The organism is Smaragdicoccus niigatensis DSM 44881 = NBRC 103563 (assembly GCF_000380645.1).
In the GTDB taxonomy this organism is placed as follows: Bacteria; Actinomycetota; Actinomycetes; order Mycobacteriales; family Mycobacteriaceae; genus Smaragdicoccus; species Smaragdicoccus niigatensis.
On record NZ_AQXZ01000016.1, the window covers coordinates 1 to 57,671 of the forward strand.

Consider the following 57,671-nt stretch of genomic DNA (forward strand, 5'->3'; position numbering starts at 1 on the left):
CCTCAACAAAAACACTACAAAGAATAAAACCCCACAAAGAAACACCCGCCACCATACGGTAGCCGGCCTCTTCGTGAAGTCAGATGCTCACGTCCACTGTCCAGTTCTCAAACAACACACGAAACAACCACTCCGTGCACTCGCATGCCCGGGGCGTGCTGCCTCAGGACCCAACAGTGTGCCACACAAGAAAATGAACAACCTTCGGTCCGAATGAACCTCACGTCGTCGCGATTATCAGCGTTCCACCCAGAAGCATCCACCACACGAACGGTGATGACGATGCTGATTCAAGGAATAGCTCCTTAGAGCTCCTTAGAAAGGAGGTGATCCAGCCGCACCTTCCGGTACGGCTACCTTGTTACGACTTCGTCCCAATCGCCGATCCCACCTTCGACGGCTCCCTCCCACAAGGGGTTAGGCCACCGGCTTCGGGTGTTACCGACTTTCATGACGTGACGGGCGGTGTGTACAAGGCCCGGGAACGTATTCACCGCAGCGTTGCTGATCTGCGATTACTAGCGACTCCGACTTCATGGGGTCGAGTTGCAGACCCCAATCCGAACTGAGACCGGCTTTAAGGGATTCGCTCCACCTCGCGGTATCGCAGCCCTCTGTACCGGCCATTGTAGCATGTGTGAAGCCCTGGACATAAGGGGCATGATGACTTGACGTCGTCCCCACCTTCCTCCGAGTTGACCCCGGCGGTCTCCTGCGAGTCCCCGGCATAACCCGCTGGCAACACAGGACAAGGGTTGCGCTCGTTGCGGGACTTAACCCAACATCTCACGACACGAGCTGACGACAGCCATGCACCACCTGTCTACCGACCACAAGGGGGGCCATATCTCTATGGCTTTCCGGTAGATGTCAAACCCAGGTAAGGTTCTTCGCGTTGCATCGAATTAATCCACATGCTCCGCCGCTTGTGCGGGCCCCCGTCAATTCCTTTGAGTTTTAGCCTTGCGGCCGTACTCCCCAGGCGGGGCGCTTAATGCGTTAGCTACGGCACGGATCCCGTGGAAGGAAACCCACACCTAGCGCCCACCGTTTACGGCGTGGACTACCAGGGTATCTAATCCTGTTCGCTCCCCACGCTTTCGCTCCTCAGCGTCAGTTACTGCCCAGAGACCCGCCTTCGCCACCGGTGTTCCTCCTGATATCTGCGCATTTCACCGCTACACCAGGAATTCCAGTCTCCCCTGCAGTACTCTAGCCTGCCCGTATCGCCCGCAAGTTCACCGTTGAGCGGTAAATTTTCACGAACAACGCGACAAGCCGCCTACGAGCTCTTTACGCCCAGTAATTCCGGACAACGCTCGCACCCTACGTATTACCGCGGCTGCTGGCACGTAGTTGGCCGGTGCTTCTTCTATCGGTACCGTCACTCTCGCTTCGTCCCGACTGAAAGGGGTTTACAACCCGAAGGCCGTCATCCCCCACGCGGCGTCGCTGCATCAGGCTTTCGCCCATTGTGCAATATTCCCCACTGCTGCCTCCCGTAGGAGTCTGGGCCGTGTCTCAGTCCCAGTGTGGCCGGTCGCCCTCTCAGGCCGGCTACCCGTCGTCGCCTTGGTAGGCCATTACCCCACCAACAAGCTGATAGGCCGCGGGCTCATCCCCTACCGAAAAAACTTTCCACCAAGAACCATGAAGCCCAAGGTCATATCCGGTATTAGACCCAGTTTCCCAGGCTTATCCCAGAGTAGGGGGCAGATCACCCACGTGTTACTCACCCGTTCGCCACTCGTGTACCCGAAGGCCTTACCGTTCGACTTGCATGTGTTAAGCACGCCGCCAGCGTTCGTCCTGAGCCAGGATCAAACTCTCCATCGAAAAATCTAGAAAACAAAGTTTTCAGAAAAAACGAGTGAATGTTGAACCCAACAAAAACTCACGCCAGCCAAAAATGACTGACTAAAAAAAATAAATCCACTGACTCTCACAAGCGAAGAGCCAGCCAAAACAATTTGGCACTGACAATCTAATCTTGTCGACACACTGTTGAGTTCTCAAACAACACGCGCTGCTTCTCTACCCCTTCGGGGCGTTTTGACGCAACCGTTCTAGCTTACACCTTCGTATCGAAGTCGTCAAAACTTCGAATCAGAAGGGTTTCGGCAGTAAATCGGAACTAGGTTCCAGGTCCTGCCTGAGTCAGTTCGCTTCGTCCAACCTCGTTGTCTCCCTTGCCTTTCGGCTTGGAGTCGGTGTCCGTGTCGCTCTGACTTGAAGAAAGTTACGGGAATCTGCTGCGCACCGTCAAATCCCCTGGTAGACGCGATTCTGGTGATCATTTCCGCAGGTCAGAACACCTGCCTCGCGCCGCCAAGCGATCTTGGGCCCAAAAGAAAGTTTCAAATTTCTTTCGGGCAGGTGTCATCCATGCAGACAGACACCCGCGAAGTTGCGCTTGCCACGGCGGATGACCAGCCACTTTCCGTGAATCGGGTCGTCCGAAGCCGGCTCCCACTCCTCGTCGGCGATGCGCTCGTTGTTCACGGACGCGCCCCCTTCACGGATCGTGCGACGGGCAGCTGCGCGAGATTCACTCAGTCCCGTCGCAACCAGGAGGTCAACGATCGTGCGCGGCTCAGTTGCAGCAACGTCCGTTACTGACGCTTCGCGCAGTGCCGCCTCGAGCGTTCCCTCGTCGAGATCGCGGAGATCCCCCTTGCCGAACAGCGCCTGGCTCGCGAGTTCCACCGCACGCGTATTCGCCTCACCGTGGACGAGCGTCGTCATCTCCGCGGCCAGCCGACGCTGTGCGGAACGAGCGAACGGGCGCTCCGCGGTTTCCTTCTCGAGCTCCTCGAGTTCGTCGCGCGTCAGGAAGGTGAACCACCGCAGATAGCGGATGACATCGGCGTCAGCCGTGTTCACGAAGTACTGGTACCAGGCGTACGGGCTCGTCATGGTCGGGTCGAGCCACAGGCTTCCGCCGCCGGTCGACTTTCCGAACTTCGTACCGTCCGCGGCCGTCACGAGCGGAACGGTGAGTGCATGCACCGATGCGGCGTTGACCTTTCGGTTCAGGTCGACGCCAGCGATGATGTTGCCCCACTGGTCCGACCCACCGACCTGGAGCGAGCAGCCGAATTCTCGGTGCAGGTGCACGAAGTCGTTCGCCTGCAGCAGCATGTAGCTGAACTCGGTGTAGGAGATTCCCTCCCCCGCCAGCCGACGCTTGACAGTCTCCCGCGCGAGCATCACATTGACCGAGAAGTGCTTGCCGAGATCGCGAAGGAAATCGATCGCGGAGAGCTGGCTAGTCCAATCGAGGTTGTTGGCGACGATCGCGCCATTAGGGCCATCGCTGAGATCGACGAATCGCTCCAGTTGGCCACGGATACGATCGGCCCAGCCGGCAACGGTGTCCGAGGCGTTCATCGTTCGCTCGCCGACATCGCGTGGGTCACCGATCAGACCGGTCGCACCACCCGCGAGAACGATCGGTCGGTGGCCGGCCGCCTGAAAACGACGCAGAACGAGAAGCGGTACCAGGTGGCCAGCGTGCAGGCTCGGCGCTGTCGGGTCGAACCCGGCATACAGCGTGATCGGGGTCGACGTCGCTTCGCGAAGCGAGTCGAGATCGGTCGATTGCGCGATCAGTCCGCGCCAGGTCAGTTCGTCGACGATGTTCACGTTCACCACCCCTCTATCCTCGCCTAACCGTTCAGCGTCGGGGCGCGTGGGCTCCGTCGGTACGCCGAGACTCCTGGCTCGCCGGGTATCCAAAACCGCCATGGAACACTCTCCGCGACCGATACACCGACTCGAGGCCCCGACTCAACGACTTCCCCTTGTCCCGCGCGAAGGACAAAACGACCTCCACCGGTCGTATCCGCCCCGTTGTCGCCGAGCGTGACGCCCAAGCAAGCTGCAAGGTTTCCGGGTCCGCGCGCCAGGTCGCTCTCCCTCTTTGCGGTAGGTCGCCGCTCCCACGCTTCGTCGTGACCGGTCAGAACATTTGCGCCTCGGAGCAGAACAGCGCCGGCCGTGCCGACGGGACCGACGGTGATGTTCATGCAGCGATGAATCCCGTAGCTCAAGTACACGTAGACAACACCCGCCGGGCCGAACATCACTGAGTTCCGAAGCGTCGGACCGCAAAACGAGTGCGCGGCAGGGTCCGGCCAAGGTCCCGCCGGGTCCGATCCATAGGCCTCGACCTCGACGAGCCGTACCGACACCCGTCCGGCCGTGAGCGTGGCACCGAGCAACCACCGTGCCGCCGACGGTGGGTCCATCACCGTGAGTGCCTCGCAAGTCACATCGCCATTGTCCTTGACCTTGGCAACTCGCCGCGCTATAAATTCATCATCAGTTGAATTCATCGCTTGTTGAATAGAGGCACACCATGTCGAAGCACTCGACCGCCGACGTCATCAGCCGCGACCCCTTCGCGATCGATATCGCCGATCTGACGGTGCGCCGCGGAAAACGAGAAGTGCTCCACCGACTCTCGGCGTCTGTCGAAAAGGGGTCGATCACTGGGCTTCTCGGGCCGTCTGGCTGTGGAAAGACCACGCTCATGCGGAGCATCGTGGGAACACAGATCGTGGCCAGCGGAACTGTGACGGTCCTCGGCCAGCCGGCTGGCAGTAAAGATTTGCGCCGCCGCGTCGGGTACGTGACGCAGTCACCGAGCATCTACCCAGACCTCACCGTCGCCGACAACGTCAGCTACTTCGGCGCCCTGTATGGACGCAGCAAATCCGAGGTCGCGGACGCGATCGAGGCCGTGGGGCTCACTGGTCATGCCAAGAACCTCGGTGACCAACTCTCCGGCGGCCAGCAAACGCGTGCGTCGCTGGCATGCGCGCTCGTCGCCAAACCAGAGATTCTCATCCTCGACGAACCGACCGTCGGTCTCGATCCAGTACTCCGCGTCGAACTATGGGAGCACTTCCATGCGCTCGCCGAACAAGGCACAACACTCCTGGTCTCAAGCCACGTCATGGACGAGGCCGAGCACTGCGAGAAACTCCTGCTGATGCGCGACGGGTATCTGCTCGCCCAGCTTTCCCCCGCCGAACTGCGGGCAACGACCAACCGGCAGAACACCGAGGAGGCGTTCCTCGAACTGATCCGGACCCACGCCGAACCTGCACTCGCCGGAGGTGCTTAACCATGAACCCGCGCGCCTATGTCGCCACAACAGGCCGAATCCTCAAGCAGTTGAAAGCCGATCATCGAACGGTCGGGATGATCGTCATGGTGCCGTCGTTGCTGATGACGCTCCTGTACTTCATCTACCAGGACTACCCGACGTTCCCCGGCGAACCGAAGCTCTTCGACCGTATCGGTGTCCCCATGCTCGGTGTTCTGCCGTTCGTGGTCATGTTCCTGATCACCGCAATCACTATGCAGCGGGAGCGTGTCTCGGGAACGCTCGAGCGTCTCATGACAACGCCGATGGCGAAGTTCGACCTGCTCGCGGGCTACGGCACCGCGTTCTCCGTCGCGGCCGGCGTCCAAGCAGCCGTTGCGGTAGCGGTCTCGTTCGGACTTCTCGGGCTCGACACCAAGGGCGCAGCGGGATTCGTCATCCTCGTTGCCGTCCTCGATGCCGTTCTGGGCGTCGCGCTTGGTCTGCTCGCCTCGGCGTTCGCAAAGACCGAATTCCAGGCAGTCCAGTTCATGCCGGTCATCGCCCTGCCACAGTTCTTCCTGTGCGGGTTGCTCGTGCCGCGCGACCAGTTGCCCAACTGGCTCGAAGCAATCAGCAACGTGCTCCCGCTGAGCTACGCCGTCGACGCGCTCGGCGAAGTCGCACACCACACTGAAGCGACCGGGGAGATGTGGATGGACCTGGGCATCGTCGCCGGATTCGCGGTCGTCGCACTCGCGATCGGCGCAGCCACCTTGCGCAGGCGGACGGAATGACGCCCGCTGCGGCAGACGCTGGGAGAACCGGGCGACGTCCCGGTTCTCCCGCCACGCGTGACGCGATTCTCGAGGCTGCGCGACAACGCTTCTCGGAGGTCGGGTTCGACAAGACGACGATTCGCGCCGTCGCCGCGATCGCAGAGGTCGACCCGGCCCTGGTCCACCACTACTTCGGCTCGAAGAAAGACCTGTTCCTCGCTGCAACGGACATTCCCATCGACCCAACGTTGATCGTGTCGGCGCTCCGTGCGGTTCCCGTCGATCAGCTTGGTGAAGCGATCCTACGGACTGTGCTCAGCGCGTGGGACTCCCCCGCCGGACCAGGACTGGTAGCCGCATTCCGCGGCTTCATCGCAGGGTCGCAACCGGAGTTGCTTCGATCGTTCGTGCTCGACGTCGTGCTCAAGGACATCCGGGAGCGCATCGACGAGCCGAAAGGAACTGGCCGCAAACGGGCAACGCTCGTTTTCTCGCAGATCGCCGGCTTGGGTGTGGCACGAAAGCTCATCGCCGTTGAACCGTTGGCGTCGATGCCCGCCGAAGAGGTCGTGCGATTGTTCGCGCCGAACCTCCAACGATTCCTGACCGGACCGCTCTAGCCGAACGACTTTCCGCGCGCGACAAACTCCTCGTGCTCGGCGTCAGTCACCGAGCGGGCTTCATCGGTCAGGAGAACCGGAATGCCATCCTCGATGCGGTAGGCGCAGCGTAGACGCGGGTTGTAGAACAGGACCTCGTCAACCAGTAATAGCGGTCCGTGGTCCTGCGGGCACGCCAGGATTTCCAGGAGCACCGGGTCAAGCGCAGAGCTCAATTCCTTGCCTTTCTCACGCCGAAAACGCTTCACACGCTGAAGAACCTCACTGCGGCCGCAGTCAGCGGAACGTAATCATCGCCGCTCCGCGACCACGCGTTCTTACCCGGGGCAGGAAGTCCCGACTCCACCAGCGAAGTGGTGAGCGGTCGAGCCGAAGCACCGAACGGCAGACCATCGACAATGTGCACAATGTCCGGCCGTTCGCCACTCGCCAAACGCGACAGCGCACCGCCGATCTGATAGCCGGTGATTTCGGCGCCGGGCAGGAGAACGATGGCGGCAACAGACACCTTCGCGTCCTTGCGGCCGACGCCATAGGTCACCGCGAAGTCGACACCGCGGACGACTTCGAGGGCATCAATGATCGGCTGCGAATAGACCGGTCCGTGCGGGGTCAAGGTAACCCCACGCCGGCCATCGACAAGCCAGTAGTCGCCGTCGGCATCGCGGCGGAACAGGGTTTCGGTCGATACCCAGGAGTCGCCCTGTCGCAGTACACCGCGCATCGTCGCACTGTTGATGAGGTCGACGTTCTGCGAGGCGACGCCGAGTAGCAACCCGATCTCGCCGTCTTCCGCGCGGCGAGCGAAGCCGCCCTCGTCCTCAATGATGCGGCCGCCGACGGGATCGAACGCAACGAGTTCAACCGACGCCGTGCCCGGAACCGGCCGTCCTTTGCAACCGGCCTTGAGGCCTGCAACGTTCGCAAGAACGACGTCGCCCTCGGTCGAGGCAAAGAATTCGAGGACGCGGGCCGGGGCGTAGGCCTCCGACACTCGCTCCCACAGACCCGGCGGCATACCCGATCCGATGAACAGTCGAACCGGGTGATCACGGTCGAGCGGCACCGCACCGGCTTGAAGCGGATCACGCATCATCAGCCACGTGTAGGTGATGACCGTGACGCCGTAGCGGTAGACCTCGTCGACGAACCGCTCCGGGTCATAGCCACGCGCGAGAGCGATGCGCGAGCCACCGGCAATCGCGCCTCCGAGACTCACCAGCAGACCCGATGAATGGTGAAGCGGGGCAAGGCAGTACACGGTGTCGGTCTTGCTGAGGTCGGCCGCACTGGCCGTACCGAATGCTGACACCGCCCACCGATAGTTGGTGACGTATTTGGCTTCGAGTCGCCCAGCGGTCAAACCGAACAGGATGAATGCAAGTTCCTGCGCTTGCCCCGGGTTCGGTCGATACCAGCCGGGCAACTGGACAGCCGCCGGATCGATCTTCTCGAGGTCGATGACATTCGTAGCGTCGTCGACGCTCAGGGAACGCGCCTCACCACCACCGAGCACCAGCACTCGAGGCGACACTGCAGCCGCGGCCGCCAGGTTGTCCGGGTCGGCGACGATGGTGTCGATGCCGGTCAATTCCATCGCTTCAGCCAGGTTTCCACCAGGCGGAAGCAGGACGGCGATCGCGCCGAGTCGGGACAGTGCAGCGATCGTCGCGAGCGCACTGGGTCGCGTCTCCATGAGAACGCCGATTCGCGTGGCCGGACGTACGCCGACATCCACCAAACCGCGCACGACGTTGTCGATACGGGTGTTGACCGCCGCATTCGTGTGAACGCGGTCTTCGAACAAGAAGCATTCGCCCAGCGGGGCGCGCCGACCCTGCTCCTCGAGAAGCAAACCGAGCGAAATCGGCGTCTGCGGCTTCAGCAGACCGAGACGACTCAGCTTCGGCAACGTGCGGGCGGCCTCGCCACCGGCCTGGATCGTCCCGCGGAATGCCGACGTTGCGAAGTCGATGATGTCCATACCCAAGCCCGCGCCCATACTCATCGCGGCTTGAGCGGTTCGGGTCAGCTTCGAGGCAGCGTCACCCGAGTCCGGATCCTCGTAGGACATCTCGTGCACTTCGGCCGGACGCGGGCCCTGATCCTCGATCCACTGGATCCATTGCGCGGTGATCGGCCAGCTGCGCTCGGCTGCGGTGTTGCCCACCACCAGACCGAAGTGACCGGCCCGCAGCGACGCCTCATACACCTGCGCTCGAGGCGCGGCACGCTTGATTCCGCGCACGGCAGGTGGCTGTCCGATGTCGTCGACCTCGCCGACGAACGCCAGGATCGGGACCGTGACGTCCGCAAGTGTCAGGGTGCGGTCGTCGATGACAAAGCCACCGGTCATCAAGCGGTTGTGGGCGACGAACTGCCGGAGGAGCTCCGCGAGTGCCGACCCCGGGTACGCAGCCCAACCGTCACGCTGCAAGAACAGACGCTGTGCCTCGCGCGGCAGCAGCGCATCGCGGTCATGCAGCTGGCGCACGAAATCGACACGGGACTTCAAGGTCTTGACTGGATCCATCATCTGGAAACCGGTGCGGACCATCCACTCCGGAACAGCGATGCGGTTGAAGACATGGTCAGCCATGAATTCGGCGCCGCGCACGGCAACACCGGCGGGAAGGCCGAAGGGAAGACCTGCGATGAGATCGACCGGGCTGCCGAACGTGATGATGCTCTTGATACCCGCGGACTGTCGGTAAGCAGCGGCTTGGTAGCAGAACATGCCGCCCTGCGAGTACCCACAGAGGTGGACAGCACGGCCGGTCTCGTGACGTACCTCGTCAATCGCCTCACTGACGGCGACGACGTGATCGGCCATCGTGCGCTCGAGTCCACCCTCGACCTCGTTCGGCTTGCCGAAGTCCACGACCCAGACGTCCATACCGACACGATTGAGAACGCTCGCGGCGCCGACGTCACGCTGAACGTCGTAGATGGTCGCGTCGACCATCAGTGGCGGGATCAGCAGTACCGGAGGAAGCCCCGAGGTCTGTTCGCCGGGGAAGTAGTGGCGCAGGTCGTACATCCGCTTGCGCACCACGACTTCGCTGGGCGACGAGGCGCGCTCGACCTGCAGTCCGCCGTATCGGAGGACTTCCAATCCGTTCTGCGCCGTCGCCATCAGGCGCTGGACAGACCCGATCATCGACGCTGGGTTCAAAGCCACTCGCCACTCCTGCCGAAGATCAATTCAGAACCGCCAGTTGACCGTTCCAGACTCTCACAACGCGATCCCGCACGGATACCACTTGTGGCGGCAGTTACCCGACCCAGCTCCGCGCCGACTCGACCGCCGCGCGAACGCTATCGATTTGCCGTGCGACCTGCGGCGCAGCGGTTCCGCCACGGGCGTTTCGCGACGCCACCGAACCAGCCACCGTGAGTACCGCACGAACACCGGGAGTCAACGCCGGATCGATTGCCGCGAACTCCTCGTCGGTCAGGCCATCGAGACCGACACCACGAGACTCCGCGACACGAACGCAGGCACCCGCGGCCTCGTGCGCGACACGGAATGGGACGCCCTGACGAACGAGCCACTCTGCGATGTCCGTCGCGAGCGTGAAACCAGCCGGCGCCAATTCGGCCATCCGGTCCGTATGGAACGTCAACGTCGACACAAGACCCGCGATCGCCGGCAGCAGCAGCTCCAGTTGCGCCACCGAGTCGAACAGCGGTTCCTTGTCTTCCTGCAGGTCACGGTTGTACGCGAGCGGCTGAGCCTTCAACGTCGCGAGGAGACCGGTCAGGTTGCCGATGAGTCGTCCGGACTTGCCGCGAGTCAACTCCGCGACGTCCGGATTCTTCTTCTGCGGCATGATCGACGAACCGGTCGACCACGCGTCAGCCAGCGTGATGTAGCCGAATTCCGGTGTACACCAGACGATCACCTCTTCGGCCAGACGGCTGAGGTCGACGCCGATCATCGCGAGGACAAAGGCGGCCTCGGCGGCGAAATCGCGGGACGACGTAGCGTCGATCGAGTTGTCGGCCGCGCTGTCGAAGTCCAGGTCCGCGGCGATCGCATCCGGGTCGAGGCCCAGGGAGGAACCCGCGAGAGCACCCGAACCATACGGAGAGACTGCCGCGCGCTTATCGAAGTCTCGGATGCGCTCGACGTCACGCAGGAGCGGATGCGCGTGCGCGAGAAGCTGATGTGCGAGCAGGACCGGTTGGGCCGCCTGGAAGTGCGTCTTACCGGGCATGATCGCGTCCGGATGTGCCACCGCCTGGGCGGTCAAAGCTTCGACAACATCCAGTACGCCCGTGGCGACGCGGCGGACTCCATCGCGAAGCCACATGCGGAACAAGGTTGCGACCTGGTCGTTCCGCGAACGACCGGCACGCAGCCGACCGCCGAGTTCGGCGCCGACCCGATCAATGAGTCCACGCTCGAGAGCGCCGTGAACATCCTCGTCGGATTCCGCCGGCGAAAACGCTCCGGAGAGAACATCCGCGAGGAGGCGATCAAGTCCGTCGAGCATGGCAGCGAGGTCCGGCTCGCTGAGCAAGCCAGCCTTGGTGAGCACACGAGCGTGCGCCTTGGAAGCGCGAATGTCGTACGGCGCCAACACCCAGTCGAACTGAGTGGATTTGCTCAGCGCGGCCATCGCCTCGGCGGGGCCGCTCGCGAATCGCCCACCCCAGAGGGCGCCGGTGTTGGTTCCAGCGCCCTTCTCGGGGGTGCTCATCAGGCGAGGTCCCGGCGCGCGGCAACCTTCGACGACAGGCCATGGATCTGGACGAAGCCCTTGGCGAGCGACTGGTCGAACGTATCGCCGGCGTCGTAGGTCGCAAGGTTGAAGTCGTAGAGCGACTCCGCGCTACGACGACCATTGATGACCGCACTTCCGCCGTGCAGAGTCATCCGGATCTCACCCGACACGTGCTGCTGGGTGTCCTCGATAAAGCTGTCGAGAGCGCGCTTGAGAGGCGAGTACCAGAGGCCGTCGTACAGGAGCTCGCTGTAGCGCTGCTCAACCTGACGCTTGTAGCGACCGAGCTCGCGCTCGAGCGTCACCGTCTCGAGGTCGCGGTGAGCCTGGATAAGGACGACCGCACCCGGGGCCTCGTAGACCTCGCGGCTCTTGATGCCCACAAGACGGTCTTCGACCATGTCGAGACGACCGACGCCGTGGGCGCCAGCCCGCTTGTTCATCTCCTCGATCGCTTCGAGAACGGTGACCGGGCGACCGTCGATCGCAACCGGGCGACCACGCTCGAAGGAGATGATGACCTCGTCCGGGCGACCGAAGTTCAGCGCCGGGTCCTCGGTGTAGTCGTAGACGTCCTTCGTCGGCGCGTTCCACAGGTCCTCGAGGAATCCCGTCTCGACAGCGCGGCCGAACACGTTCTGGTCGATCGAGAACGGCGACTTCTTCGACACCGTGATCGGCAGCTTGTGCTCCTCGGCGAAGGCGATGGCCTTCTCGCGCGTCCACGCGTAGTCGCGGACCGGCGCGATGACCGACAGATCCGGCGCGAGTGCACCGATACCAACCTCGAAGCGCACCTGGTCGTTGCCCTTACCGGTACAACCGTGGGCGACGGTCGAAGCGCCATGCTCCTTGGCGGCGGCAACGAGGTGCTTGACGATCAGCGGACGGCTGATCGCCGAGACGAGCGGGTACTGCTCCATGTAGAGCGCGTTCGCCTTGATGGTCGGCAAGCAGTAGTCGTCCGCGAACTCGTTCCGAGCATCGACGACGATCGACTCGACGGCTCCGCAATCAAGCGCGCGCTGGCGAACGGCGTTCATGTCCTCGCCGCCCTGACCGAGGTCGATCGCGACCGCGATCACCTCAGCGCCGGTCTCCTTGCCGATCCAGCTGATGCCGACGGAAGTGTCCAACCCGCCGGAGTAAGCGAGTACAACGCGGTCAGCCATGATTCTGAAGGCTCCTTCTAGCTCGTATGTCTGTCATGCATTCTGCCTGCTCGTTGTGCGTGCAGATAAATCGGTCGCGAGTCAGGTCAAACTTTCGAACCGGGCCGCCAGTTCAGCGCCGGTCAGTGGTTCCCGGGCGACGACCATGATGGTGTCGTCTCCCGCGATCGTGCCCACCACTTCCGGCATCCCAGACCGGTCTATGGCGCTGGCCAGGAAGTGTGCCGCCCCCGGTGGCGTGCGCAGTACTGCCAGATTCCCGCTGGAATCCACCGACACCATGAGTTCGCTCAGGCGCTGCGACAGCCGCTCGACTCCCCCGCCGGTCGCACGGATCGTCCCCGTGTCTTCGGGGACGACGTAGGCGCCGCCGCCGTCCGGTGAGCGGAGCTTCACCGCACCCAGGTCATCGAGGTCACGCGATAGCGTGGCCTGCGTGATCTCGATGCCGTCGGTCGCCAATAGCGACGCCAGCTCGGTCTGACTGCGGACGACGTTCGCCGACAACAACTCGACAATGCGGGCCTGGCGCGCTGCACGCGTACGGAGCGCCGGGACCTCGACCTGCTGCTTCGGATATGAGAAGTCCGCAGGAGTCATCGTCCAGACCGTTCGAGCAACCAGACGAGCAAAGCCTTTTGGGCGTGCAAGCGATTCTCCGCCTCGTCGAACACCACGCTCTGCGGTCCGTCGATGACCTCGTCGGTGATCTCCTCGCCGCGGTGAGCGGGAAGGCAGTGGAGCACAACGGCGTTCGGGTCTGCGTAGGTGAGCAGCCGCTCGTTCAGCTGGAACGGATGGAACGGCGAATGGCGGTCGCGACCGTCCTCTTCTTGCCCCATCGAGGTCCAGGTATCGGTGACGAGAACGTCCGCACCATCGGCTGCAGCCTTCGGAAAATTCGAGACGGTAATCGTCGCACCGGTTTCCGCAGCGCGTCGACGGGCGTCCGCTAGCACCTGCGGGTCCGGCTCGAAACCGGCCGGTGAAGCGATCGAAACGTTGATGCCGGCCGTAGCCCCACCGAGCATGAGCGAGTGCGACATGTTGTTGGCACCATCACCGAAATACGTGAGGTTGAGCCCGGCGAGGGTGCCCTTCTGCTCGGCCAGCGTCTGCAGGTCCGCGAGAACTTGGCACGGGTGGAACTCGTTCGACAACGCGTTGACGACGGGAACCGTTGCCGCGCTAGCGATATCGATCAGACGCTGCTGTTCGAACGTGCGCCACACGATCGCGTCGACGTAGCGGGAGAGCACCCGGCCCGTGTCTTCGAGAGTCTCCTCCCGACCAATCTGGGTGATCCGGCTTTCGACCACAACCGCATGTCCGCCGAGATGGGCGATGCCGACCTCGAACGAGAACCGCGTACGGGTGGAGTTCTTGTCGAAGATGACCGCGACGCCCTTCGGCCCCTCGAGGGGGCGACGAGAGAACGGATCCTTCTTGATCTCCGCAGCCAACGCCAACACTTCAGCCTGCTCGGCCGGCGTCAGATCGTCATCACGCAGGAAGTGCCGCAACGCTGCCACTAGTCCCCCACTCCATCCAGAATCCCCGGAAGTGCATCCAGGAATTCGTCCGCCTGCTGCTCCGAGAGGATAAGTGGCGGCGCAAGTCTCAGGACCGCCGGCTTGGCCGCATTGAGCAGGAACCCGGCACTGCGCGCTGCGACCTCGACCTTGGCCGACACCGGCTCGTTCAGCACGACACCGATCAGTAGACCTGCGCCGCGTACGGAAGCCACTAGCGGGTGACCCATCGCCTCGATCCCGGCAGAGATGTGCTTGCCCAAGGAATCAACATGCGCGACAAGGTTTTCCGACTCGATCGTGCGGATGACGGCCATCGCGGCGGCCGCGCACACCGGATTTCCGGCGAACGTGCTGCCGTGCATTCCGGGCTGGAACAACGACGCCGCCTCACCGACCGCGATGCACGCGCCGATCGGAAGGCCTCCACCAAGCCCCTTCGCCAAGGTGATGACATCGGGTGTGACCCCCGCGGCCTGGTGGGCATAGAACCAACCGGTGCGTCCGATCCCGGTCTGTACCTCATCGAAGACCAGCAGAGCGCCGTTCTTGGTCGCGATGTCTCGCGCCGCCGCGAGGTAGCCCTCAGGTGGAACGACAACGCCATTCTCGCCCTGAATCGGTTCGAGGAAGATCGCGGCAGTCTCGCCGTCGACGACCGCATCCAATGCTTCGGCGTCGCCATATGGCACGTATTCGACTGCGGGCGGCATCGGCTCGAACGGCGCCCGCTTGGCCGGCTGACCGGTCAATGCGAGGGCACCCATCGTCCGACCGTGGAACGAGTCGATCGTCGAGATGATCTTGGTCCGCCCCGTCAGACGCGACAGTTTGAACGCAGCCTCGTTCGCCTCGGTTCCTGAGTTGCAGAACAGGACGCGCCCTTCGGCGCCGAGGTGCGCGAGGAGGCGCTCTGCCAAGGCCAACGCGGGTTCATTGACGTAGAAGTTGGAGGTGTGGCCGAGCTGCGCGATCTGGCTACTGACTGCCTCAACGATCGCCGGGTGCGCGTGTCCCAGCGAGTTGACCGCGATGCCGCCCAGCAGGTCGAGGTACCGCTTGCCGTCGGCGTCGAACAGTTCCGCGCCGGAACCACGCACCAGCGCGACGTTCGGTACGCCGTAGTTGTTCATCATCGACGCAGACCACCGCTGCTGCATCTCCTGGGTGTGCGTCATGACTGCATCTCCGGTTCGCTCAGGGCACCTGGAGTGACCATGGTTCCGATACCTTCCCCGGTGTAAAGCTCGAGCAGAACTGAATGTGCGAGACGACCGTCGATGACATGCGCCGAGCCGACGCCTCCGCGGACAGCCCGCAAGCACGCTTCCATCTTCGGAACCATGCCCGAGTCGAGCGACGGCAGGAGCGTCGACAGCGAATCGGCGTCGATCTTGGAAGTGAGCGAACTGCGGTCCGGCCAGTTGGTGTACAGACCTTCGACGTCGGTCAGAACGACGAGCTTCTCGGCGCCGATCGCCACCGCGAGCGCACCTGCCGCGGTGTCGGCGTTGATGTTGTGAACGATGCCGTCATGGTCCGGAGCAATGCTCGAGACCACGGGAATCCGCCCGCTCTCGATCAGGTCGAGAACCGCGGCGGGATCGACACTCGTGACGTCGCCGACGAGTCCGACGTCGACCGGCTGACCATCGACGACGGCCTGCCGCCGCGTTGCCGTGAACAGGTGCGCATCTTCGCCGGTGATACCGACCGCGTACGGTCCGTAGGCATTGATCAAGCCTACGAGCTCACGCCCTACCTGGCCGAACAGCACCATCCGCACGATGTCCATGACCTCAGGCGTCGTGACGCGGAAGCCGCCCTTGAACTCACCCTGAATACCCAGCCGCTTGAGCATCGCGCTGATTTGCGGGCCGCCACCGTGGACGACGACGGGCTTCACTCCGACATTCCGGAGGAACACCATGTCCGCCGCGAACGCTGCCTTCAGCTTGTCGTCCACCATGGCGTTGCCGCCGTACTTCACGACGACCGTCTTGCCCTGGAACCGCTGCAGCCACGGCAGCGCTCCCGCCAGGACATGCGCCTTTTCGCTGGCACTCAAACCAACGAGAGTCATGACGAGTACGCCGAATTCTCTTCGACGTACGCGTGCGACAAGTCAGTGGTCCGCACCGTGGCGATGCCCGCTCCGAGGCCGAGTTCGATGCTCACCTCGATGTCCGAGCCGCGGAGGTCGACCGAGCGTGCGTTCGGGGCACCAACTCCGTTCTCGCACACCAACTCTCCGTTGAACCGAACCGACACCTTATCCGGGTCGAGGTCGATCGGAGCCGTGCCGATGACCGCGAGCACGCGTCCCCAGTTCGGGTCGGAACCGAAGAAAGCGCACTTGACGAGGCTGTCCCGAGCCACGACCCGGGCACCGATGAGCGCCTCGTTCTCGCTGGCTGCACCTGCCACCGTGATGCGGACGCGCTTAGTGACACCCTCGGCGTCGGACTGCATCTGGGCGGCAAGGTCGTCGCATACGGCCATCACCGCGATGTCGAGCTCTTGCTGCGTCGGGCTGACGTTGCTCGCACCCGACGACAGCAGAAGGACCGTGTCGTTTGTCGAGGTTGAGCCGTCGACGTCGAGGCGATCGAAGGTGAGGCGCGTGGCCTTCCGCAAAGCGATGTCGAGCTGTTCTGCCGAAACCGACGCGTCAGTGGTGATGACGCACAGCATCGTCGCAAGTGCCGGCGCGATCATGCCGGCGCCCTTGACCATTCCACCCACGTTCCAGCCGTCAGCGGCGTGAAACGCCGCCTGCTTCGGCACGGTGTCAGTGGTCATGATGGCCGCGGCGGCCTCATCGCCGCCGGTCATGCCGCCGTGAATCTCATGAACGATGTCTTTGACGCCCTTGAGCAGCTTCTCCATGGGCAGTCGGTCGCCGATGAGACCGGTCGAACACACGGCAACCTCGACCGCGCCGGTCTCCGAACCCCAATCGGTCAGCGCGGCGGCAACGGCCTCCGCCGTCGTGTGCGTGTCCTGAAAGCCACCCGGGCCGGTACAAGCGTTTGCTCCACCGCTGTTCAGGATGACCGCGCGGAGCCGGCCGGTGGTGAGCACCTGCTGCGACCACAGCACCGGGGCGGCCTTCACCTTGTTGGTGGTGAATACGCCGGCTGCCGCGAAGTCCGGACCCTCGTTGAGGACGAGAGCGAGATCCGGCTTGCCGCTCTTCTTGAGACCGGCGGCGATACCCGTCGCACGGAATCCGAGCGGGGCGGTGACGCCCTGCGTCCTGACGAGCTTGCCGTTCACGGAGCGACTCCAATCATGGGAAGACCTGCTGTTTCTGGGTAGCCGAGCGCGAGATTCATCGCCTGAATCGCCGCTCCCGCAGTGCCCTTCGTGAGATTGTCCACGGCCGCGACCGCAATCAGCAGTCCGGCATCGGAATCGACGGTGATGCCGAGGGCAACGATGTTCGAGCCGACCACTGATGACGTCGCCGGGAAAAGGCCGTCAGGAAGGAGTTGCACGAACGGCTCATCCTGGTACGCCTTCTCATACACCGCGCGAACCTCGTCAATCGAGGCGTTCGTCGGTGCGGTGCACGTGGCCAGAATGCCGCGCGGCATCGGCGCCAGCACCGGAGTGAACGAGACGGTCACCTCAGTGCCCGCCGCGGCCGACAGGTTCTGCTTGATCTCCGGCGTATGCCGGTGGACGCCACCGACGCCATAAGCGCGCGCAGACCCCATCACTTCAGCACCAAGCAGATCGAGTTTCAGCGAGCGACCAGCGCCCGAAGAACCGCTGAACGCAACGATCGTCGCCTGTGGGCCGACGAGACCTGCTGCGAAGGCCGGTGCGAGCGCGAGGGATGCCGCGGTGGGATAGCAACCGGGGACGGCAATCCGCTTTGCACCATTGAGAGCAGCCCGGGCACCGGGAAGTTCCGGCATGCCATAAGGCCACGAACCGGCATGCGGAGTTCCGTAGAACTTCTCCCAATCACTGCTGTCGCGTAGCCGGAAGTCTGCACCACAGTCCACGATGACGATCGAGTCCGGCAACGCCTCGGCGATCTCCGCCGACTTTCCGTGTGGAAGTGCAAGAAAGACGACATCGTGGGTGGCCAATTCGTCGATCGTGGTCGCCGCGAGAACTCGGTCCGCGATCGGAAAGAGATTCGGGTGATGCTCGCGCATGGTGCTGCCGGCGTTCGAACCGGCCGTCAACGAGCCCAGTTCGAGACGTCCGTCGACGAACGCTGGATGCGCCAACAACAGACGCAGAATCTCGCCTCCGGCATAGCCGCTTGCACCGGCAACCGCGACCCGCATCAGCCCTCCTCGATTAATGGTTATGCATGTCCTTGCAAGTATATGCATAGCGCCGACAAGTCGTCGACTCCATTCAGCGTGCCAACATCGCCAGCACTGCGGGAGAGAAGTAGAACGGCTCCAAATGCGCACGAATCAGGCTCGCGAGCACGCCAGACGACGCCGCGGCCGCGATCACCCCGGGCGCGTACTTCACGATCTCCTGCTCGATGTGTTCTCCGGAGAGGCCCATCTCGGACAACAGCGCGCGTACCGAATGCTCGCCGTAGTTGGCGTACAAGACATCGACGCAATCGTCGAGAAGAAGGTCGAAATACGGAGTCTCGCGCACGGACAGCAGTAGCCGGTACACGATCTCGACCAGCTCTCGAAGGTCGAGTTGCGTCAGGTACAGGCGTAGATCAGCGACCGGCTCGTTCGCATGCAAGTCCCACACCTGCATGATGGCATCGCCGAAGGATGGGTCACGGAGCAGATGACGGATCGCGGTGTTGGTGCGCCGCAGAGCCGCCTGCGCGCCGCGGGCCGCGACGTTTCCGATTCGCTGATCCAGGGTCTTCTCTCCGCGGAATCGCGAGGTCGCGTTGCGGCCGAAGGACAGAACGGGTGCCACGCCGGGAATGCGCTCGGCGCGTTCGCGACTGTTGTGCATGAAGTCCGCGACCAACTGCCCGACGAACCGCGATGCAACGACCGCCAGCAGCGGGCTCTCGGTGAACCTCTCGAGAAGTCGGTCCTGCAGCGAGTGCATCGACAGAACCTTCTTGACCAACTCATCGACGTTGGCGCGCGGGATCACGCTGCCGAGGAAGAAGTCCTCATTCGCCGAGGCATCGTAGACACCATCGGCGACCGCAACGGCCATGTCGCCGGCGAACTGGCTGCCGACAATGTCCATGAAAAACATCCGGATCGTGTCTTTGACCTGATCCGAATCGATCGTGTCGACAACGCGGACCGACTCGAGCACCTCCAGCACCGCGGCGGTGTCGACCGAGACATTCGCGACGAATCGCTCATCGCTCATCTCGGCGATGATGTAGTCGACCTGGGCCGACAACAGCCCTTCAGCCAAGTCGCGCGCAGCGTCGTCGCCGGTCATTGCACCCCTCGTGTTGATGGAAGCACGACCTAGCCGCGCAGGCTCGCCCCCACCGACGCGGATGCGGCGGCCACTGCAGCGTCGCGGGCCGCGCTCGCTTCGTCTTCGGTCAGAGTACGGTCGCTCGCCCGGAACCGAAGGGCGAACGCGAGAGACTTACGCCCTTCGCCAAGCTGGGCACCCTCGAATACATCGAACAGCCGAATCTCTTCGAGAAGTTCGCCTGCCCCCTCGCGGAGCGCGTCTTCGACGGCCTTCGCAGCAACCTCGCGGTCGACCACGACGGCCACGTCCTGGAGCACCGCAGGGAACGCCGAAACGACTGGCGCGGGACGGTTCTCGACGACCGGCAGCGAATCGAGCGACAGCTCGACGGCACAGGTTCGCGGCGGCAGGCCGGCGCGCTCCAGAACCGCAGGGTGCAACTCTCCGGCATGGCCGATGACCTCGCCGTCGACGATCAGCTCGGCACAGCGTCCGGGGTGCCACGGCGCGTACTGCGCGGCGCGGCGCTCGATGCGGACGCCGGCAGTCCGGCCGATCGCGTCGACCGCGGCGAACGCATCGGCCGCTTCGACCGGGCGACCCTTGCCCCACGGGCCACTGGGCTCGCGGAGTCCGGTCAAGGTCAGGGCGACGTGCACCGGCTGCGCCGGCAACGAGTCGAGAAGCTCTTGCATCTCTTCATCGGTCGGACGCCGGTCGACCGGCAATGCCGGAACGGCACGCGTATTCGGACCCCGGTGCACGACCTGGGCGATCCCGAACAGCGCGACATCACGCTGACCACGAGCGATGTTGCGCCCGAGAACTTCCAGGAGTCCCGGCAAGAGCGTCGTCGCGAGTTCGGGACGGTCCGACTCGAGCGGGTTCAGCACCTTGGTGGTGTTGCGGCGCGAGTCGTCCGCCGGAAGTCCCCAAACGTCGAAGACCTTGGCAGGCAGGAAGACCGGCGGCGGAACCTCGACGAAGCCTTCGAACGCCAGCGCCTTGCCGATCGCGCGGCGGCGCTTCTGCGTCGCCGTCAGGCCGCGGCCGACCGGAGCTGCGGGAAGGACCGAGGGAATCTTCTCCAGGCCCTCGAGCCGGAGAACTTCCTCGACGAAGTCAGCAGGTTGCCCGAGGTCGGGCCGCCAGCTTGGCGGGGTTGCGGTGAGGACCGACTCACCGGTGACCAAGCACCCGATCTGAGTCAATCGGGCCGCGGTGGTGCCCACCGGGTACGCGACGCCCGCGATGCGATCCGGCAGGTCCGCATCGAACGTGACGCTCGCACGAACCTGCACCGGCAACCCGACCTCGGTGTACACGGGCTCGACGGTGCCACCGGTGATCTCCGCAAGGAGATCCGCGGCCCGCTGCAGGGCCGCCGCCGGAAGCGCCGGGTCGACGACGCGCTCGAATCGCTTGCTGGCCTCACTGGTCAGCTTGTGTCGACGACCCGTGCGGAACGTGAACAGGGGGTCCCAGGTGGCGGCCTCGAGAAGGACGTCCGTGGTCTCGGTGCCGACCTCGGTGCTTGCGCCGCCCATGACGCCCGCAAGCGAAATGACGCCCGAGTCATCAGCGATGACGACGTCGTCGACATGCAACGGACGCTCCGCTTCGTCGAGTGTGCGCAGCTTCTCCCCCGCCTCCGCGAGACGCACGACCAGCGTTCCTTGGACCTTCGCCGCATCGAAGGCGTGCAGCGGCTGGCCCAACTCGAGCATCACGTAGTTCGTCACGTCGACCGCAGGCGAAATCGGGCGCACGCCCGACAGCAGCAAACGGCGCTGCAACCACCAGGGACTGGTCGCGGCTGGGTTCACCCCGGTGACGCGGCGCAGCGCGAAACGCTCGGCGCGGGTCTCGTCGCGAAGTTCGACCGGCCACGCTTCCCCACTCGCGGCCGCGATGGCAAGGGCGGCCGGATCGTCGAAATTCAGATCCCAGCCGCAGGCAAGCTCACGCGTCATTCCACGAGCCGAGAAGCAGTAGCCGCGGTCCGGCGTGATGTTCAGTTCGATGACCGTGTCACTGGTACCGAGAAGCGCGTTTCCGTCATCGCCGGGATTCGCCGAACCCGGCTCGAGAACCAGGATTCCCGAGTGGTCCTTGCCGATCCCTAACTCGGCGACAGAACAGATCATGCCGTCGGACTTGCGTCCGTAGGTCTTGCGTGAGGCGATCGCGAATCCGCCCGGCAGGACGGCACCCGGCAACGCCACTACAACGAGGTCGCCAACGGCGAAATTGCGCGCACCGCAGACGATGCCGCGCGGCGCATCCTCACCGACCTCGACCTGGCAGAAGCGAATCGGCTTCTTGAACTCGGTCAGTTCCTCGATGTCGAGAACGCGACCGATAACCAGCGGGCCGTCGACCGGCGTCAGCGGATCGATCTCCTCGACCTCGAGTCCGACACCGACGAAACGCTCGGCGAACTCCTCCGTCGTTGCCGACCAACCCGGATTGGCGCTCGACAGGATCTCCGTCAACCACGATTGCGCGATCCGCATCAGGCTTGTACTCCAAACGGAAGAGTGAAGCGGACGTCGCCTTCGACGATGTCACGCATGTCGGACAGACCATTTCGGAACTGGAGGGTCCGCTCGAGACCCATGCCGAACGCGAAGCCGGAGTAGACGTCAGGATCGATGCCGCACGCCCGCAGCACGTTCGGGTTGACCATGCCGCAGCCGCCCCACTCGACCCAGCCGGCGCCGCCCTTCTTTTCGGGGAACCAGACGTCGACCTCGGCGGAGGGCTCGGTGAACGGGAAGTAGTTGGCGCGCATACGCGTCTTGGCGGTCGGGCCGAAGAGAGCACGGGCGAACGCGTCGAGCGTGCCGCGCAAGTGCGCCATCGTCAGACCCTTGTCGACCGCGAGACCCTCGACCTGCGAAAACACCGGCGTGTGCGTGGCGTCGAGTTCGTCTGTGCGGAACGTACGCCCAGGGCACGCGACGTAGATCGGGAGCTCACGGGTGAGCATCGACCGAATCTGCACCGGCGATGTATGCGTACGGAGAACCTGACGCGAACCCTCGGGAGCGACGTGGAAAGTGTCCTGCATGGTGCGAGCCGGGTGATCCGGAAGGAAGTTCAGCGCATCGAAGTTGAAGTGCTCGGTCTCGACCTCTGGACCTTCCGCGATCTCCCAACCCATCGCGACGAAGATGTCCGCGACCTGCTCAGCGATAACGGTGATCGGGTGCCGCGCACCGAGTTCGCGGCGGTCAGCCGGGAGCGTGACGTCGATGGTCTCGGAGCGGAGGACGGCCTCGTCTCGCTCGACGAGAAGCTCGGCACGACGGGCCTCGTACGCATCGTTGATTGCGGTCCGCGCGACGTTCACGAGACGGCCGGCGGGTCCACGGTCCGGACCAGGCAGCTGGCCGAGCGCGGTCCGTGCGAGCGCGATGGGCGCACGCTGACCGAGATGCTGAACTTTCGCCTCGGCGAGAGCATCGAGATCGGTGCTCGCCGCGAACGCGGCAATCGCAGCCTCCGCCGCAGAATTCAGCGAAGCCTCGCTCAAACCACTGGTATCAGTCACGGGTTGGTGATCTCTCGTCTCGAACTCGTTTGCGCCGGTCTTAGATGCTAGGCGATGCCACTGACATCGAGCGAAGCGGTTTTGCGCGGGCTCATTTCCGGTGTTGGGCCAGAGCGCTTGCGTACAGGCAGATCCCGGCCGAAACCGCGAGGTTGAGGCTCTCCGCGCGGCCATAGATCGGAATGCTGACCCGAGCGTCCGCCAGCGCGGTCACTTCGTCGGACAAGCCATGCGCCTCGTTGCCGAACAGCCAAACGGTCGGGCGCTCGAGCAAGGGCCCAGCGTCCGCGAGACCTACTTCGCCCGATGCCGCGGTCGCCAGGATCTGCAGACCACTCGCCCGCGCCGCCGCAATCGCATCCGTGATCGAACGCTCACGACAAACGGGCAGGTGAAAGAGGCTACCCGCCGCCGAACGAACGACCTTGCCGTTGTGCGGGTCGACCGAGTCGCCAGCGAACACGACACCGTCCGCGCCCGCCGCATCGGCAACTCGGATGATGGTTCCCGCATTGCCGGGCTCGCCGGCTTCGACGGGCATCGCGACGAGGGACGGCTTCCGGTCGAGGATGTCCGCAAGGTCGACGTCAACCGTTCGACACACGGCGACCATGCCAACGGGAGTCACGGTGTCCGACAATGCTGCCGCAGCACGCTCGGTCACGATGGTGACCGGCGCTCCACATGCCGATGCCGCCGAGACCAGGGATTGGTACTTCTCGGCGGCATCGGTTGTTACGAAAAGCTCTACGACCAGGCCCGCAGGAATCGCGGACTCGATCGAGTTGGTGCCTTCCACCAGAAAACGCTCAGCCTTGCGCCGGGCCGCCGTGCGGTGAAGCTTGGCAGCCGCGACGACACGGCCAGAACGCTCGGTGAGTGGCTCGATGATCAGGCAGCCTCGGTCGGCGCGTTCACATCAGCCGGAAGGGCGGCCCGAGCAGCCTCGACCAGAGCAGTGAAGGTAGCCGGGTCCGAGACGGCGATCTCGGCGAGGTTCTTGCGGTCCACCTCGATGCCAGCGGCCTTGAGGCCCTGGATGAAGCGGTTGTAGGTGATGTCGTTCGCACGAGCTGCGGCGTTGATACGCGTGATCCACAGCTGGCGGAAGTCACCCTTGCGAGCGCGACGGTCGCGGTAGGCGTAGGTCAGCGAGTGAAGCTGCTGCTCCTTCGCCTTCCGGTAGAGGCGCGAACGCTGTCCGCGGTAGCCCTTGGAGGCATCGAGAACGGTACGGCGCTTCTTCTGCGCGTTGACGGCCCTTTTGACGCGTGCCACTTTTCAAATCCTTCAAATCAAGCGGAGAGCCCGCAGTTGTCTTTGCCGAGGCTTCGCCTCGGGCGGGGGGAAGAGTTAGATACCGAGCAGCTTCTTCATGCGCGGCGTGTCAGCAGCGCTGACCACGGTGTCACCCTCGAGGCGACGGGTGCGACGCGAGGTCTTGTACTCGAAGAGGTGGCGACGGTTCGCCTTCTCGCGCATGAGCTTTCCGCTTCCGGTCACCTTGAAGCGCTTCTTCGCCCCACTGTGCGTCTTCTGCTTGGGCATTAGTTCTCCCTCGTTTCTTGTACGCCGCGAGCGGCGTCTGCCTTGTTGCTGCCGAGGCAGCGAAAGTCTTTTCGGCACAAACCAACCCGCGTGGATGATCTCCACGCGGGCCGCGGTTTCTGCCGGATTAGGCCTCGGGTGCAGCGTCTGACGCTGCAGCACCCTTTGGCCGGGTCTTCTGTCCGCGGTGGGGGGCCAGAACCATCGTCATGTTGCGTCCATCCTGGCGAGCCGGGATTTCGATGAACCCGAACTCCTGCACATCCGCAGCGAGACGCTGCAAGAGGCGGAAGCCGAGTTCCGGTCGCGACTGCTCACGACCACGGAACATGATGGTGACCTTGACCTTCGACGCGGCTTCGAGGAAGCGAACAACGTTGCGCTTCTTGGTCTCGTAGTCGTGGTCGTCGATCTTGGGGCGGAGCTTCTGCTCCTTGATCACCGTTTGTTGCTGGTTCTTGCGAGATTCGCGCGCCTTCTGGGCTGTCTCGTACTTGAACTTTCCGTAGTCCATGATCTTGCAGACCGGCGGACGAGCGTCCGGCGCGACTTCTACAAGATCGAGATCAGCTTCCAGTGCGACGCGAAGAGCATCTTCGACTCGAACGATTCCGACCTGTTCACCGCCCGGTCCGATAAGGCGGACTTCGGGAACGCGAATTCGCTCGTTGATGCGAGTCTCAGTGCTGATGGGGCCTCCTAGGCTTGACGGTCGTCGTCGGACCGCTACGCAGGTGCGTGAACCCCAACTCAACAAAGAAGCCCCGCCTCGGTATTCCACCGATGCAGGGCCCATGCCGACCGATCAATACGCGCACAAGGCACGTCCCAACACGCAGCATATTGCTGTGTCGGATGACCGGAACCGTACGATCGCAATTGATCGACGGTGGGAGGCGGGCTCCACTTGCTGCCCAGATACGTGACCTGGGCGGTCGTCATCGGACAGTCTAGCAGGATGATGCGGTGATCTTCCTAATCCCGGTGGCACCGTATCCTTGCCACCATGACTGACGAGGCTCCCCAGGTTCGCGAACTCGCCGAAATCCCAGCTGTCGAGGTGATCAGCCGCGCTGCCGTGATGCTCATGAGCGCTTCGGCAGAGAAGCTCGGCTTCGGTCACGACGACCCGGAGGACAGCCCGCACCGGGATCTCGACGAGGCCCGTCGTCTCATCACGGCGCTCGCCGGCTTGATCAACGCCTCGGTCGAATACCTCGGACCGCATGCGGCGCCGCTTCGCGACGGACTATCTGCACTGCAGAAGGCATTCCGCGAGGAATCGGCTCACCCGGACGAGCCCGGCCAAGGCCCCGGCGAGAAGCCAGTTCGGCCGGCGCGGATTTAGGGCCCTTAGCCGGCCTTCGCCTTCGCGCGGCTGCGGCGTGCAGCGGGCCGTCGCTCGCCGAGCACTGTCTTGAGGAACTCGCCGGTGTAACTGCGTTCAGTTCCGGCTACGTCCTCGGGCGTGCCCTGGGCGACCACGGTTCCGCCGCCCGAGCCACCTTCGGGCCCCATGTCCACAACCCAGTCGGCCGTCTTGATGACGTCGAGGTTGTGCTCGATCACGATGACGGTGTTGCCCTTGTCGACGAGACCGTTGATCAGCTGCAGAAGCTTCCGAATGTCTTCGAAGTGCAGACCCGTCGTCGGCTCGTCGAGGATGTACACAGTCCGACCGGTGGATCGTTTCTGCAGTTCAGCGGCCAGCTTGACGCGCTGCGCTTCACCACCGGAGAGCGTCGGCGCGGACTGGCCGAGACGCACATAGCCGAGACCGACCTCGTTCAGCGTCTTGAGGTATCGGTAGATCGACGTCACCGGCTCGAAGAACTCGGCCGCCTCTTCGATGGGCATGTCGAGGACTTCGGCGATGGTCTTGCCCTTGTAATGGACCTCGAGTGTCTCGCGGTTGTACCGCGCACCGTGGCACACCTCGCACGGAACGTAGACGTCCGGCAGGAAGTTCATCTCGATCTTGAGCGTGCCGTCGCCCGAGCAGGCCTCGCAGCGACCGCCCTTGACGTTGAAGGAGAACCGACCCGGTTGGTATCCGCGGACCTTCGCTTCGGTCGTGGCTGCGAAGAGGGTGCGGATCTTGTCGAACACTCCGGTATAGGTCGCCGGATTCGATCGCGGAGTACGACCGATCGGCGACTGGTCGACCTGAACGAGCTTGTCGAGGTGCTCGAGTCCGGTGACGCGCACATGGCGACCCGGAACCTGTCGAGCACCGTTGAGCTTGTTCGCCATCACGGTCGCGAGAATGTCGTTGACCAGCGTCGACTTGCCCGAGCCGGAAACACCGGTGACCGCAGTGAGAACGCCGACCGGGAACGAGACGTCGATCTTGCGCAGATTGTGTTCCGTCGCGCCGACCACGGTGATCATCCGCTTATTGTCGAGCGACCGGCGCACCATCGGTACGGGGATCTCCAGCCGACCCGACAGGTATGCACCGGTGAGCGACTCGGGATGTTCGAGGAGTTCCTTGTAGGGGCCGCTGTACACGATGCGACCGCCGTGTTCGCCGGCGAGCGGACCGATGTCGACGACCCAGTCCGAGGCCCGGATGGTGTCTTCGTCGTGCTCGACAACGATGAGCGTGTTGCCGAGATCCCTTAGCCGCGTAAGGGTTTCGATCAATCGCCGATTGTCGCGCTGGTGCAGGCCGATGGACGGTTCGTCGAGGACGTAGAGCACGCCGACGAGGCCCGATCCGATCTGGGTGGCGAGTCGGATGCGCTGCGCTTCACCACCGGACAGGGTGCCGGCGGCGCGGGAGAGCGTCAGGTAGCCGAGCCCCACGTCGAGGAGGAACTGCAGGCGCGCCTCGACCTCCTTCAGGATTCGGCCGGCGATGGCCTCTTCACGAGCGCCGAGCGTGAGCCGGTTCAAGAACTCCGAGCACTCCCCGATCGACAGATCGCTGACTTCGGCGATCGACTTGCGGTCGTCACCGGCAGCGATCGTGACCGCCAGAATGACAGGCTTGAGGCGCGAGCCACCGCACGCCGGGCACGGGATATCCCGCATGTAGCCCTCGTACTTTTCCTTCGCGATCTCGGACTCGGTGTTGTCGAGGCGACGCTGAAGGAATGGGATGACGCCTTCGAAGTCGGCGTAGTACGAACGCTCGCGCCCGTATCGGTTGCGGTACCGGACATGGACCTGGACATTCGTGCCCTGCATGACGGCAGTGCGCGCCTTCTGCGGCAAGTCCTTCCATGGGGTGTCCATATCGAACTCGAGGTGCTCAGAAAGTCCGGTGAGCAGCCGCTCGAAGTATTCGGCCGTCTGCCCCGTTGCCCACGGTGCGACAGCGCCCTTGCGGAGACTGAGGTCGGTGTCGGGTACGACGAGGTCGATATCGACCTCTTTGCGCGTTCCCAGGCCGGTGCACTCCGGGCAGGCACCGTAGGGCGAGTTGAACGAGAATGACCTGGGTTCCAGCTCGTCGACGTCGAGCGGATGCGAATTCGGGCAGGCCATGCGCTCGGAGAACCGGCGCTCTCGATCGTGTGCGTGTTCGTCACGGTCGACGAATTCGAGAATGACCACGCCATCCGCCAGGCGCAGCGCGGACTCGATCGAATCGGTGAGCCGCTGCTTCATCGCAGTTTTCACGGCGAGACGGTCGACCACGACCTCGATGTCGTGCTTTTCCTGCTTCTTGAGCTTCGGCGGCTCGCTCAGCTTGTGCACGACACCGTCGACGCGAACACGGGCGTAACCCTGCGAATTCAACTGCTCGAAGAGATCGACGAATTCACCCTTGCGGGTCCGAACGACGGGTGCGAGAACCTGGAAGCGAGTCCCGTCTTCCATCGCGAGGACCTGGTCGACGATCTGCTGCGGCGTCTGCTTGGAGATCATCTCGCCGCACGTCGGGCAATGCGGCTTGCCGGCGCGAGCGAACAATAGGCGCAGGTAGTCGGACACTTCGGTGATGGTGCCGACGGTCGAACGCGGGTTGCGGTTGGTCGCCTTCTGGTCGATCGACACCGCTGGCGAGAGTCCCTCGATGAAGTCGACGTCGGGCTTGTCCATCTGCCCCAGGAACTGGCGCGCGTAGGCCGACAGCGACTCGACATAGCGACGCTGTCCCTCAGCGAAGATCGTGTCGAACGCGAGGCTGGATTTTCCTGATCCGGATAAGCCGGTGAAGACGACAAGACTGTCCCGCGGAAGGTCGAGATCGACTCCTCGCAGGTTGTGCTCGCGCGCGCCACGGACAATCAGCCGTTCCGACACTGTGCTTTCCTCCAAATCCGGGAGTCCGCAAACCCCGGAGCATGCTAAACCCACCCACTGACAAGTTAGCCTGCGGAATGTGGACGAATGGAACCTGCCCGGCGTCCGGATCATCCGGATCTCCGTTGGCCCAATGGACAACAACGCTTATCTCGTCACCTGCGAGAATACGCAAAGGACGCTACTTGTCGACGCGGCGAACGACGCTGACGTTCTGCTCTCGGCGATCGCCGACAACGCACCCGACGGACTAGAGCTCATCGTGACGACCCATCGTCATTTCGATCATTGGCAGGCGCTCAAGAAAGTCGTCGGCCGGACCGGCGCACCAACGGCTGCCCACCCACTCGACGCACCGGAACTGCCGGTCGCGCCCGACCGACTACTCGAAGACGGCGATGTCATCGAACTGGGTGACCTCAAGATCGGGATCATTCATCTGCAGGGGCACACGCCCGGGTCTGTCACGTTGGTGATCGAAGACGGAGCCGGCGTCACCCACTTGCTGACGGGTGACAGTCTCTTCCCAGGCGGTGTCGGAAAGACCTGGTCCCCGGCCGACTTCGTTCAGCTGATCGGCGATGTCGAACGGAAGATCTTCGATCGATTTCCCGACAACACGGTGGTCTATCCCGGTCATGGGCGTGAGACAACGCTCGGGGTCGAGCGACCAAGTCTTCCGGAATGGCACGCGCGCGGTTGGTAGCGGTGCCGCGCATCGGTTCGATCTCGAATTCCAGTTGAAGGTGTAACGAGTTTTCCAACGGCTGTGGGCGCCATTCGACGGGCGGGTAGAAATCTCGTCAACAGAGCTGCGGCTCGAATTCCCCACGAACGAATCGGAGCACGACGTGATTACCCTCCTCGCATTTACCAACCTGATCATGGACCTGCTGACCGGGCAGTTGGTTCTGTCGTGATCGCGGGGGACGCAGTCGCCGGTTGCTGAAGCCGGCGGCGAAGTCCCCCTTCGCTTTCGAGCCGCTTGACCGCCTCATTGGCGCAAAATCATTGCGTGCCAATCGCATATGACCCCTCGTGGTCTGCCACCACGCGTCCCGGCTCCGACACCGACTTCTTTGCGATCGGTGGTGACTTCACCAAAGACGACGTTCTATGTGCCGAGATGGCACGCGTCGCCTACGCATCCTGGGATGGATTCGATCGGACGAAATTCGATACCTATCTGAGCCACGTCGGCTTCCGGACGGTCCAAACGGTCGACGTTCACGGGTCCGAAGCCTTCGTCGCATCCGACGGCAAGACAACCGTGGTCAGTTTCCGCGGTACCCAGCCGTCCGATCCGTTCGATCTGTTCACCGATTCCCGGTTTCTCAAATCTGACTGGTCCACGCGTGGTCAGGTGCACAACGGTTTTCGCGCGTCAATCAACGAGATCTGGCCGCAAGTCGAGAAGGCGATCGAAGACTCACCGGGTGACCGATTGCTGTACACCGGCCACAGCCTGGGTGCAGCACTAGCCACTCTCGCGGCTTCGCTTCGACCGCCACAGCTGCTCGTCACTCTTGCTTCGCCACGGGTCGGGGACGCGGAGTTCGGTGAGACGGTCGCCGATATCAAACACCACCGGTACGTGAACTGCGCCGATGTAGTGCCGCGCGTACCAACCGAGGGCATGGGGTACGTCCACACCGGCGTTCTTCACTACATCAACGCAGACGGAACCATCGTCACCAATCCCCCGCAAGAGCACATCAACAGCGAACGACGCGTGGCGACTGACGAGTACCGCGAATTCTGCAGTCTGTTGCACGGAACGATTCCGAGCCGCGAACTCGCCGACCATGCGCCGATCAACTACTGTTCTGCCATCCTGGGCGTCCGGGCTGCCGACTCGTAGGCGTGGTTCGGAACGCCGCCATCTGCATCGTTGACCTAGCCCGAACCGGAAAGATCTGATCGTGCCCAGACTTCATTGGCACCTGGCATCGCGGGCTTTTGTGGTTGCGTTGAGTGCGCTCGTGATCGGGTGCGGACCGGAGAACGCCATCCAGGAACCCGGAGTCGCGCAGATTTACCTCGGCAGTTTCACGACGAATTCCGAGCCGCTCGCATGCACGGTTGCGCGCACCGCACAGAATTCTGTCCAGCTCATCATCGGCAGCGGTCAGATGCGATCAACGGTGAACGCAGTTGTCGAATTCGAGTCGGACGCGATGAATTCGGTACGCACTCTGGTGATTACCAAGGACGACATGATTCCGGTCGCGAAGGGCAGTCGGACCACGCGCTACACGAGAGAATTTTCGATCGAGTTCTACGCCCAATACGACATCGCCGCGGGCTGGACGAGACCCACCGTCAGTCGCCGTGGCACGACCTTCGAGATCACAGGAAAATCGAAGTTCGCAGCACCCCACCAGGGCGGTAGGAATGCCTACTCAGACCCCAACAGTCCGATAGTTCCGACGTACAAGATTTCAGCGTCATGCGTTGACAAGCGCTAGAGCGCCGAGGCAAATCGCCTCATTTGCCGCGGCTCGGCCTCACTTCGACGCCGACTCCCACAACCCGATCAAATTGCCTTCGGTGTCGGTGAAATAACCCGTGAAGCCCATGCTTCCGACCGCCAGCTTTTCCGTCACGACCGTTCCGCCGGCTTCCGCAACCTTGGCGAGCGCGTCGTCGATGCTCGCAACATCGATGACAACGTTCGGCCCCTTGCCCGGGAACTTGTCACTCCGCTCGAACATGCCCCCGTTGATGAACCCCGGCTCGCTCGGTCCGGTCAACTGGTCCGTCGGTCCGGTCATGGCGATGGTGTAGCCCATCTCGGGAAGCGGCATCATCACCCACCCGAAGGTGTCGGCATAGAACTTCCGCGCGCGGTCGCCGTCGTCGAATGGAATCTCGAAATGCACTACCTTGCCCGACATCTGGACCTCCACGTGGATCGCGGCCTTTGCACGAACCACGCTAGTCCTCTCGGGGAGTGCCGATGACGGACATCGGATACAGTCCGGACGTGATGTCCGAATTGCCGCCAGAATCGGAAGTCCCTGTTCGCACGATCCGCATCACCGCAGATCCGCGCACGATCCGGGTCGTGCTGGCGTCTGTCCTCGTGGCCGTCGCGCTCTATCAGATGTCCGGTTGGCTCTTCACCAACCTCAGCGGGTTCCTCGGGTTGCTGTTCCTCGCGTGGCTGTTCAGCGTCACTATCGAACCGGTCGTCGCGTGGCTCAGCGGCAAGGGCCTTCGTCGCGGTGCCGCGACCGGGCTGGTACTTGTCGGCATTCTCGGATTCGCCGCCGCATTCATCGCGGTGTTCGGCAGCTTGCTTGCCGAGCAGGTCGCGCAACTCGTGAAGGCACTCCCGCCCGCAATCGAGAGCGCCACGGACTGGGCGAATCGAACGTTCGACACCGACTTCGAGCTCAGTCGGTCGCTCGTCGATCTGTCCCCGAATGGAATCAAGGATCTGGCCTCGCGATTCGCGCCCAGCGTTCTCGGTGCCCTCTCGACACTGATCGGCGCGATCTTCCAGACGCTGACCTTCCTCATGTTCGTTTTCTACATGTCCGCGGAGGGCCCACAGCTGCGACGAACGATCGCGAGCCGTTTCCGCCCCCGCCAGCAGAAGCTGATCACGAAGGTGTGGCAGACATCGGTCGAGAAGGCCGGCGGGTACGTCGTATCCCGCGCGATCCTGGCGTTCTTCAGCACCATCGCAACTGCCATCGTGCTGCTCATCCTCGGTGTGCCGTACTGGCTTCCGCTCGCCCTGTGGACCGGCATCATCTCGCAGGCGATTCCAACGCTCGGAACGTATCTCGCGATCGCCCTACCCGCTCTGGTCGCCGCCGCCGCAGACCCGATCGACGCGCTGTGGGTCCTCGGATTCGGCACGGTCTACCAGCAGGTGGAGAACTACATCCTGCAGCCCCGAGTCACCGCGAAGACCGTGGACATCCACCCTGCCGTCGCATTCGGCTCGGTGATCGTCGGCGCGGCACTCTTCGGAGCCGCGGGCGCCTTGGTGTCGGTTCCGGTCGTCGCGGTGATCCAGGCGCTCGTCCAGACCTACAGCCATCGATACGACCTCGTCGACGAACTGCCAGCCACGCCGGACCCACAACCAGAGCCGCCTCAGTCCTGAGCGGGCGGCTCGGCCTTTCCATCCCGTTCGTCTCGGTCAGCCCACGCGAGAAGTTCTTCCAGCCCGAACGGCTGATCGTCGATCGTCGCGTGCAGGTCGCCGATCTCCGCAAACCGCGAAGGCATCGACAGGACGGTGAAGTCCCGCGGGTCGACCTCGGCGATCTCCGACCACTCGACGGGCGCAGACACGGTTGCGTGCGGGACTCCACGTACCGAGTACGCCGAGGCGATCGTGTGGTCCCGCGCGTTCTGGTTGAAGTCGACGAATAACTTCTCCGGATCGCGGTCCTTCCGCCACCAGGTGGTCGTGACATCGTCCGGAGCGCGCCGCTCGACCTCCCGAGCGAACGCGAGCGCAGCCCGGCGCACGTCTTTGAATCCCCACTCCGGACGAATTCGCACGTAGACGTGCATGCCTTTGCCGCCGGACGTCTTCGGGTAGCCGATTGCACCTATCTCGTCGAGCACCTCGTGCACGACGCCAGCGACTCGCTGCACGCGATCAAAGGTGCACTCGGGCATCGGGTCGAGATCGATCCGCCACTCGTCCGGCTTCTCGACATCGGTCGCTCGCGAGTTCCACGGGTGGAACTCAACCGTCGACATCTGGACGGCCCACACCACATCGGCCACCTGCTGAACGCACAACTCGTCCGCGGTTCGGCCGTAGCGCGGGAAGTACACCTGGACCGTCCGGATCCACTCCGGCGCACCCCCGGGGAGACGCTTCTGGTGCACCTTCTCGCCCGACAATCCAGAAGGAAATCGGTGCAGCATGCAGGGACGATTCCGGAGTGCGCGCACAATGCCGTCGCCCACGGAGAGGTAGTAGTTGGCGAGATCGAGCTTGGTGATCCCCAGGTCCGGAAAATAAATCCGGTCCGGATTGGAGATACGAACGACCTGGTCACCCGCCGTGACCTCGACTGCTGGAACGTTCCGCTGCGCCATCGATCGCCAACGGTACCCGTCAGCGCCGTCTCCCGTCGCTGCGCTTGTCCGATTCGCGAGTTTACGTCGCGCCAGGCCACTGTTTGGGCGACTAGACTTGATCGAATTCGGCTTTTGAAGCCGGCACGGAATTCCACGGCGCAGAGGAGACCGTTGCCCGACGGCACAACACCCCCGAACCTGCACAGCGATCTCGAGCTTGAACAGCAGTACCTCGACGTCCTGTACCGGCACCTCGATCAGATGCGTGAGTATGCCTCGACGCGGCTGAAGTCGGTGCTGCTCAACACCGGCGGCACCCCGCAGGCTCGCAGCGAACGCGAGTCGTTCACGCAGCTCTACACGGAGGACATCGCCAAGTACGACGCCGCCGAACACGGTCTGTGTTTCGGGCGGATCGATCTCGATAGCGATGACGAGGCCCGCTACGTCGGCCGTATCGGAATCCTGGACGAGGCCAACGACTTCCGCACGTTGCTCCTCGACTGGCGCGCCCCGCTGGCCCGCCCGTTCTATCTCGCGACCACGGCGACGCCCGACGGCGTCATCCGGCGCCGCCACATTCGCTCGCGCAGCCGACGGGTCACCGCAGTCAACGACGAGTACCTCAACCTCGACGCTGCGGAAGCCGCCGGTCAGCTTGAAAGTGGCGCCGGTGGTGTGGGCGGCGAGAGTGCGCTCCTGGCTGCCCTCAACTCCGCTCGCACCGGACACATGCACGAGATCGTCGAGACGATCCAGAGCGAGCAGGACGCCATAATCCGCTCCGATCACAAGAGTGTTCTCGTGGTCCAAGGCGGTCCCGGCACGGGCAAAACCGCAGTTGCCCTGCATCGCGCGGCCTACCTGCTCTACACGTACCGTCAGCAGTTGGCCCGGAGCGGTGTGCTGATCATCGGGCCGAACACGACCTTCCTCGAATACATCAGCCAGGTTCTGCCCTCGCTCGGTGAGACCGGCGTGCTCCTGTCGACGATTGGCGAGCTCTATCCGGGCGTGAAGCCGACGCGTGAAGACAGCGAACGTGCATCCGAACTCAAGGGCTCGCTCGCGATCGTCGAGGTCCTGAAGAACGCCGTTCGGGATCGGCAAGAGGTTCCGAACAAGCCGCTGACCTTCAGTTTCGACGGCTACCCCGTGGTACTTGATCGGCGAATCGTCACCCGGGCGCGTGGCCGTGCACGTTCATCGCGGCGCCCGCACAACCTGGCCCGCCCGATCTTCATCTCGTCGGTGTTCGATGCGCTCGCCGATCAAGTGGTCACCGCAATGGGCGCGAACCTGACTGGCGGCTCGAATCTCTTGAGCCGCGACGACATCGCGGACATCCGGTCCGAGCTGCGCAGCGACGATGCGATTCGTTCCGCAGTCAGCGCATTGTGGCCCGAACTCGCTCCCCCGGACGTCCTCGCCGCGTTGTGGGCCTCGCCCCAGCGCCTCGCGACGGCTGCCGCACACCTGAGTGAAGCGGACCGGAAGGTCCTCGGTTCGTCCGGTGGATTCAGTGCTGCCGACGCGCCTCTTCTCGACGAGCTCGCCGAGCTTCTCGGTTACGACGACACCGCTGAGCGCGAGCGTGCGCGCACCAAGTGGCGCGCCCAGATTGCGGACGCGCAAGACGCGCTCGACATTTTGACCGGTTCTGCACCACAGGATCTCGAGGACGAACTCGATCCGGAGATCCTGATGGCGTACGACCTCATCGACGCCGAACAGCTCGCTTTCCGGCACGAACATGGTGCCCGCGGGACGACCGCCGAGCGCGCCGCCGGCGACCGCACGTGGACGTACGGACACGTCATCGTCGATGAGGCCCAAGAACTCTCGGAGATGGCGTGGCGGATGGTCATGCGCCGGATTCCAAACCGGTGGGTGACAGCGGTCGGCGATGTCGCGCAGACCAGCGATCCGGCGGGCACCACGTCGTGGCAGACAACGCTCGAGCCGTATGTTGCCAAGCGGTGGAAGCTCGCGGAACTCACGGTGAACTACCGCACGCCCGCCGAAATCATGAACGTCGCCGCGGATGTGCTGAAGTCGATCGATTCCACCGCGGTCGTGCCGACGTCGGTGCGAGACAGCGGCATCCTGCCGACTGCGATCAAGAGCGCACACATTCCGGACACGGTGGCGAAGGAGATCGCGGGAGACTCGACACCCGGAATCCTCGCCGTGCTGGCGCCCGCGGAACTCGTACCGGAGCTGACGCACCTTGCGGACGAACGGGTTTCGGTCCTCACGGTCAAGGAGGCGAAGGGACTCGAGTTCGACTCGGTCATCATCGCCGATCCGCGCGGGATCCTCGACGAAGTGCGGCACGGGCTCAACGACCTTTACGTCGCGCTGACCCGTGCCACGCAGCGGCTCACCGTGGTGTACTCCGGCGAGCTACCGACGGAGTTGTCGCGGCTGGCTTAAGTCGTTGTTAAGTCGTGTGAACGATGAGAACGTCGACCGGGGACTTGCGCGAAATGTCGGCCGACACGGAGCCGAGAAGACGGCCGATTCCGCGGAGACCACGGTTTCCGACCACGAGCAGGTCGGCTTCGACCTCCCCGATGAGGCCGATGAGGGCCTCGACCGGTTGACCCATGATCGGTCGCCGCGAGATGTTCTGGGCCCCGAGCTCGACCGCGCGATCGGCGGCCGCCTGCAGGACCGCATCGGTTGGACCGGACCCACGGATCTGGAACGCCTCGTTGCCAAGAAGATCCTCGGCAGCGAGGTCACGTTCGTTGCCCTGGAAGGCGCAGGCGATGACGAGCTTCGCAGCCTCGTCGCCGGCCAGTCGAGCTGCCTTTTCGACGGCCTTCATCGCCGACGCCGATCCGTCCGTACCAACCACGATCGTCGAGTATGCGGTCATTGGCCCCGAGCCTCCCACCTGATGTGAATGCGTCTGAAGTTACGCACGAGACATAGTCGTCGAACGCTGACGATAGCCTGAGAATTGGCTGTTGCTATGCGGTTTGGGGATAAAACGGCGTCTAGATTGATCATCGTGGCTATCGGTCGGCGTGCACGGCTGAAACTAACGGCTGTCGCCGTCCTCGCCGCGGTTGCGGCAACTGCCGGGTTCGTCGTCCTGCGCAGCGGCGCTGGTGATGCGGGACCGGTTTCCAGCCAGGAGATTTCCGTCGTCGCGGCTCCGGGTTCCAACCTGCACATCAAACTCGACACATCCTTTTATCTGCCGTCAAAGACCCCAGCCCCCGCCGTGCTTCTGGCGCACGGATTCGGTGGGAGCAAGGCCTCCGTCGATGCACAGGCACGCGAACTCGCAGACGCGGGACTTGTCGTCCTCACCTACAGTGCCCGCGGATTCGGTAAGAGCGGCGGAACGATCAGCATCAACGATCCAGATCGCGAAGTCGCCGATGCTCGCGAACTCGTCACCTGGCTCGCGAATCGACCCGAGGTCACCAAGGATCGACCTAATGATCCGAAGGTCGGCGTCGCCGGGGCCTCGTACGGTGGCGCGCTCGCCTTGATGCTGGCCGGCACCGATCCACGCATCGACGCGGTGGTCGCGACGGCGACGTGGAACAACCTGGGGCGCGCGTTGTTCCCGAACTATGCCGAGCCGACGTCGACGGCAGTGCCGTCGTCGCTGACCACTTCGCAATACGAATGGCCGGGCGTGCTCAAGAGAAACTGGGCCGGGACATTCTTCGGCGCCGGCTCAACGGCCGTCGGAGAGGAGGGCAGGTCGGGCACGCCGCCGGCATCCGCGGCTCCCGCGAATGTGTGCGGTCGCTTCGACCCGCGGCTGTGCCCCCTCGTTCTCCCCGCGTTGGTGACGGGTACTCCCTCGCCGGAACTCCTCACGGTGCTCACCCAACACTCCCCGACGACCGTCGCAGCGCACATCACCGCTCCGACGTTGCTGCTGCAAGGACAGCGCGACACCCTGTTCGGCCTGGACGAGGCGGACGCAACGGCTCGTGAAGTTCGGGGACCTGTCCAAGTCCGATGGTTCAACGGTGGTCACGACGGAGGATTCGACCGAGCCGACGGTCCGGCGCGCGACTTCCTGACCAGTCAGCTCACCGGCGCTGCCGACGAGAAGTCGGCCGACTCAACGGAGTTCCGGTTCGACCTGCCCGGCACGATGGACGAGAACGGCAACCAGCGCATTCGGGCCATGATCGCCGACGGCTATCCCGGCGTGGGCAAGGCTCCCTCGGTCCAGCGGTCGACCGTCCCGTTGCGCGGGACCGCCAATCAGCAGATCCTTCGTCCACCCGGTGCGGTTCCCGCGGCGGTGTCGAGCATCCCCGGCTTGTCGGTCGGCGGCGGCGCCATCCCTGCGGCACTGGGGTCTCTCGGACTCGACATTCCGGGCCAGACTGCAGTGTTCGAATCCGCACCCGTCGGCGAGCCGATGTCGATCGTCGGCTCGCCCACGGTCGACCTGCACATCACGGCTCGAGCGGGTCCTGGTTCGTCCGTCTTGTTCGTCAAGCTTTACGACGTCTCGCCCAGCGGTCGACGAGCGTTGCCCGGCGGTGGCGTTGCTGCCGTTCGGATTCCCGACGACATTCTGGGACAGCCGCTCCGAATCACGTTGCCCGCGATCGCCCACCAACTCCCGGCCGACCACCATCTCGAGCTCGCGATCGCGACGACAGACGCGGCGTACGCGACACCACTGACGCCCGCGGTCTTCACGATCGACGGCTCAGAGGTTTCGCTGACCGTCCCGTCGGTCCCTGCAGTACCCCGGTCGCGCGATATTCCCTTGCTGCCGATCGTCGGCTCCATCGCGATCATCGGCGTAGTTCTCATGCTCGCGGTGGTGGGGATGGTCCGGCGGCGTCCAACTCCGATCATCGAGGGTGTCGACGAACCACCGCTCGAGGTGAAGGGACTTGTCAAGGCGTATTCGAACGGTTTCCGTGCGGTCGACGACGTGAGCTTCACCGCCGAACGCGGCACGATCTTGGGCCTGCTCGGACCCAATGGCGCGGGCAAGACGACCACGCTGCGCATGGCCATGGGCCTCATCCGGCCCGACGACGGTGAGGTCAAGCTCTTCGGCAATCACGTGAGCGCCGGGTCGCCGATTCTCGCCCGCATCGGAGCCTTCGTCGAAGGTCCCGGCCTGCTCCCCCACCTGTCTGGCACACAAAACCTACGGCTGTACTGGGCCTCAACGGGACGGCCGAAAGAGGACTCGCACCTCGAAGAGGTGCTCGAGATAGCCGCGCTGGGTTCCGCGATCGACCGACCGGTCCGCTCCTACAGCCACGGCATGAAGCAGCGTCTCGCCATCGCTCAGGCGATGCTCGGTCTGCCCGACCTGCTCATTCTCGACGAGCCCACAAACGGACTCGACCCGCCGCAAATCCGGACGGTTCGCGACGTGCTCACGAACTACGTCAAGACGGGGCGCACGGTCGTCGTCTCGAGCCACCTTCTCGCCGAGGTGGAGCAGACCTGCACACACGCGGTCGTCATGAACCAGGGAAAGGTCATCGCGTCGGGTTTGGTCACCGACCTCGTTGCCGCCGCCGGTCCCATCGACATTCGCGTGGACGACATTCCGGCCGCGGTGGACGTGCTCGGCGAGATGTCGGGCATCGGTCACGTCGTGGTCGTTGACGGGGTCACACCCCGAATCCGCGTCGACGCTGGGTCGGTCGGAGTGCCCGAAATCGTGCGAATCCTGGCGGACCGGGACGTGGCCATCCGCAGCGTCACCGGATCGACCCGGCTCGAGGACGTCTTCCTGGCGTTGGTTCACGACCCGCGATCGACCGTCGCGTCAGACGAGGAACAACCATGACAACCGGCACCAGACTCACGTTGCCGTTCCGGGTCGAACTCGAGCGACAACTCCGCCGTCGACGGACCCAGGTGGCATTCGGGCTGCTCGCGATACTGCCCATCGTCTTGGCGATCGCGTTGGCCTTCGGCGGTGACGACGCGGGCGGCGCGAGTGGGCTCATCGACCTCGCGACGCACGGTGGCGTCAACTTCGCGGTCTTCGCGTTGCTGATGTCCGCCGGATTCCTGCTGGTCGTGGTGGTCGCGCTGTTCTTCGGTGACGCGGTGGCCAGCGAGGCAGCGTGGTCGAGTCTGCGCTACCTCCTGACAATCCCGATCCCGCGCACCCGACTGCTCGTTCAAAAGGCACTGGTGGCCGTCACGCTGTCGATCGCCGGAATTGCGGTTCTCGTTGCGATGTCGCTGGTCGTGGGCACAATCCGCTACGGCGCTGATTCGCTCGTGACGCCGTTCGGCGACTCGATTTCATTTGGGGTCGCGCTCGCGCGAATTGCGCTCGGCGCAGCGTTCACCGCGATCAGTTTGCTGTGGGTCGCCGGACTCGCGTCTCTGCTGTCCGTCTGGACCGACGCCCCGTTGGGCGCGGTTGGAGGCACGGTCATGGTCGCGATTCTGATCGAGATCCTCGAGCAGATCACGCCCCTCGGCCAATTGCGGAACTGGTTGCCCGGACACTTCGGCTGGGCCTGGACCAGAGCGCTGGCTCCCGTCATCGACTGGCAGGACATGGTGGTCGGCACGTTCTCGTCGTTGGTCTACGCGTCGATCTTCGGCACCCTGGCCTGGTGGCATTTCCGCCGGAAAGACATCGTGTCCTGACTACTTGAGCCCGGCCGCGTCCATCCCGCGCAGTTCCTTCTTCAGATCGGCGATCTCGTCGCGCAGACGACCCGCCAACTCGAACTGCAGGTCGCGAGCGGCACTCATCATCTGATCGGTCATCTGTTTGATGAGATCGGCCAACTCTGCGCGCGGCATCGACTTCGTATCGCGATGGACCACACCGGACGACCGGCCTGGTTCGCCTTGCGCACGTCGACCACGGCTCGCATTTCGACCCGAGCCACCTACCGCAACGTCGGTGTCGTCGGCTTCCTCGTAAACCTGGTCGAGGATGTCTCTGATCTTCTTCCGCAGCGGCTGCGGATTGATGCCCGCCTGCCGGTTGTATTCGATCTGCTTCTCACGCCGGCGTTCGGTCTCGTCGATCGCGTGCCGCATCGAATCGGTGATCTTGTCCGCGTACATGTGCACTTCACCGGACACGTTTCGGGCGGCACGTCCGATCGTCTGGATGAGGCTCGTGCCACTGCGCAGGAAACCCTCCTTGTCGGCATCGAGGATCGCGACGAGCGACACCTCCGGAAGGTCGAGACCCTCACGGAGAAGGTTGATTCCGACGAGGACGTCGTATTCACCGAGTCGCAGCTGGCGCAGCAGCTCGACGCGTCGCAACGTGTCGATCTCGGAATGCAGGTATCGCACCCGAATGCCGAGACCGAGCAGGTAATCAGTGAGGTCCTCGGACATCTTCTTCGTCAGAGTGGTCACCAGAACGCGCTCGTCACGCTCAGCACGCGCGCGAATCTCGTGAACGAGGTCGTCGATCTGGCCCTTGGTCGGTTTGACCACGACCTTCGGATCGACAAGACCCGTCGGGCGAATGACCTGCTCGACGAACTCGCCTTGCGCTCGGCCGAGCTCATACTTGCCCGGAGTGGCCGACAGGTACACCGTCTGGCCGATGCGCTCGGCGAACTCTTCCCACGTCAGCGGCCGGTTATCGACGGCAGACGGCAACCGGAATCCGAAGTCCACCAGGTTCCGCTTGCGGGACATGTCGCCTTCGTACATGCTGCCGATCTGCGGCACGGTGACGTGCGATTCGTCGATGACGAGCAGGAAGTCGTCCGGGAAATAGTCGATGAGCGTCGCGGGTGCCGTACCCGCCGCTCGCCCATCGATGTGTCGCGAATAGTTCTCGATGCCCGAGCAGAACCCAACCTGACGGATCATCTCGAGGTCGTATTGCGTACGCATCCGGAGCCGTTGAGCTTCGAGCAGCTTCCCCTGCTTCTCCAACTCCGCGAGCCGTTGCTCGAGCTCGGACTCGATGTCGGTGACCGCGCGGGCCATTCGCTCTGGCCCGGCCACGTAGTGCGTCGCCGGGAAGATCCGCACGGAATCGACCTTCCGCACGACGTCTCCAGTCAGCGGATGCAGGTAGTACAGCGCCTCGATCTCGTCACCGAAGAACTCGATGCGGATGGCGAGCTCTTCGTACGACGGGATGATCTCGACGGTGTCACCGCGGACCCGGAACGATCCGCGAACGAACGACATGTCGTTGCGCGAGTACTGAACGTCGACGAGTAGACGCAACAGCGCGTCGCGGTCGATATCTGTTCCGACTTCGAGCTGAACAGACCGGTCGAGATAAGACTGCGGCGTACCCAGACCGTAGATGCAGGACACCGACGCGACGACGACCACGTCGCGCCGAGACAGCAGGCTCGAGGTCGCCGAGTGCCGCAGGCGCTCGACGTCGTCGTTGATCGAGCTGTCCTTCTCGATGTAGGTATCCGTCTGCGCGATGTACGCCTCTGGCTGGTAGTAGTCGTAATACGAGACGAAGTACTCGACGGCGTTGTGCGGCAACATCTCCCGTAGCTCGTTGGCAAGCTGGGCGGCGAGTGTCTTGTTCGGCGCCATGATGAGCGTCGGGCGCTGCAGACGTTCGATGAGCCAGGCCGTCGTCGCCGACTTACCCGTACCGGTGGCACCGAGCAGGACGACGTCTTTGTCTCCGCCGTTGATCCGGCGTTCGAGCTCCTCGATCGCCGCTGGTTGGTCACCGGCCGGCTGGTACTCGCTCACGACCTCGAACCGACCGCCGGTGCGCTCGATATCGCCCACCGGTCGATGTTCGGAGTGGGCGCGGACAGCATCGTCAATGGCGCGAGCGGCGGGTTCAGAAGCGAAGGCCATGGAACCAGAGTAGGTCGGACCTACGACAAGTTCTTGGCCGGTCAACCAGGCACCCGCCGCTACTCGCCGAAGAGTGGCCCTTCGTAGCCGACCCGGAATTCATCCTCCGGAACAATCCAGCGCTCGCCACGGTCGCCTTGGACGACCCACGATTCATCGGTCGCGGTCCCCGCTCCTTCGAGAGTCCGGACTGACTCCCCCGGCACGCAGCGACGCGCGAGCACGCTACCTTTGCGCTTCCAGGTTCCGCCGGCGCCGGGCTCGTATGACTCCTGGAAGATCCCGTCCTGTACCGACCACTGCCCACCGTCGGCACCCGTCACCGCCCAATCGCCCGCGCGGGCCTGCATCACATCGCCGGCTCGCGTCGTCCATGTCCAAGGTTCGTTGCGGCGTTCGGCTTGAACGTCCCCGATTCGGCGGTACCTCCGCCAGACCGGCCAGGACCGATACCCCTGCTGGCGGAGTTGCAGTACCGTCCCGGCGACGCTGCCGACCGCCTTCGTCAGCTTCTTCTCGTCACTCGCGATCCGATCCCAGGGAATCAACAGCGGGTGCTTCTTATGGGCGTCGTCACGAGGGCCTTCGTGCCAGCCTTCCGCGCGTAGGTACTCGCACCAGTCCTCGTGCTCTGCCTGCGCCATCTGCATCGCGACCTCGCGCGGAAAGCCCAGGCGCCGAAGCTGTTCCAACGGGCTGGCGTCGCCGGACCCAGGTGGGTCGGGCAGCACCGTGTCGTTCTCCATGCTGTTCCAACTGTGGTCGCCGATCTGCTCGACGATCTGCAGAACGTTCCGGACCAGGCGCCGGTTTGATCGCCGGTAAAACGCACTCAGTTGGTCCCACGGTTTGCTCGTCGGCGCGTCTGGATCAGCGGTGGCTCGGTAGTTCTCGTGAATCAATATCGCCGCTCGGTCCAGGGCATCTTGCGGCCGACCTCCGGGCATGTCCATGGCGAGCGGAAAAGTGGTCAATCCGCCGACGATCGGACGGCGGTGGCGAATCGAGCGCACGTCCGAATCCCATTGATAAATAGGCAGACTGGGATATCGCGTGGCGAGCCGGATACCGAGAGTCGAGTCGATGTCCTCATTCGGGTTGTTGATGGAATCGACGATGATCACGGCGAGAGACTCGACGCTGAGTTTTGAATCATCGATCATCCGTGCAATACGGCTCACCGAGGGTGCCTCCGGGACCGCAAGAATGCGGGCCCGCGCACATTCGTGCAGTTGGGCTTCGTGATCCCGATGGTCGTTGACGAAGTCTTCCGCCTTGCGCCCGAGGACGGTCATCGCGGGCAACCCCTCGGCCGATTTCTCCGATGCCGCGCAATGGCGATGATCGAGGTCGGCACACAATGCCAGCGTCAGCCGCGACGTTCCGCAGACGAACACTTCTGTCGCTCGGCCGACGATGGAATCGAGGAGTCGCGCCGCCGTGGCTTCATAGATGCTCACGGCGCCCGGCGCCCACAGCACTTGCGAATTGCGCTTGTACGCCTGACGCCACGCTTCCGCCTGCCATGGGTCATCGATGCGAACGAGGAGCGGAAGGCGCCGTTTCGCATTCACTCCGCGGACGACCGCCCGGACCGCCCGCGCGGTCGTCAACTTGGGCGGAAGGACGAAGATCCCGCGAACGAGCAGACGCACTCGAGCGAGTATCGGAACGCGAGCTTTGGCGACGACCTCGCTCACCATCTCGAGGCGGTTGAGATTGGCGACTGCATCGCTCGAGAGCAGGTACAGCCGACTCAATTTTGGCCACACGGTGAGCGACTCCAATGCCGCCTGGCGGTCGACGTCGACGGTTGCGATACACAATCCGTCGCCCCGACACTCGGTGACGCAGGGCCGGTCCGGCGCCGACGTGAGGAGAACCAGCAGTTCTCCCCGATCCAGATCCTTCGCCAGCGCGGACACCATGGACTGCGCGTTCTCATCCATTTCGATGATGACGGTCACGGTCTTCGCCCGGAGGATCCGGAACCTGCCGGACTGCGTCTCCATAACCTTGATGAGGACCAGGAGAACGCCCAGGAACACCGCCGAGAGGGCGCCCAGCCGAGCCACGTCGAGTGCGACGGGAGTAACAGTCGGACAGGTGATTTCGTCGAGCTTGCGATCATCGACACCGCCTTTCAGCAGCGTCGCTGTCCAGATCAATTTCGTGACGAAGGAAGGCTTCTGAGTACCTGAGCACGTCCAGTACGAGCTCAGGCCGAGGACGAAACTGATTGCACTCAAGACGGCGATCACGCCAATGGGCGCATTGGGTCGACTGAGCGTGCGGAAGACCACCGTGCACGTCGCACCGATGAGCACGACGACGACGAGAATTACCCACGGTCGCCACGGTTCGGGGATCAGTTTGGCCCGGTCTTGACGCCGCGCCACGTAGGCGAGGCACGCAACGGCGACCACGGTTCCGACGAGCACAGTCCACCGCGCGATGCGCCGGACAACCACAGACGTCGGCATGCGCCCAAATCCCCTCGCCGGGCGACCAATCCCTCTACCGAGATGATCCACCCGTGCACGCGAATAGATCGCGAAATTCGAGCCGGATACCTATCTTTCATCAATTCCCCAGGAAACGTACCGAGCGGTCTTTTAACCCTTTCGTTCCGCCCGCCGACGGCGTTGACTGAGAGATGTCCACTGGGCTGACAAGGGATGGCTCTCATGGCTGACGTCGATGTTTGCGTCGTTGGAGCGGGTTTCGCGGGTTTGACCGCCGCCCTACGACTCGTTCAGGCGGGCCGCACGGTCGCGGTGCTCGAAGCTCGGGACCGAGTCGGCGGACGGACGTTCACCGATTCGCTGGGCAATGGCTCCTATATCGACCGCGGCGGCGCTTGGGTCGGCCCCACCCAGGACCGCATCCACGCGTTGATGGACGAGTTCGGAGTACCCAGCTACAAGCAATTCAACGAGGGTGCGAATCTCGTGGTCCTCGACGGGAAGCCGCACCGATACAAGGGCACGGTCCCCCTCAAACTCGGGCCGTGGGTGACCGCCAACATGGGCATCGCCTTCCTCAACCTCGAACGCCTGTGTCGATCGATTCCGGTGAACGAACCGTGGAACGCGCCGAATGCCGCTGAGCATGATGCGACCACTTTGGCGACCTGGCTCAAGGGCAACGTCTATTCCAAGCCCGCCCACGATCTGCTCGAAACCGGCGTCGCGGGCTGCTACACCTCAGCGGCGTCCGAGGTGTCGCTGCTTTTCGTGCTCTTTCAAATGGCGTCGGGCGGTGGTCCGCGCTTCGTACTCGGCGTCGAAAACGGTTCGCAGGACGCGCGACCGGTCGGCGGGATGGGTGCGATCTATCGTCCGATCGCTGATTATCTCGGCGAGCGAATTCATCTCAATCAGCCGGTTCGATCCATCACTCAGGATGCCGACGGCGCGACCGTGCGCGCGGAGTCGACAACGGTTCGAGCCTCCCGGGTCATCGTTGCCGTGCCCATCGCGATCGCCAGTCACATCCTGTTCGACCCACAGTTGCCCGTCGATCGAGCCATGCTCCATCAGCGGATGCCGGGCGGTTCGATCATGAAGGTCGCTGCGATCTATGACGAGCCGTTCTGGCGCGCGGATGGGTTGACGGGTCTGTCGGCGTCACCAGGGACGGCCGCCCCGGTCACCATCGACGCGTGCACCGCCTCCGGAAAACCCGGCATCCTGTGCGTCATCGTCGAAGGTCCGAACTGCCGTCGGCTGGGCCGAATGACCGAATCCGACCGGCGCCAAGCGATTCTCAGCGACCTCGCGATTCGATTCGGGCCGAAGGCCGCCAATCCGGTCGACTATCACGAGCAAGACTGGACCCTCGAAAGATATTCCGGCGGTGGCATGCTCAGCCACGCTCCCACCGGCGTCCTGACCGAGTTCGGTCCGGCCCTGCGAGCACCGTGCGGTCGCATCCATTGGGCCGGGACCGAATCGTCGCCGGTGATGTGCGGATGGGTCGATGGCGCGGTCAGATCCGGTGAACGGGCCGCGCACGAGGTCATCGATCTGGCGTACGCGTAACGTCCCGCGCTATCGACCGCCGATGGCCGCCGAATTTCCTGGGACCGAACCAATCACCATCGGCGCCAACGTGTTCGCACTCGGCTCCGGCCGAGCCAAGCCGTAGCGCGTCACCCCGCCAGAACCCGCGACGAGAAGATCTGCCCCCTCGGTCGTCGCCGTGACCGCCACCTGCACCCCGGAGCCCGGGAACGGTTCGAAGGACGACGTCTGACGGAATTGCAGGTGTGCGCCATGCTCGCCAGGGCCGTGCGTGTACATCGCCGGCGCCCCGTCGAGCCGTGAACCGCTCGACCACGAGCGAACTGTGCCGTTACCGGCTGTCTGACCCGTGATGATGCTTTGCGCACCGCCCTCAGCACCAGCAACCCAACCGACCGCGAGCGAAACGCCGTCACGGTAGCTCTCATCGAACGCGAGGAACTCCGCTGCCTTCGTCGGGTCCTTCGAAGGCTCGCCGCCACCGGCCACGACGGTTGGGGCGTAGAGGTCGTACCGGAACACCTTCACTCGCGGCGCCTCACCTGGTCCGGGGGCTGTCACGATGCTGTGCCGCCCGGATGCCAACTCGACCGTGCCAGTCGCGAGCGAGACGCCCGCCTTCGAGCCGGGATACGGCGCAAACGAGGAAAACACGTCCGGCGCCTTGCCTTTCGCCGGCAGGACTGACGAGAAGACCTTTACCTGCGACTCGATACCCGGACCTGCACCGACGACGATGTTGTCGGCAAGCGCGTTGCCGTCGACATCGCCACCGGCGACCGTGACTCCTCCGCGGAAGTCCGCGCCGAAGGGCGAGAACCGCGCAAGTTCCTTGGTGAATCCGCTGGCACCGTCATAGGCGACCACTTCGTTCGCCACACCAGATCCCGTGCCGGCGATCAGGTCGAGAACCATGTCCCCGTTGACGTCCGCCATGGCGACCGACGGCGTACCCGTGAATCCCGGGAATGGCGTGACCTCAGCCAGCGGCCGATCACCGGCACCGTCGAGGACGCTGACCTTCCCGGCTCCGGCGACGGCATACGACGACACCTGCGGGATCACGTTGACGATGGCCATCAGGCCGTTGTCCTCGTGATTGAGCCGGTGGCAGTGGATGACGAACGATCCGGTGTAGTCCGTGAACTTCGTGCGCACGGTCGTCGACGAATCGACGAGCGGGTTCTCCTGATCATCAGTCACTGGCGCCGGAACGTTGACGTTGTCCTCACCCCACATCTGCACGCCCGTCTTCGTACCGGCGACCGGGCTGTCGATCTGCATCACCTGGAAGTCGTTGACGTGGATGTGCATCGGGTGTTCGTCGTTGTTCTTGTTCGTGATGACCCATTCCTCGACCGAGTTCAGACGTGGCTGGATCAGCGGAATGTTCGGGAAGGTGTTGTCGGCGAACTCGTAGGTGAATGCTTTCGGGTCATTTGTGCTCGCCTTGTCGTTGCTGAATCCACCCGAGACGATGAGATTCCGGGTGACGTCCGGTGTCATTGCCGCGGTGTTCACGAACGACGTGTACGCACCGAGTTCCTGTCCGGGGTTGAAGGCGACGGTCTTGCCCTTTCCACCGTCCGGACTGACCTTCAACAATTTCTGCGTGGGGAAAACGAAGAAGCCGTCGGCGTAACTGATCACCGATGGATCGACGGACGTGGTCCCGAGCACCGCACTGGGTTTGTCGGACCCGTTGTTCGTGTACAGAACTCCCGGGTTCGAGACTGGCTTCGCGCCCGGCACCGGAGGCATCTCCAGCACCAGATCCCCGTGCTCGGGCATCGTCACGGCGACCGCGTACCGCGACCCGGGTGGAATGACGAGCCTCGTCCCGTCACCGTCGACCGGCGACTGGACCTGGGCGAACGGATTACCGTCCTGACCGACGATCGCGAACTTCGGATGTTTTCCGGTAGCCGTCTCGGTGAGGGTCACGGGCAGGTAGGCGAAGTCGCTGATGTTCGCGAGCACCCAGATCTCGGTTTGCCCGGGCTTCGTTTTGAGCTCCGGTTGAAACTGCCCGTTGATCGTGAATTGGACATCGCGCTCATTGTCGGGAAGCCCCGGATTGGCCGGGATATTGGTCGAATTGCTCGCGAAACTCTGCAGATTGCTTGGAATGAACTGGGTTTGGCCGCGGTGGTTGTTCGGCGACAACGGTCCGCTGTACCAATTCGTGAAGTACTGCGAACCCGGGCTGGTCTGCGCGAAGTTCACCGGCGCCAGACTCGGCTGATACGTCCCGTCGGCGAGCTGGTTGGCCTCGGGCGGGCGCAGCGTGCTCACGAATTGCGACCAGCTGGGATCATTGAGGTGCGCGCCCGACCCTTTGCGATCGAACACGAAGTTGTACTGCAGTGCCATATCTCGAACGGGCAGTTTGTTGTCGGTCACGAGCGGGAGATTGCCGTCCGGCCGTCCGATCTCGAGCAGTCCAGCCAGGCCACGGTAGGTCTGCTCGGCGGTCAGAGTGTGCAGATGGCTGTGGTACCAGTACATTCCCGCCGGCATCGACGTCGGAATCGCGTAGTCGTAGCGGTTGCCCTTGCCCGCCGGAATGTCGAGCAGAACGTTGTCGGCATTGCCATCCGGGCTGACGTGCAGTCCATGGGTGTGCAGATTGATCGGCGGCGCCGCCAGGGCAGTCGGATAGAGCGGAACCTGTTGACCCGCCGGCGTGAATTGGAAGCTGTAGAAGTCCGAAATCTGCAGACCCTGTAGGTCGTTGTCGAAGTGGACAATGAGGCGCTGCCCCGGATCGACGCGGAGCGTCGGCGCGGGATACAGATCCTTGCCTTCGGTCGAACCGTCGGATGAGGTTCCGCGGATCAGCGTGTAGCCGAAGAGGAGAAAGCCCGACACCGGCTTCGAGGCGGTGTCGAGTGACACCGAACCCTGATGTGCCGAAAGCCGCACTTCGAGGACACCGTCTTTGCTGCTCAGCTTGACGGGCTCCCGGTAGGCAGCCGAGGTGCCGTCCTTGCCGAAGTTCGAGCCCGGTGCGGTGACGCTGTCCTTCTTTGACGTGCATCCGGCAACGATCAGCATCAGCGTGCAGGCGATGCTCAACCAACCGATGAGTCTCCGCTGCCGCATCGCGTACTCGCTTACCTCAGAACAACTGCCAGAAGAGAACGATCATCACCGCATAAAGGACGAGGAGAACGGCAACACCGGTCAGCTGCGTTCTCGTCGTCGGATTGTGCGGCCGCAGCCACCACTGGAAATGTTTGACGACCCACGGGACCAGCCACGTCAACAGCGTGACGCTCACGCAGTTGCCAACGAAGAGTGCCATCGCGAACGGCAGGTTGACGTCCTTGGTAAGGATCGGTGTACCGACGAAATACCCGAAAATGAACACGACGGGGTACAGCATCAGCAGCACCATCATGTTCATCTTCCACGCCGGCGGTGGCGCAGCACCCGGGTCCGTCGGTGAAGCGAACCACTGGTCGAATCCGGTCTTCGCGACGAAGACATGCCAGTGCTCGATGAATGGGTCGGTCTGTTTGAGCAGGGCCTGGCGTGTGTCCGAGTTCAGCCACGCTTGCAGGTTGTCCTCGTTGTCGAAGCGCAGGATCGCCACGAAGGCCGGCTGAACCCCCGGAACCGGGGGTTCAAGCCGATACCCCTGGAAGCCCGGTGCCTGCGATTGCGCCGCCGCGATTCGGCGCTCCCACTTCTGGTAATGGGCTTCCATCCCCTGCCGAACTCGTGTCGAGAACACTGCCGAAGCCGGCGCCGGCAGGGCGCCTTCTCCGTCTCGAACGATGTTGACGTCGTCTACGCCGGCGAGCATCGGCGCGACCGTCTCGAGCCGAGCAGCGCGTTCGGACGAATGTAGCCAGACCTGCGCTGCCTCCAGATCGACGAAGCGCTGGAGGATCACCCAGTCCGGCTGTGTTGGCGGATTCGGCTTCAGGACGCGTTGTTCCAGAAAGCCGGGCACCCCGCTGACGCGCGCACTCGTCTCCTGCTGCCAGGCTTCGAAGGCGTCCTCCGACTCTGGGCGAACGCCGGTTTGGGTGACGATCGTGACGGTCATTGCAGTTGTGCGCTTTCCAGGTCAGCCGCCGCGCGGGTCACCACCCGCGGCTGCGCGGGAAGCCGCGCGTAGATGCGGTCCGGTGTGAACGGCAACGACGAGAACCGAACACCGGTCGCATCCGCGAGCGCGTTGGACACCGCCGGCGCGACCGGGTTGATCGCACACTCACCCTGCGACTTCGCGCCCATCGGACCGATCGTGTCGTAGGTATCGGCGAAGAACACGTCCGTGCGCGGAAGGTCCGCGAATGCCGGGATGCGGTAATTGCGCAGGTTGGCGTTCACCACCCCGCCGTCGACGTTGTGCACCAAGTTCTCGGTGAGTGCCCAGCCGTACGCCATGCCGACGGCACCGTCGATCTGACCGCGGCACTGCAGCGGGTTGATCAGGCGGCCGATATCCGCGCCATGGACACTGTGCAGAATCCGGATCTCTCCGGTCACCAGGTGCACGGCCAGTCGTACGCCGTGCACGTTGAACGCAATCGTGCGTGGCGACAGATACGCCTTGCGCTTGGCTTCGAATCGATGGCCTTGCGCCGTTCCGATCGCATGCAGTTCGGTCAACGGGATGTTGCGCCCGCCGCAGACCACCATGTCGTCGAGCAGCGTGCACTGCTCACGATCGACGCCGGTGTGCTTGCTCGCGAAGTTCAGGATGTCGTCGCGCATGGCGAGCGCCGTCAGGTGTACGGCCTTGCCGGCCACCACGGTGCCGGTACTGGCAAATGTTCCGGTGTCGTAGGGCGTGCGGTCGGTGTCGGCGTTGATGATGTCGACGTTGGCCGCGCGGGTCTCCAGGATCCCGGCGGCAATCTGCCGGTGGGCGTTGGTGATTCCATTGCCCATTTCGCACGAACCGCAGGCGAGGTGGTAGCTGCCGTCCGCGAGCATCCGAAGCTCGGCGGAGGATCGATGCTCGGTCGGTGGCCCGCATTCGAGCATCGCCATCGCGATTCCCGACCCTTCGGCCCAGTCGTCGCCCGCCGGCTTCGCGACCCCGTTGCCCTTAGCGAGCTCGGATTCGACGTAATCCATGCACTGGTCGAGGCCGTAGCTGCCGAAGTCGGCGTCGGTCGGGTCCTGCCAGATCGATTCGACGTGATCGCCCGGCCGGACCATGTTCTTGCGCCGCATCTCTGCCGGGTCGATCTTCAGCATGCGGGCGAGATCGTCGATAGCGCATTCGATCGCGAACGTCGTCTGGGAGGCGCCGTACCCGCGGAACCCGCCACCCGGAAGGACGTTGGTGTACACGGCGTACCCGAGTGCCCGCTTGTTCGGGCAGCGGTAGGCCGCCAGCGGGCTGCTCAATGCCGCCGCGAGAGTTTCACTCCCGTGGTTTCCGTAGGCCCCGGTGTTCGAGTAGACGGTCACGTCGAGCGCCGTGAGCGTCCCGTCCTTCTTCGCACCGAGCTTGACCCGAGTCGTCATCTGGTGACGGGTCGTGGCGCCGAAGAATTCCTCTTCGCGAGTCCATTCCCACTTCACCGGGCGCCCGAGACGCATCGTCGCGAGCAACGGGAGGTCTTCGGAAATCATCTCCTGCTTGCCGCCGAACCCGCCGCCGACACGTTCGGTGAACACGTGCAGATCGCGGTCTCGCAGGCCGAACAAGTAGCAGAGCTTCTGTCGAGCGACGAACGGTCCCTGCGAACTGGTGCGGACATGCCACCGGTTGTCGTCGCCGCGCCACGCGATCGAACCATGGGTCTCGAGGTGCGTGTGCTGCACCGGAGACGTCGAGTAGGTCATTTCGTGGGTGGCCTCGGCTTCCGCGAGTCCCTGCGCCACATTTCCCGCTTCACCATGAATGTCACAGAAGATGTTGTCTTTGTGCGCGTTGCCCTTGTCATGAAGCAGCGGCGCACTGGGCTCCATGGCGTCCACCGGGTCGAACACCGCCGGCAGCACCTCGTACTGCACCTTCAGCGCGCGAACTCCCGCCTCCGCTGCGGATTCAGTCTCGCCCACCACGGCTGCGATCCGCTGGCCGGCGAAGCGCGCGACATTGTCGAGAAGTCGCGTGTCGTCCGGGTCAACGAGGTGGTCCTCGTGAATTGCCGTGCTGTACAGGCGGTTCGGAACGTCCTCCCACGTGTACACCGCAACGACGCCAGGCACCGTCAGCGCCTCACTGCGGTCGATCTCGAGAATGCGAGCGTGCGCATGCGGCGACCGCAGGACCTTGAGATGAAGCATTCCGTCCATCGCGATGTCCATCGTGTACCGCGCACGCCCGGTCAAGATGCCATCGCTGAAGGGGTTCGCCAGGCTAGCCCCGCACGCGAGCCCCGCGACGTCCTTCTCGGCTTCGGTGACGCCGTGCAGCGCGTCGTCGATCGACCGGTACCCCGTGCAACGGCACAGGTTGCCCTTCATCGCGCGCGGCAGATCCTGCTTCTGCTCATCGCTCAACGCGGCAGCGGTCATCACCATGCCCGCAGCGCAGAAACCGCACTGGAACGCCTGTGCGTCCTTGAAAGCCTGCTGCATCGGGTGCAACTCGCCGTCCGAGGCGAGGCCCTGAATGGTGGTGACTTTCTTGCCCGCTGCACGGAACGCGGGAACGAGGCAGGAGTGGAACGGCGCGCCGTCGACCCACACCGTGCATGCTCCGCAGTCCCCGGCGTCGCAGCCCTTCTTGACGCCGAAGACCCCGCGATCGCGGAGGAACGTGCGAAGACACTGACCTGGTTCTGGCTCGGCCGAGAACATCCGGCCGTCGACCTCGAAAGTGCTCATGCCAATTCCGCCCGGATCTGCTCAGCAAAATGGAACGTGAGGTGTTGCTTGTACTCCGCCGACCCATTGACGTCGTGGAAGTAGTCGGGGAACGAGAGCCGGGCCGAGATCGCGCGCCGAAGTTCGTCCCGCGTGGGCACACTGTCGAAGGCGAACTGGACCGGACGGCTCGTTGCTGCCGTCACGGTGACGCGGAAGTCCTGGCCGTCTTGGCCCACGGTGCCGACGAGCAGCGCAGCAGAACGTCCGAGCTTGACGAGCGACTGCTGGCGGAAGGCGACGCGCTTGGACAATGCCGACGCCGGTAGGTGGATCGACCGAAGCAGTTCACCCGACTCGAGCACGTTCTCGTGGTTACCGGTGACGAAGTCCAAGGACGGAACGGTCCGGGGCACGCCGTCTCGCGGCAAGATCGTGTACACGCCTTCGAGCGCGGTCGTCAGCGAGATCATCGCCCCCGCGGGCAGCGACATCACTATGTTCCCGCCGACCGTCGCGGCATTCCAGATCTTCCACGACGCCAGAAGAGCGTTGCAGCAGTCCCGGAAAACGGACACCGCGGTCCATTCGGGAGGCGCTTCGTAGCGGAACAGCTCGCCGATCTTGCAGGTCGCGGCGATCTCGAGACCGGAGTCGGTCGCGGTCAACGCGGGCCAGTGCAGGCTCTCGAGGTCGATGAGCGTGTCCGTCGAAACCTGGGGTTCGGAGAACAGCCACGTCCCGCCGGCAAGCCACGCGTAACCGTCGTGCCAATCCACGATCTGGTCTGCGGAGCTGGGGCGTTTGACGTCAACAATCGTGTTCAGATTCATGTCTGACCGCCATGGTTGAAACGTACCAATGGGTATGCCTAAACGTACCAATGGGTATTTTTTACACCCATTGCCCCATTCAACACCCCTAGACTGTCGTTTAGGAATCCCTTTCGGGCAGTTGGTTCAAGATTGGTCCATCTGGTTCGAAAGCCGACGGGCGGCGGTTCTTCAATGCGCGAAATACTCCCTCAGTTGATCCGATGGATCGACGCCGATCTCCCCTTTGCGGTCGCAACGGTGACCCGAACGGTCGGCAGTACGCCAAAGCCACCGGGCGCGGCGGTCGCAGTGTCCGCGAACGGCGACATCATCGGCGGAATCTCCGCGGGATGCGTCGAGTCCGAGCTCATCGAGTTGGCTAATCGGGTTCTCGCAGAACACAAGCCGCTGGGTGCGCAGTTCGGTCCGGACGACGATTTCGGCCCGGGTTTGAGCTGTGGCGGGACGATCGACGTCGTCGTCAACCACTCTCTGCAGCTCGAACCTGGACTTGTGGCTGCCGCTCGCGCACTGGCGTCGGGACACGACGCCGAAGTTGAGATCTCGCCCGATTTCTCCGTTCAACTGCACCCGGATCCGCACATGATCATCTGCGGCGCAACCGACGTCGCCATTCCGATGAGCCAGATCGGAAAACTCCTCGGCTACCGCGTGACTGTGGTCGACGCGCGCGCTGCCTTCGCGACACCGGCCCGATTCCCCGATGTGGACATTGTCATTGATTGGCCGCATCGCTACCTCGAGTCAATTCAGGTTTCCGACACCGCAGTCCTCTGCAGTTTTGCGCACGACGCGAAGTTCGCGATTCCGCTCCTCGAGACCGCCCTACGGAAGCCGTTCGCATACTTGGGCGCGATGGGGTCCAAGCGCACCAGCGCGGAACGGGAAGCGGAACTTCGCGCGCGCGGCATCACAACGGAGCAGTTGGCCCGCCTCCATTCACCGATCGGATTGGACATCGGCGGTCGAACTCCGGCAGAGATCGCGGTCTCGGTAGCGGCCCAGATCGTCGCGCAACAACGATGACGTGCAGCGGCTTACTGCTCGCTGCGGGGGCCGGTAGGCGGTTCGGCGGTCCCAAAGCGCTCGCGGTCGTCGCCGGCCATCCGCTGGTCCTCACCGCGGTCAATGCTTTGCGCAAGGGCGGTTGCCATCCCATACATGTCGTGACCGGCGCGTCCGCTGTGGAGGTCGAGTCGCTGCTGCCGAACGACGTCACCGCCGTGCGGGCACACGACTGGGAGCTCGGTATGAGCGCGTCGCTGCGCGCCGGAATGCATGCCGCAACCGGCGACTCTGTGCTGATTCACCTCGTCGACCTGCCGGATGTCGGCGCCGATGTCGTGGCTCGCATTCGCGAGCACGCGGCCTGGGACTCCGTGGTCCGGGCTGCGTATGCCGGTGTTCCCGGGCACCCGGTTCTCGTCGGCCGAAAGTGGTGGCCCGAGTTCACGGCGAGTCTGTCCGGCGATCAAGGCGCACGGGAGTGGCTGCGCGACCGCGTCGCGATGATCGAGTGTGCCGACCTGGCAACCGGTTCCGACCTCGATGTCCCTCGTGACCACGCTCGGTAGCCCGCTATCACGGCAGGATTTCCTCCCCGTGGGGTGAACAACCGGCGTACCTTCGGTGTATGCGGTACGCCACTCCGGACCCGCATTAAGGCTGACGAGAGTCCGGAACGCACCAACGGATGCGCCGTCGAAGGGATCGCGAAACATGGACGTCGCCACGGTCACCACGACAAACAACGTTGTTCATGTCCACAAACCCAAGGTCGAACATTTCAACATCAAGGAATGGACGAATATCGACCCCAAGGGATTCGTTCGCCCCGTTGAGAAGTACCTACGCAAGCCGTGGGGCCTCTACATGGGCCGGGAAGCCGACCACGCCAACTTCCATTACATCGAGTCCTGGCTGCTGCCGTCACTCGGTCTGCGGGTGACGATCTTCCACTTCCACCCGTACAAGCGGCGTGATCAGAACTTCTACATCGACATCGGTGACTTCACGCCCGGCAAAGAGGTGTGGCACTCGACCGACCACTACCTCGACATCGTCGTACGGACCGGGCGCAATGCCGAACTCCTCGACGTCGACGAACTACTCGCGGCTCAACGCGCGGGACTCATCGATCCGGGGACCGCGGAGAAGGCGATCGACAAAGCGGTCACCGCGATGACAGGGATCGCACAACACGGCTACCGGCTGGAAAGCTGGCTGTCGTCGCTGGGTATTGACCTGACCTGGCGTTAGGCCCGGGTCACTGCGATCGTCACCGGCAGCGCGGGGTCCGCGTTGCGGTACGCACCATCCACGTTGGGGAATCCAGCGCCGCTGAGTCGCCCGTCGAGCTCGCCCTCGGTCACTGATTCCGGGACCGAAACCGAGATGCCGTCGATCGTCGCACCCGTACCGCCCAGCGCCACGTTGAGTCGACCCGCAAGACGGCCGACCTGCTGATCAGTCAGCGCCGACTCCCCCGCTACTGCGCGGTGCTCGCGGACATTCCGCTCGAAGGGGATGATGCGGTCACTCCACAGCACTTCCGCCGCACGCGCGACGATGTCCGGTGCACCTGAGTTGTCGAGCCACACGTCGGCGACCGCGCGGCGTTGCTCGAGCGTCGCCTGGGAGGCGATCCGAACGCGGGCGTCGGCTTCATCGACTCCGCGATGTTCGACCAACCGGCGAACCCGAACCTCGACGTCCGCGTCGACAATGACGACCAGATGGAACAACGGCGCCAGCCCGTTCTCGACGAGCAACGGAATGTCTTGGACGACAACCGCATCGGGCGCGGATTGACCCAGCAACTGAGCCGTCCGTTTTCCGATCCGGGGGTGCAGGATCGAGTTCAGCTTCTGGCGAGATTCGTCAGTCGCGAACGCGACCGCAGCGAGCGCCGGCCGGTTGAGGCTGCCGTCTTCGTGCAGTACCGATTCACCAAATTCGGCGACGACGGCGGCGAGGCCCTCCGTACCCGGTTCGACGACTTCACGCGCGATGCGATCGGAGTCGATGATGACCGCTCCGCACCGTGCGAAAACGTCAGCGACCGTGGACTTTCCTGCACCCATACCGCCCGTGAGGCCAACTCTCAGCATGATTCCCTGCGCATACCGTGTTCTTACCTCACGGTCGATACCGTTTGGACACGAGGGGCGCTTTTCGCGGCGTATTACGCCGACGTAAACACGGTGCGCCGACTGTGGCGTGTCTCACATTCACGGACGTATTTTCACTCCATGAATATCGACCCGAGCAAGGAGTGCCAGTACTGCAACGGCGCTACCTGTGTTTTCGACGAGCAGTACCGAGACAGCACCATCAGAACGTGGAAGTGTGTCGCCGCATTGACGGACGGCCCCGACGGCTGCCGCGAGGGCTATTTTCGCGGTGATGCCGGGCTCCTGAGCGAGGTCGTCGAGCGAGGGCGCCACTTGTCGGGGGTCTGAACTCTCGCCCGAACACACCATGCGTTAGCAGGTCGCGT

47 protein-coding genes and 1 rRNA gene (1 of these 48 running past the window's edge) are annotated in these 57,671 nt (G+C 63.7%); 16 read left to right on the plus strand and 32 right to left on the minus strand.

The features are described 5' to 3' along the window. Nucleotides 1–319: 319 nt before the first annotated feature. The 3 genes from F600_RS0110420 to F600_RS0110430 all read right to left on the minus strand — a co-directional run bounded on the left by F600_RS0110420 (nucleotide 320) and on the right by F600_RS0110430 (nucleotide 4,274). Nucleotides 320–1,836 (minus strand): 16S ribosomal RNA (locus F600_RS0110420). A gap of 543 nt (nucleotides 1,837–2,379) precedes the next feature. Then, a complete protein-coding gene (gene tyrS / locus F600_RS0110425; protein WP_026306392.1) occupies nucleotides 2,380–3,651 on the minus strand; it encodes a tyrosine--tRNA ligase in 1,272 nt (423 codons plus the stop codon). 17 nt (nucleotides 3,652–3,668) lie between these two features. After that, a complete protein-coding gene (locus tag F600_RS0110430; protein WP_026306393.1) occupies nucleotides 3,669–4,274 on the minus strand; it encodes a DNA-3-methyladenine glycosylase in 606 nt (201 codons plus the stop codon). Nucleotides 4,275–4,360: 86 nt separating this feature from the next. Between F600_RS0110430 and F600_RS0110435 the strand changes: the two genes are divergently transcribed. Genes F600_RS0110435 through F600_RS0110445 form a run of 3 tightly spaced genes read left to right on the plus strand, consistent with a single transcriptional unit; the run spans nucleotide 4,361 to nucleotide 6,491 of the window. Further along, nucleotides 4,361–5,131, plus strand: a complete 771-nt coding sequence (locus F600_RS0110435; RefSeq protein WP_018160558.1) for an ABC transporter ATP-binding protein — start codon at nucleotides 4,361–4,363, stop codon at nucleotides 5,129–5,131. Nucleotides 5,132–5,133: 2 nt separating this feature from the next. After that, nucleotides 5,134–5,889: an ABC transporter permease gene (locus tag F600_RS0110440; protein WP_018160559.1), complete on the plus strand. Its 756-nt coding sequence runs from the start codon at nucleotides 5,134–5,136 to the stop codon at nucleotides 5,887–5,889. After that, nucleotides 5,886–6,491 carry a TetR/AcrR family transcriptional regulator gene (locus F600_RS0110445; protein WP_018160560.1) on the plus strand — a complete coding sequence of 202 codons (606 nt, stop codon included), beginning with the start codon at nucleotides 5,886–5,888 and terminating at the stop codon, nucleotides 6,489–6,491. The genes F600_RS0110440 and F600_RS0110445 overlap by 4 nt, the downstream gene beginning before the upstream one ends. Here the strand turns inward: F600_RS0110445 and F600_RS0110450 are convergent. From F600_RS0110450 to infC, 17 genes are all read right to left on the minus strand, one after another. Next, nucleotides 6,488–6,706, minus strand: coding sequence for a Trm112 family protein (locus F600_RS0110450; RefSeq protein ID WP_026306395.1), 219 nt, complete (start codon nucleotides 6,704–6,706; stop codon nucleotides 6,488–6,490). The genes F600_RS0110445 and F600_RS0110450 overlap by 4 nt on opposite strands. Before the next feature lie 29 nt (nucleotides 6,707–6,735). Then, the gene (locus F600_RS0110455) at nucleotides 6,736–9,672 is read right to left on the minus strand and encodes an AMP-binding protein (RefSeq protein ID WP_255222396.1); all 2,937 of its coding nucleotides are present in this window, start codon (nucleotides 9,670–9,672) and stop codon (nucleotides 6,736–6,738) included. A gap of 94 nt (nucleotides 9,673–9,766) precedes the next feature. Continuing rightward, on the minus strand, nucleotides 9,767–11,197 hold the full coding sequence (gene argH, locus F600_RS0110460) for an argininosuccinate lyase (RefSeq protein WP_018160563.1): 1,431 nt from the start codon (nucleotides 11,195–11,197) through the stop codon (nucleotides 9,767–9,769). Next, nucleotides 11,197–12,393 carry an argininosuccinate synthase gene (locus F600_RS0110465; RefSeq protein WP_018160564.1) on the minus strand — a complete coding sequence of 399 codons (1,197 nt, stop codon included), beginning with the start codon at nucleotides 12,391–12,393 and terminating at the stop codon, nucleotides 11,197–11,199. Before F600_RS0110465 ends, argH begins: the two co-directional genes overlap by 1 nt. Nucleotides 12,394–12,474: 81 nt before the next feature. Continuing rightward, nucleotides 12,475–12,993, minus strand: coding sequence for an arginine repressor (locus F600_RS0110470; RefSeq protein WP_018160565.1), 519 nt, complete (start codon nucleotides 12,991–12,993; stop codon nucleotides 12,475–12,477). Further along, a complete protein-coding gene (argF, locus tag F600_RS0110475; protein WP_018160566.1) occupies nucleotides 12,990–13,925 on the minus strand; it encodes an ornithine carbamoyltransferase in 936 nt (311 codons plus the stop codon). The genes F600_RS0110470 and argF overlap by 4 nt, the downstream gene beginning before the upstream one ends. Then, nucleotides 13,925–15,103 carry an acetylornithine transaminase gene (locus F600_RS0110480; RefSeq protein WP_018160567.1) on the minus strand — a complete coding sequence of 393 codons (1,179 nt, stop codon included), beginning with the start codon at nucleotides 15,101–15,103 and terminating at the stop codon, nucleotides 13,925–13,927. The genes argF and F600_RS0110480 overlap by 1 nt, the downstream gene beginning before the upstream one ends. After that, entirely contained in the window at nucleotides 15,100–16,008 is a 909-nt protein-coding gene (gene argB, locus F600_RS0110485; RefSeq protein ID WP_018160568.1) for an acetylglutamate kinase, read from the minus strand. The genes F600_RS0110480 and argB overlap by 4 nt, the downstream gene beginning before the upstream one ends. Continuing rightward, nucleotides 16,005–17,204, minus strand: a complete 1,200-nt coding sequence (gene argJ / locus F600_RS0110490) for a bifunctional glutamate N-acetyltransferase/amino-acid acetyltransferase ArgJ (RefSeq protein ID WP_018160569.1) — start codon at nucleotides 17,202–17,204, stop codon at nucleotides 16,005–16,007. Before argJ ends, argB begins: the two co-directional genes overlap by 4 nt. Further along, nucleotides 17,201–18,232: an N-acetyl-gamma-glutamyl-phosphate reductase gene (argC, locus tag F600_RS0110495; RefSeq protein ID WP_018160570.1), complete on the minus strand. Its 1,032-nt coding sequence runs from the start codon at nucleotides 18,230–18,232 to the stop codon at nucleotides 17,201–17,203. Before argC ends, argJ begins: the two co-directional genes overlap by 4 nt. Before the next feature lie 73 nt (nucleotides 18,233–18,305). After that, the gene (locus F600_RS0110500) at nucleotides 18,306–19,334 is read right to left on the minus strand and encodes a hypothetical protein (protein WP_018160571.1); all 1,029 of its coding nucleotides are present in this window, start codon (nucleotides 19,332–19,334) and stop codon (nucleotides 18,306–18,308) included. Between the two features lie 29 nt (nucleotides 19,335–19,363). Further along, nucleotides 19,364–21,835, minus strand: a complete 2,472-nt coding sequence (pheT, locus tag F600_RS0110505; protein WP_018160572.1) for a phenylalanine--tRNA ligase subunit beta — start codon at nucleotides 21,833–21,835, stop codon at nucleotides 19,364–19,366. Continuing rightward, a complete protein-coding gene (pheS, locus tag F600_RS0110510) occupies nucleotides 21,835–22,875 on the minus strand; it encodes a phenylalanine--tRNA ligase subunit alpha (protein ID WP_018160573.1) in 1,041 nt (346 codons plus the stop codon). The genes pheT and pheS overlap by 1 nt, the downstream gene beginning before the upstream one ends. Nucleotides 22,876–22,966: 91 nt before the next feature. After that, on the minus strand, nucleotides 22,967–23,764 hold the full coding sequence (locus F600_RS0110515) for a TrmH family RNA methyltransferase (protein ID WP_026306397.1): 798 nt from the start codon (nucleotides 23,762–23,764) through the stop codon (nucleotides 22,967–22,969). Between the two features lie 2 nt (nucleotides 23,765–23,766). Further along, a complete protein-coding gene (rplT, locus tag F600_RS0110520) occupies nucleotides 23,767–24,153 on the minus strand; it encodes a 50S ribosomal protein L20 (RefSeq protein WP_018160575.1) in 387 nt (128 codons plus the stop codon). A 75-nt stretch (nucleotides 24,154–24,228) separates the two neighbouring features. After that, entirely contained in the window at nucleotides 24,229–24,423 is a 195-nt protein-coding gene (rpmI, locus tag F600_RS0110525) for a 50S ribosomal protein L35 (protein WP_018160576.1), read from the minus strand. A gap of 127 nt (nucleotides 24,424–24,550) precedes the next feature. Then, on the minus strand, nucleotides 24,551–25,177 hold the full coding sequence (infC, locus tag F600_RS0110530; RefSeq protein ID WP_018160577.1) for a translation initiation factor IF-3: 627 nt from the start codon (nucleotides 25,175–25,177) through the stop codon (nucleotides 24,551–24,553). A 252-nt stretch (nucleotides 25,178–25,429) separates the two neighbouring features. Between infC and F600_RS0110535 the strand changes: the two genes are divergently transcribed. Further along, the gene (locus F600_RS0110535; protein ID WP_018160578.1) at nucleotides 25,430–25,771 is read left to right on the plus strand and encodes a DUF1844 domain-containing protein; all 342 of its coding nucleotides are present in this window, start codon (nucleotides 25,430–25,432) and stop codon (nucleotides 25,769–25,771) included. 5 nt (nucleotides 25,772–25,776) lie between these two features. Here F600_RS0110535 and uvrA read toward each other — a convergent pair whose 3' ends face one another. Then, entirely contained in the window at nucleotides 25,777–28,677 is a 2,901-nt protein-coding gene (gene uvrA, locus F600_RS0110540) for an excinuclease ABC subunit UvrA (protein WP_018160579.1), read from the minus strand. Nucleotides 28,678–28,810: 133 nt separating this feature from the next. On the opposite strand from uvrA, the gene F600_RS0110545 reads away from it, so the two are divergent. The 3 genes from F600_RS0110545 to F600_RS0110555 all read left to right on the plus strand — a co-directional run bounded on the left by F600_RS0110545 (nucleotide 28,811) and on the right by F600_RS0110555 (nucleotide 31,145). Continuing rightward, complete coding sequence (locus tag F600_RS0110545; protein WP_156024555.1) at nucleotides 28,811–29,383, plus strand: MBL fold metallo-hydrolase; 573 nt, start codon at nucleotides 28,811–28,813, stop codon at nucleotides 29,381–29,383. 309 nt (nucleotides 29,384–29,692) lie between these two features. Next, complete coding sequence (locus F600_RS0110550; RefSeq protein ID WP_018160581.1) at nucleotides 29,693–30,538, plus strand: lipase family protein; 846 nt, start codon at nucleotides 29,693–29,695, stop codon at nucleotides 30,536–30,538. A gap of 61 nt (nucleotides 30,539–30,599) precedes the next feature. Beyond that, nucleotides 30,600–31,145, plus strand: coding sequence for a hypothetical protein (locus F600_RS0110555; protein WP_156024527.1), 546 nt, complete (start codon nucleotides 30,600–30,602; stop codon nucleotides 31,143–31,145). 39 nt (nucleotides 31,146–31,184) lie between these two features. Here the strand turns inward: F600_RS0110555 and F600_RS0110560 are convergent, their stop codons facing one another. Beyond that, nucleotides 31,185–31,574 (minus strand): VOC family protein, encoded by a 390-nt coding sequence (locus F600_RS0110560; RefSeq protein WP_026306398.1) that lies wholly within the window; start codon nucleotides 31,572–31,574, stop codon nucleotides 31,185–31,187. A 92-nt stretch (nucleotides 31,575–31,666) separates the two neighbouring features. Here F600_RS0110560 and F600_RS0110565 point away from each other — a divergent pair, with 92 nt between their 5' ends. Next, nucleotides 31,667–32,797 (plus strand): AI-2E family transporter, encoded by a 1,131-nt coding sequence (locus F600_RS0110565; protein ID WP_026306399.1) that lies wholly within the window; start codon nucleotides 31,667–31,669, stop codon nucleotides 32,795–32,797. On the opposite strand, the gene ligD is transcribed toward F600_RS0110565, so the two are convergent. After that, nucleotides 32,788–33,750: a non-homologous end-joining DNA ligase gene (gene ligD, locus F600_RS0110570; protein WP_018160585.1), complete on the minus strand. Its 963-nt coding sequence runs from the start codon at nucleotides 33,748–33,750 to the stop codon at nucleotides 32,788–32,790. The genes F600_RS0110565 and ligD overlap by 10 nt on opposite strands. Nucleotides 33,751–33,903: 153 nt before the next feature. Between ligD and F600_RS0110575 the strand changes: the two genes are divergently transcribed. After that, nucleotides 33,904–36,168: a HelD family protein gene (locus tag F600_RS0110575; protein ID WP_018160586.1), complete on the plus strand. Its 2,265-nt coding sequence runs from the start codon at nucleotides 33,904–33,906 to the stop codon at nucleotides 36,166–36,168. A 7-nt stretch (nucleotides 36,169–36,175) separates the two neighbouring features. Here the strand turns inward: F600_RS0110575 and F600_RS0110580 are convergent, their stop codons facing one another. Continuing rightward, nucleotides 36,176–36,616 carry a universal stress protein gene (locus tag F600_RS0110580; protein WP_018160587.1) on the minus strand — a complete coding sequence of 147 codons (441 nt, stop codon included), beginning with the start codon at nucleotides 36,614–36,616 and terminating at the stop codon, nucleotides 36,176–36,178. A 135-nt stretch (nucleotides 36,617–36,751) separates the two neighbouring features. Here F600_RS0110580 and F600_RS0110585 point away from each other — a divergent pair, with 135 nt between their 5' ends. Beyond that, nucleotides 36,752–39,538 (plus strand): alpha/beta fold hydrolase, encoded by a 2,787-nt coding sequence (locus F600_RS0110585; RefSeq protein WP_018160588.1) that lies wholly within the window; start codon nucleotides 36,752–36,754, stop codon nucleotides 39,536–39,538. Continuing rightward, nucleotides 39,535–40,359 carry an ABC transporter permease gene (locus F600_RS0110590; protein WP_018160589.1) on the plus strand — a complete coding sequence of 275 codons (825 nt, stop codon included), beginning with the start codon at nucleotides 39,535–39,537 and terminating at the stop codon, nucleotides 40,357–40,359. Before F600_RS0110585 ends, F600_RS0110590 begins: the two co-directional genes overlap by 4 nt. Here the strand turns inward: F600_RS0110590 and uvrB are convergent, their stop codons facing one another. Both uvrB and F600_RS30310 read right to left on the minus strand, forming a co-directional pair. After that, nucleotides 40,360–42,528, minus strand: a complete 2,169-nt coding sequence (gene uvrB, locus F600_RS0110595) for an excinuclease ABC subunit UvrB (RefSeq protein ID WP_018160590.1) — start codon at nucleotides 42,526–42,528, stop codon at nucleotides 40,360–40,362. It lies immediately after the preceding gene. A 59-nt stretch (nucleotides 42,529–42,587) separates the two neighbouring features. Continuing rightward, nucleotides 42,588–45,011 (minus strand): RyR domain-containing protein, encoded by a 2,424-nt coding sequence (locus F600_RS30310; RefSeq protein ID WP_018160591.1) that lies wholly within the window; start codon nucleotides 45,009–45,011, stop codon nucleotides 42,588–42,590. A gap of 204 nt (nucleotides 45,012–45,215) precedes the next feature. Between F600_RS30310 and F600_RS0110605 the strand changes: the two genes are divergently transcribed. Further along, nucleotides 45,216–46,571 carry a flavin monoamine oxidase family protein gene (locus F600_RS0110605; RefSeq protein WP_026306402.1) on the plus strand — a complete coding sequence of 452 codons (1,356 nt, stop codon included), beginning with the start codon at nucleotides 45,216–45,218 and terminating at the stop codon, nucleotides 46,569–46,571. A gap of 9 nt (nucleotides 46,572–46,580) precedes the next feature. Here F600_RS0110605 and F600_RS0110610 read toward each other — a convergent pair whose 3' ends face one another. The 4 genes from F600_RS0110610 to F600_RS0110625 are packed head-to-tail and all read right to left on the minus strand — an operon-like array spanning nucleotide 46,581 to nucleotide 54,169. Next, nucleotides 46,581–49,658: a multicopper oxidase family protein gene (locus F600_RS0110610; protein WP_018160593.1), complete on the minus strand. Its 3,078-nt coding sequence runs from the start codon at nucleotides 49,656–49,658 to the stop codon at nucleotides 46,581–46,583. Nucleotides 49,659–49,674: 16 nt separating this feature from the next. Further along, nucleotides 49,675–50,610 (minus strand): antibiotic biosynthesis monooxygenase, encoded by a 936-nt coding sequence (locus tag F600_RS0110615; RefSeq protein WP_018160594.1) that lies wholly within the window; start codon nucleotides 50,608–50,610, stop codon nucleotides 49,675–49,677. Beyond that, entirely contained in the window at nucleotides 50,607–53,357 is a 2,751-nt protein-coding gene (locus tag F600_RS0110620) for a molybdopterin-dependent oxidoreductase (protein ID WP_018160595.1), read from the minus strand. The genes F600_RS0110615 and F600_RS0110620 overlap by 4 nt, the downstream gene beginning before the upstream one ends. Continuing rightward, nucleotides 53,354–54,169: an FAD binding domain-containing protein gene (locus tag F600_RS0110625; RefSeq protein ID WP_018160596.1), complete on the minus strand. Its 816-nt coding sequence runs from the start codon at nucleotides 54,167–54,169 to the stop codon at nucleotides 53,354–53,356. Before F600_RS0110625 ends, F600_RS0110620 begins: the two co-directional genes overlap by 4 nt. Nucleotides 54,170–54,343: 174 nt before the next feature. Between F600_RS0110625 and F600_RS27730 the strand changes: the two genes are divergently transcribed. From F600_RS27730 to F600_RS0110640, 3 genes are all read left to right on the plus strand, one after another. Beyond that, a complete protein-coding gene (locus F600_RS27730) occupies nucleotides 54,344–55,198 on the plus strand; it encodes an XdhC family protein (RefSeq protein ID WP_018160597.1) in 855 nt (284 codons plus the stop codon). Next, a complete protein-coding gene (locus F600_RS0110635; protein WP_018160598.1) occupies nucleotides 55,195–55,746 on the plus strand; it encodes a nucleotidyltransferase family protein in 552 nt (183 codons plus the stop codon). The genes F600_RS27730 and F600_RS0110635 overlap by 4 nt, the downstream gene beginning before the upstream one ends. Nucleotides 55,747–55,891: 145 nt before the next feature. After that, nucleotides 55,892–56,431, plus strand: coding sequence for a ribonuclease FAU-1 family protein (locus F600_RS0110640; RefSeq protein ID WP_018160599.1), 540 nt, complete (start codon nucleotides 55,892–55,894; stop codon nucleotides 56,429–56,431). On the opposite strand, the gene coaE is transcribed toward F600_RS0110640, so the two are convergent. Continuing rightward, a complete protein-coding gene (gene coaE / locus F600_RS0110645) occupies nucleotides 56,428–57,282 on the minus strand; it encodes a dephospho-CoA kinase (protein WP_018160600.1) in 855 nt (284 codons plus the stop codon). The two genes, F600_RS0110640 and coaE, sit on opposite strands and share 4 nt — an antisense overlap. A gap of 141 nt (nucleotides 57,283–57,423) precedes the next feature. Between coaE and F600_RS0110650 the strand changes: the two genes are divergently transcribed. Next, nucleotides 57,424–57,633, plus strand: coding sequence for a hypothetical protein (locus F600_RS0110650; protein ID WP_018160601.1), 210 nt, complete (start codon nucleotides 57,424–57,426; stop codon nucleotides 57,631–57,633). Between the two features lie 24 nt (nucleotides 57,634–57,657). On the opposite strand, the gene F600_RS0110655 is transcribed toward F600_RS0110650, so the two are convergent. Continuing rightward, nucleotides 57,658–57,671 carry the final stretch of a hypothetical protein gene (locus tag F600_RS0110655; RefSeq protein WP_018160602.1) on the minus strand. Its footprint extends 652 nt past the window's final position, so 14 of the gene's 666 nt are visible here — the last part of the coding sequence; its start codon lies off the right edge, out of view — the gene reads right to left on this strand; the stop codon is at nucleotides 57,658–57,660.

What these genes read in the sequence shown, in the direction of transcription:
- F600_RS0110650 (WP_018160601.1), top strand. Translation starts at nt 57,424, where the DNA reads ATGAATATCGACCCGAGCAAGGAGTGCCAGTACTGCAACGGCGCTACC.
- F600_RS0110635 (WP_018160598.1), top strand. Translation starts at nt 55,195, where the DNA reads ATGACGTGCAGCGGCTTACTGCTCGCTGCGGGGGCCGGTAGGCGGTTC.
- F600_RS30310 (WP_018160591.1), bottom strand. Translation starts at nt 45,011, where the DNA reads ATGCCGACGTCTGTGGTTGTCCGGCGCATCGCGCGGTGGACTGTGCTC.
- ligD (WP_018160585.1), bottom strand. Translation starts at nt 33,750, where the DNA reads ATGGCGCAGCGGAACGTTCCAGCAGTCGAGGTCACGGCGGGTGACCAG.
- F600_RS0110565 (WP_026306399.1), top strand. Translation starts at nt 31,667, where the DNA reads ATGTCCGAATTGCCGCCAGAATCGGAAGTCCCTGTTCGCACGATCCGC.
- F600_RS0110605 (WP_026306402.1), top strand. Translation starts at nt 45,216, where the DNA reads ATGGCTGACGTCGATGTTTGCGTCGTTGGAGCGGGTTTCGCGGGTTTG.
- argH (WP_018160563.1), bottom strand. Translation starts at nt 11,197, where the DNA reads ATGAGCACCCCCGAGAAGGGCGCTGGAACCAACACCGGCGCCCTCTGG.
- F600_RS0110545 (WP_156024555.1), top strand. Translation starts at nt 28,811, where the DNA reads ATGGACAACAACGCTTATCTCGTCACCTGCGAGAATACGCAAAGGACG.
- F600_RS0110640 (WP_018160599.1), top strand. Translation starts at nt 55,892, where the DNA reads ATGGACGTCGCCACGGTCACCACGACAAACAACGTTGTTCATGTCCAC.
- F600_RS0110480 (WP_018160567.1), bottom strand. Translation starts at nt 15,103, where the DNA reads ATGACGCACACCCAGGAGATGCAGCAGCGGTGGTCTGCGTCGATGATG.
- F600_RS0110620 (WP_018160595.1), bottom strand. Translation starts at nt 53,357, where the DNA reads ATGAGCACTTTCGAGGTCGACGGCCGGATGTTCTCGGCCGAGCCAGAA.
- F600_RS0110590 (WP_018160589.1), top strand. Translation starts at nt 39,535, where the DNA reads ATGACAACCGGCACCAGACTCACGTTGCCGTTCCGGGTCGAACTCGAG.
- F600_RS0110610 (WP_018160593.1), bottom strand. Translation starts at nt 49,658, where the DNA reads ATGCGGCAGCGGAGACTCATCGGTTGGTTGAGCATCGCCTGCACGCTG.
- argB (WP_018160568.1), bottom strand. Translation starts at nt 16,008, where the DNA reads ATGACTCTCGTTGGTTTGAGTGCCAGCGAAAAGGCGCATGTCCTGGCG.
- coaE (WP_018160600.1), bottom strand. Translation starts at nt 57,282, where the DNA reads ATGCTGAGAGTTGGCCTCACGGGCGGTATGGGTGCAGGAAAGTCCACG.
- F600_RS0110445 (WP_018160560.1), top strand. Translation starts at nt 5,886, where the DNA reads ATGACGCCCGCTGCGGCAGACGCTGGGAGAACCGGGCGACGTCCCGGT.
- F600_RS0110580 (WP_018160587.1), bottom strand. Translation starts at nt 36,616, where the DNA reads ATGACCGCATACTCGACGATCGTGGTTGGTACGGACGGATCGGCGTCG.
- F600_RS0110535 (WP_018160578.1), top strand. Translation starts at nt 25,430, where the DNA reads ATGACTGACGAGGCTCCCCAGGTTCGCGAACTCGCCGAAATCCCAGCT.
- F600_RS27730 (WP_018160597.1), top strand. Translation starts at nt 54,344, where the DNA reads ATGCGCGAAATACTCCCTCAGTTGATCCGATGGATCGACGCCGATCTC.
- F600_RS0110440 (WP_018160559.1), top strand. Translation starts at nt 5,134, where the DNA reads ATGAACCCGCGCGCCTATGTCGCCACAACAGGCCGAATCCTCAAGCAG.
- F600_RS0110615 (WP_018160594.1), bottom strand. Translation starts at nt 50,610, where the DNA reads ATGACCGTCACGATCGTCACCCAAACCGGCGTTCGCCCAGAGTCGGAG.
- F600_RS0110560 (WP_026306398.1), bottom strand. Translation starts at nt 31,574, where the DNA reads ATGTCGGGCAAGGTAGTGCATTTCGAGATTCCATTCGACGACGGCGAC.
- F600_RS0110465 (WP_018160564.1), bottom strand. Translation starts at nt 12,393, where the DNA reads ATGGCTGACCGCGTTGTACTCGCTTACTCCGGCGGGTTGGACACTTCC.
- argC (WP_018160570.1), bottom strand. Translation starts at nt 18,232, where the DNA reads ATGCGGGTCGCGGTTGCCGGTGCAAGCGGCTATGCCGGAGGCGAGATT.
- F600_RS0110500 (WP_018160571.1), bottom strand. Translation starts at nt 19,334, where the DNA reads ATGACCGGCGACGACGCTGCGCGCGACTTGGCTGAAGGGCTGTTGTCG.
- F600_RS0110470 (WP_018160565.1), bottom strand. Translation starts at nt 12,993, where the DNA reads ATGACTCCTGCGGACTTCTCATATCCGAAGCAGCAGGTCGAGGTCCCG.
- pheT (WP_018160572.1), bottom strand. Translation starts at nt 21,835, where the DNA reads ATGCGGATCGCGCAATCGTGGTTGACGGAGATCCTGTCGAGCGCCAAT.
- F600_RS0110625 (WP_018160596.1), bottom strand. Translation starts at nt 54,169, where the DNA reads ATGAATCTGAACACGATTGTTGACGTCAAACGCCCCAGCTCCGCAGAC.
- F600_RS0110435 (WP_018160558.1), top strand. Translation starts at nt 4,361, where the DNA reads ATGTCGAAGCACTCGACCGCCGACGTCATCAGCCGCGACCCCTTCGCG.
- rpmI (WP_018160576.1), bottom strand. Translation starts at nt 24,423, where the DNA reads ATGCCCAAGCAGAAGACGCACAGTGGGGCGAAGAAGCGCTTCAAGGTG.
- uvrB (WP_018160590.1), bottom strand. Translation starts at nt 42,528, where the DNA reads ATGGCCTTCGCTTCTGAACCCGCCGCTCGCGCCATTGACGATGCTGTC.